Here is a 56,335-nt window from a genome sequence, read left to right on the forward strand (position 1 = left end):
CCGTACGGCGGCGGCGGTGGCGGTCAACCTGGCGGCGTCGTTCGCGGAGACCGGCAAGCGGGTCCTGATCGTGGAGGCGGAGCTGCGGCGGCCGTCGCTGGAGGGCCAGTTGCGGGCGCGGGAGATCGGCCGCCCGCCGTGGACGCGGGACGGCGAGGGCGAGGGCTGGCCGAACGGGCGGCGGCTGGCCGTGGACGCCGGGGAGTCGGGCGGCTTCGAGCTGGTGCCGGGCGTCCGGGTGCGCAACGTGGCGCGGGCGCTGACGTCGCCGGAGACGTCCCGGCTGGTGGCGGAGGCCGACGACCCGAACGTCACGGTGATCGTGCTGACGCCGCCGGTCTTCGCGTACGCCGACGCGCTGGCGCTGGTGGACCGGGTGGACGGCGTGCTCGTGGTGTGCGACCCGCGCGGGGTGCACCGGTCGCAGCTGGCCCGGCTGCGGGACCTGATCACGGGTGCGGGCGGCACGGTGCTCGGCACCGTCATGCACCGCGGGCAGCGCGGCAAGGGCGGGCGGCGGGGCGGGAAGGGCGCGAAGGGCTCCGCGGGGGCGCACGGGCAGCCGCGCGGCGCGGCCCGGCCCCTGCCGGACGGCGGCCGCCCCGACCCCGCGGGCGGTCCGACCGGTCCCGCCGGCGGTCCGGGCCGGCCGGGCGGTCCGGGTGGTCCCGGTGGTCCCGGTGGGGGTCCGGGCCGGCCGGGGGGCCCGGGTCGGCCGACGGGGGCGGACGACGTGCCCGAGGACGGGTCCACGACGATGGCGCTGCGCGCCGTCACGCCTCCCGACCCGTCGTGAGCGGCGCGCGGGGCGGCGGTGGGAGCGGGGCGCTCGCCGGCCGCACCGCCGCCGTCGCCTCGGTCCTCGACCAGGGCGCGGCGGGGCTGACGAACATCCTGGTGCTGGTGCTGGCCGCGCGGCTGTCGACGGTGGCGGGGTTCGCCGAGTTCTCCATGGTGTACCTGGTGTTCACCGTGGCCCTGGGCCTGTTCATGGCGTACGTCGGGCAGGCACTGGTGCTGGTGCGCGGCGACGCGGGCGCCGCGGCGGCGGCCTGCCGCTCGGCGCTCGCCTTCACCGCGGCGGGCGCGTGCGCGACGGGCGCGGCACTGGCCGCGGCGGGCGCGGCGCTGCCGCCGGGCGGACGGGCCCTGGTGGCGCTCGGCGCGGTGCTGCCGGTGGTGCTGCTGCAGGACGCGGCCCGGTACTGCTTCTCACTGCTGGGGCGCCCGCACCACGCGCTGGCGGCGGACGGGCTGCGGCTCGCGTCGACGGTGGCGGTGCTGGCGGCGCAGCCGGCCGGGGCGTCGCCGGGGCGGCTGGTGCTGGCGTGGGGGCTGGCCGCGCTGCCGGGGCTCGCGGTGGCGGCGCTGCTGCTGCGGCGGCCGCTGGCGGGGGCGCGCACGGAACTGCGGCGGTACCTGCGGCGGGGGCACCTGGGGCGGCGGTTCGCCGTCGAGTTCGCCGTGGGCAACGGCTCCGGCCAGGTCGCGGTGCTCTGCCTCGGCCTGCTGGGCAGTCCCCTCGCGGTGGGCGCGCTGCGGGGCGCCTCGGCGCTCTTCGGGCCGCTGAACGTGTTCTTCGGCGCGGCGAACGGCTTCGGCCCGCCGCTGCTGAACCGTCTGGGCGGCGGGCGCTCCGTGGTCCGGGTGACGCTGCTGCTGGGCTGCGCGCTGGCCGCGGCGGGCGCGGCGTGGGGCGGGGTGTGGTGGCTGTTGCCGGACGGCTGGGGCCGCCGCGTGCTGGGCGGGACCTGGCCGGCCGTCGCGGCGCTGCTGCCCGCGTCGGCGGCCCAGTACACGCTGATGGGTCTCGGGGTGAGCGCGCTGCTCACGCTGCGGGTGCTGAGCCCGCGCGAGACGCTGCCGGTGCAGGTCGTGTTCTCGCTGCTGTCGGTGGCGCTGCTGTACGCGGGGTTCGCGGCGGGTGGCGCGGTGGGCGCGGCGTGGGGGCTGGCGGCCGGTTCGGGGGCGAAGGCGCTGGCCGCGTGGGCGCGGGTGGCGCGGGTGCGCCGCCGGGCGGACGCCCCGGGGGCCGCCGCCGTCGCCGGGCCCTGACGGGCGGCCGGTCAGTCGAGCCGGGCCCCCCGGTCGCGGCGGTGCGTGGCGACGAGCGCGAGGCACAGGACGGCGATCGCGACCTTGCCGGTGGCCTGGAGGAGCGGGCCGCGCACGAGGATGAAGGAGTACCCCGCCAGCAGCGGCGCCGCGATCAGCAGCAGGCCGCCCGACGGCGAGCCCCGTACGGCGCGGCGCGCCACGCGCCGGTCGACGCGGGCGGCGGCGTACCCGACGGTGGCCATGCCGGCGGTCATGCCGACGGGCCCGAAGTCGATCCACAGCTCCGCCCACACCGGGGACGACAGGTTGGTGTTGACGGCGCCCATCCACTCGCCGACCATCACCCCCGTGTCGGACGGCTTGCCCGCCCACACCGAGCGGGGCACGGCGAACAGCAGCGAGCCGGCGAACTGGCGGCCGTAGGTGTGGCCCTGCCCGGACTCCACGTACGTGATCGTGTTGGCGAACATGCCGACCTGGTCGTAGTCCTTGAGCGCCAGCGGCTCCAGGAACGACGTCGTCTCGATCTGCCGGGTGTTGTCCTCGTCGTACCGGAAGCGGTCGGCGAACGGGAAGACGAGCAGCGCGACGACCACGCCGAGGCTCAGCGACGCCCGGTACATGACGGCGCTCACCGGGAAGGCGGTGAACAGCAGCGCGAACAGCACCGTCAGGAACCAGTACCGCGGGTTGGAGACCGGGTTGTTCACGACGGCGTTGAGGACGACGAGGGCGCCGAACACCGTGACGACCGACCAGGCGCGGCGGGCCCGCCGGGAGGTGACCAGCCGGCGCGTGTACACGAGGAGGGCGATGAGCGGCGGCACGGTGCCGAAGCCGCGCAGGAACGCCTGGCCGGCCTGGGAGCCGTCGCCGGAGACGCCGGCGTCCTCGATGCCGGCGATGATCTCCTGCCGGCTGCTGAAGAAGACGGCGGGCCCGCCGAGCTTGACGACGAGCAGGCCGCCGCAGGCGAAGGCGGCCAGCACCAGCAGCGGCAGGCGCCGGCGGTGGACCAGCAGCGGCCGGGCCCCGGGGGCGCCACCCCGGTCCGCGGCGCGGCCCCGGCGGCGCCGGCGGGCGCGGTACCGGGCGAGCAGGGCGCCCACGTCGAAGGCGAAGCAGCCCAGCAGGATCAGCGCGACGGCCTGGACCAGGTCCTCGCGGGGGCCGACGACCGGGGTGGGGACGCGGCCGAGGACCGCCTGGGCGAGCGGGGCGACGCCCATCGCCATGTAGCAGAACATCCAGAACGTCGCCTGGAGCAGCTTGCGGCGGGCGGTGAGCACCATCGCGGACAGCCGCACGCCGCAGTAGACGGTCAGGACGCACTGGAGCCAGAACGCCGCGTCGCGGGGGCCCTCGCCCGGCTGGGAGACCACGACCAGCGGCAGGAAGCACGACAGGCCGAGGACGAGCGGTACGGAGAGCGCCCTGGACAGCAGCGTCCGCGGCCGGAAGGGCGGCGGCAGCAAGGCGGCGCGCGGCGCGGCGCGGGGCGTCGTGTCGACCGTCACTCCCCACCCCCCGCCGCCGTGTCCCGCGCAGTCTAACGAGACGGTCCGAACGCGCCCTGGGATCAAGGCAGTAGAGCCGTTAATCTGATGGTCATTCCGCAGTGGGGTCACAGGGGGGAGACCGGCACCATGCGCGACCTGTCCGCGTTCACGCTGGCCGGGTACGACAAGGGCCGGGGCCGGCTGACCCAGGCGCTGTGGTTCGCGGTGCTGAACCTGGTCTTCACGACCTGGTGGTGCCCGGCCCGGCTGCGGGTGGCCCTGCTGCGCGCGTTCGGCGCGACGGTCGGCGAGAACGTGCTGATACGGCACCGGGTGCGCGTCCTGTGGCCCTGGAAGCTGACCGTCGGCGACCACACCTGGATCGGCGAGGGCGCCTGGCTGCTCAACCTGGAGCCGGTCACGCTCGGCGCCCACGTGTGCGTCTCGCAGGAGGCGCTGCTGTGCACCGGCGGCCACGACCACCGCGCCGCCGACTTCCGGTACCGCAACGCGCCCATCACGGTCGAGGACGGCGCCTGGGTCGCCGCCCGCGCCACCGTCCTCGCCGGCACCCGGGTGGGCCGCCACGCCGTCGTCGGTGCCGGCGCCGTGCTCCACCGGGACCTGCCGGAGCTGACCCTGCACACCGCGGACGGTACGCGCCGCCCCGTCGAGGAGCCCAGGTGACCGCGCCCCTGCGCGTCCTGCACGCCGTCACCCTGCACTCCCCCACCGGTGCGTTCGGCGGTCCCGTCCGGGTCGCCCTGAACCTGGCGCACGGGTTGCGCGACCGGGGCCACGAGCCGCGCCTGCTGGCCCTGGCCGACGGTTTCGGTCCCGTGCCGCCCACCGACGTGGAGGGTGTGCCCGCCCGGCTGTACCCGGCGCGCCGGGTGCTGCCGCTCGGCTTCAGCGGCCTCACCTCGCCGGCGCTGCTGGCCCGGGCGGGGCGGCTGGTGCGCGGCGCGGACGTCGTCCACGTGCACCTGGCCCGTGACCTGGTGACGCTGCCCGTGGCGCTGGCGGCGCTGCGCGCGCGGGTACCGCTGGTGCTGCAGACGCACGGCATGGTCGATCTCAGCGGCAGGCTCCTCGCGAAGGTCCTCGACGCGCTGGCCGTGCGGCGGGCGCTGCGCGGCGCCGCCGCGGTGCTGTACCTGACCGGGCACGAGCGGCGCGACCTGGACGCGGTCGCCGGGGCGCCCCTGCCGCACGCGGTGCGCCTGGTCAACGGGGTCCCCCGGCAGGAGCCGCGCCCCGCGCCGGAGGGGCCGCCGAGGATCCTGTACGCGGCGCGGCTCCAGGCCCGCAAGCGGCCGCGCGACTTCGTGGCGGCCGTGCCGGAGGTGCTGCGCCACCACCCGGACGCGCGGTTCGTCGTCGCCGGTCCCGACGAGGGCGAGCTGCCGGCCGTGCGCGCGCTGGTCGACGGGCTGGGGCTGCGGGAGCGCGTCACCTTCGTGGGGGCGCTGGCCCCCGACCAGGTGCTGGACGAGCTGCGCCGGGCGCACGTGTACGTGCTGCCGTCGGTGGACGAGCCGTTCCCGATGTCGGTCCTGGAGTCGCTGTCCGTGGGCACCCCGGCCGTGGTGACCGTGTCGAACGGGCTGGCGTCGGCGGTCCGGGAGGCGGGTGCGGGCCGGGTCGTGGCGGACGCGTCGGGTCTCGCGGGCGCCGTGCTGGAGCTGCTGGAGCCGACGGCCGCCGGGGAGTCCTCGGCGGCGGCGCACGCGCTGGCCGGGTCGGCCTTCTCCCTGGACGCCGTGGTGGACGAGCTGCTGGCCGTGTACGGCCGGGCGGCGGGCGGTCAGGCGCGCAGCCAGGCGTAGCAGCCGGTGGAGACGAACCGGGCGGCGCCGGGCGGGACGGTCAGGGTGTGCCGGTCGCCGGCGGCGCCGGGTGCCGGGCCGCCGGCCAGCTGGGTGCCCTGGGCATCGGTGACCTGCCAGGAGCAGCCGGGGCGGGCGGACGCGGTCCGGTAGCGGCCGGCGGCCGGGGAGGCGTGGGTGCCGTCCGGGTAGCCGCCCGCGGCCGCGTCGAGGACGGGGCGCTGGTCGGGGCACAGGTGGGTGACGGCGTCGCCGGCGTCGCGGAGGTCCCCGGCGACGACGGCCGCGGCGGCGGCGTCCTTGTCGTGCTTGGCGGTGCGGGCGATCCGCTGGCAGGTCTCCTTGCCGACGTCGAGGACGGCGGCGGGGTCGACGGTCCGGGGCACCCGGCCGCTGAGGTACTCCTTCTCCCGCTGGGTGAAGGAGCCGGTGGCGGGGGTGAGCGCCGCGTCCGGCCGTACGGGCCCGACCGGGACGGACCCGCCGGGCGCGGGGGCGGCGGTGGGACCGGCGGTCGGGCCGGCGGTGGGGCCGTGGGTGGCCGTGCCGTCCTGCTCCCCCGCGAGGCGGTCGGCCGCGGAGAGGCCCGGCGCGGACGCCGAGGGGGCCGCCGCCTCCGTACGGCCGGGGTCGTCACCGGAGGAGCATCCGGCCACGACGACCACCCCCACCAGCAGCAACGAGACGGCGGCGGGACGACGGAGGTGGGTGCGCATGTGTCGCTCCTGGTCGATGAGTACGTGACGGTCACGGCGCCCCCCGTGGGCGAGGCCCACCTGCACCCGGGAGGGGGAGGACGCCCCATTGGGCCGCTCGTGGAGCCGAAGGGGCGCGCGGGTGTCGGGAAGACGAGCGCGCGGAGGCCCTGAGGAACGAAGGGCCGAGCACGGTCGACTTCCCGACACCCGCTGAAAGCGCCCCGGAGGCGGAACGAGCCTATTCAGAGGGGCGAAAAGGTGAGGATCAGTCGAGGCGTGCCCTCCGCCGCCGGTGCCTCGTGCGACCACAGCCACAGCGCGTCGGTGCCCTCGCCGGTCAGGGCCAGGCTGTAGTCGCCGCCCAGCGCGGCGCCGACGGCGGCCCGGTCCAGTTGGACGGAGGCGCTGCCGCTCGGGCCGGCCGGTGGGGTGAGGGTGCCCAGGAGCTGGGTGCCGACGGCCGGTCTGGACGCGTGGGTGACCTCGTTCTCCGACCAGGCCGCCGTGACCGGGCGGACCAGCACGGGGTCGGTGGATCCGGCCGTCGACGACGAGTCGGTGCGGACCTCCAGTGCCGCCCCGGTGAGCCGCGTACCGGCGGGGGCGGCGGGCAGCGGGAAGCGGAGGTACGTCTCGTAGGCGGCGCTGCCGCGCACGGCGAGGGAGGTCGCGGTGCCGTAGTTGGTGCCGGTGGAGCCGGCGTTGACGTACGTGTCGGCGGTCGGCTGCACGGTGGTGACCGTGTCGCCCTTCTGGGAGGCGCGCGCGTGGTGGCCGGCGATCTGGGTGGCGGTGAGCGCGGTGGGGTAGACGGCGGTCTCGTCGAGCTGGCCGGCGAAGTGGTTGCTGGTCGGGCGGGACGGCCAGTTGCCGACGGCGTCGCCGCCGATGTGCCAGTAGCCGGCGTACCGTTCGTGGCCGGAGTAGCCGTTGCTGCCGACGCGCTTGCCGTCGACGTACAGGCTCATGCCGCCGGGGCCCTGGGTGCCGACGACGTGGTGCCACTTGCCGTCGTTGTAGGCGGTCGGGGTGTTGAGGTAGCGGGTTCCGCCGTCGTAGGCGCCGAAGTACAGCTGGCCCCAGTTGTTCATGTAGATGTGCTTGTCGTAGCGGCCGCTGTTGCGGGTGGTGTTGTTGCCGAACCCGATCAGTTTGCCGCCGCGTGTCGTGGTGGTCTTGAACCACGTCTCGAGGGTGTACGCGTCGCCGACGGTGACGCGGCGGTCGCTGTGGATCTTGGCGTCGACGCCGTCGAAGGCGAACGACCTGCTGCCGTCGGCGATGACGCCGGGCTGTCCCTGGGTGGGCGCGCCGGCCTGGAGGCCGCTGGTGTTGCCGGTGGAGGAGTCCGCGACGTACGGGGTGACCGTGTCGTCGTACCGCCAGTACAGCTGGGCGCCGTCCGCGATGACCTGGGAGGCGTAGGGCTGTGCGGAGACCGCGACCGTGGCGGTGACCGTGGCGGACGGACCGCTGACGTTGCCCGCGCCGTCCGTGGCGGTGACCCGGTAGGTGTGGGTGGTGCCGGGGGTCAGGCCGGTGTCGGTGAACGACGCCTGCGGGCGGTGCCAGGGCAGCGAGTCGGCGTTGACGGTGGCGACCGGGGTGGCCGAGCCGTCCCGGTACACCTTGTACGTCAGGCGGCTGTCGTCCAGGTCGAGGCTGGTGCGCCAGCGGACGTGGATCTCGCCGGGTCTCACGCCGGCCGCGCTCGCGACGGGTGTGGTGGGCCGGCCGGTGTCGCCGGTGGAGGCGAAGCGGGTGAGGCCCTGGGCGGGGGCGCCGTTGACGGTGGTGAACTCGCCTCCGGACCAGAGGTACTCGACGCCGTTCTTGGCGGCGATCGTGATCACCCGCGGGCCGATGCCCTCGCCGATCCCGTCGTTGCTGTCCGGGAACCAGCCGAGCTTGCCGACCGAGGTCGTGGGCTGTGCCAGGAAGTGGTAGCGCCGCCCGTCGGGGAACTCCCCGACGAGGCCGCAGTCGTGTGCGTGCGACGCGCTGTACAGCACGCCCTTGTGGGATTCGACCGCCTGCGTCGCGCCCAGGCAGGTGTCCCGCCAGCGCTGCCCGAAGCCATTCAGCTCCAGGGCGATCCGGCCGTCGAAGCCGCCGGTGCCCTCGTGGGCGGTGTAGAAGCCGGTGGCGTCGGTGTCGATGTCCTTGACGACCGAGCTGTTCATGATGAAGCCCGGGTAGGTCTTGGCGTTGGCGCCGGTGGTGGCGTCGACGACGGCGAGGGCGTGCGAGTCGGCCCCGTTGACGGTGAAGAAGTCGCCGCCGAGCAGGGCGTGCCGCCCGTCGGGGGTGATCTCGATGGCGCGGCCCGGTTCGTCGGCGTCGGCGCGGAACGGCCGCAGGGCGCCCGTCGTGGCGTCGACCGCGGCGAACCGCTGCCGTGTCTGGCCGTTGACCTGCCCGAAGTCGCCGGCCGCGTACACGGTGTCCCCGGTGACGGCGAGGGCGCGGACGGTGGCGGGGAAGGCGGCGTTGAAGCCGTCCTTCGGAGTGCAGGTGGCGATGTCGATGGCGGCGGCGCTGGACACGGGCATGCCGTTGACCGCGCCGAAGTAGCCGCCCACGTACAGGGTGCGCTGGTCCGGTGACACGGTCAGGGCGCGCACGGTGGCGGTGCCGGAGGAGACCGTGAAGGACAGGGCGCAGTCGGTGGGGGCGCCGGTCGCGGCGTCCAGTGCCGCGAAGTTCAGCGCCCGCCGCTCGGTCCCGGCCGCTCCTTCGGGGGGCCGTACGGTGGAGAACGTGCCGCCGGCGAAGACCACGCCGCCCGCCTGGGCGAGGGCCCAGACGATGCCGTCGGTCTGCCAGGTGGGCAGGTCGTCCGCGGTGAAGGCCACCGGTTCGGTGACCGCGGCGGCCTGCGGGGCGGTGACCGCCCCCAGGCCGGCCGCCAGGGACAGGGCGAGGGCGGCGCGCAGCCCTCTGGATCTCTTCATGTACCCCCCAAGACCGGACGCCCGGACGCCGTGAGCGGTCGCGGGCGCGTTCCGGGCGCCCGGCTGATCGCCCAAAAGAGTGAATGAGCCGTAGAGTAGCGCTCCTTGGGCCATTTCTGGCCAACTCCCCGTAAATTCACGGGCGGTGACTCAGCGGTCGACGCGGACCGTGGCGCCGGCCAGTTCGTCGCGGACCTGGCGGATGTCGGCGTCGACCATGATCCGGGCGAGTTCGTCGACCCGCACCTCGGGCTTCCAGCCGAGGATCTCCTCCGCCTTGCCGGCGTCGCCGATCAGCGCGTCGACCTCGCTGGGGCGCTCGTACTTGGCGTCGTGGCGGACGTACTCCCGCCAGTCGAGGTCCGCGTGGCCGAAGGCCGTCTCCAGGAACTGGCGGACGGTGGCCGCGACGCCGGTCGCGACGACGTAGTCGGTCGGCTCGTCCTGCTGGAGCATCCGCCACATCGCGTCGACGTACTCGGGGGCGTACCCCCAGTCGCGGACGGCGTCGAGGTTGCCGAGGTACAGCTCGCCCTGTAGGCCCGCCTTGATCCGGGCGACCGCCCGCGTGATCTTGCGGGTCACGAAGGTCTCGCCGCGGCGCGGGGACTCGTGGTTGAAGAGGATGCCGTTGACCGCGTACATCCCGTACGCCTCGCGGTAGTTGACCGTGGCCCAGTAGCCGTAGACCTTGGCCACGCCGTACGGGCTGCGCGGGTGGAACGGCGTCCGCTCGTTCTGCGGGGGCGGGGTCGCGCCGAACATCTCCGACGACGACGCCTGGTAGACGCGGGTGTCGACGCCCGACGCCCGGATCGCCTCCAGCAGCCGCAGCGCGCCGAGGCCGGTGACGTCCCCGGTGTAGAGGGGCGCGTCGAAGGAGACGCGGACGTGGGACTGGGCGCCCAGGTTGTACACCTCGTCGGGGCGTATCTCGCGCAGCAGGTTCACCAGCGCCACCCCGTCGGACAGGTCGGCGTGGTGCAGCACGAACGACCGGCCGGACTCCTGCGGACCCTGGTAGATGTGGTCGATCCGCTCGGTGTTGAAGGTGGACGAGCGGCGCACCAGGCCGTGCACCGTGTACCCCTTCGACAGCAGCAGCTCGGACAGGTACGACCCGTCCTGGCCGGTGACCCCCGTGATCAGTGCGGTCCTGCTCATGTGTGGCTTCCCCTCCCGGAGGAGCCGCGCGTCGGCCCCGTCCCCGTCGTTCCGCTGCGTGGTGTGCGTGGATCAGGGCGAAGGGCGTGGGTCGCGCGGTCGCTCCTGGCATGATCCGGCCCATGACCGACTCGCCGGCGGCCCCGCCGCCCCCCGCCCCGTCGTCGCCGTACCTGCCGCGGCAGGCGCGGATATTCGTCGCGGGCCACCGCGGACTCGTGGGGTCCGCGATGGTCCGCCGGCTGGCCGCCGACGGGCACGAGGTGATCACCCGTGACCGCGCGGCGCTCGACCTCCGCGACGCCGACGGCACCGCCGCGTTCCTGGCGGACGTGCGGCCCGACGCGGTGGTCCTGGCCGCCGCCAAGGTCGGCGGCATCCTCGCGAACAGCACGCAGCCCGTGCCGTTCCTGGAGGACAACCTGCGCATCCAGCTCAGCGTGATCGCGGGCGCGCACGCGGCCCGGGTGCCACGGCTGCTGTTCCTCGGCTCGTCGTGCATCTACCCCAAGCACGCGCCGCAGCCCATCCGGGAGGACGCGCTGCTGACCGGCCCGCTGGAGCCCACCAACGAGCCGTACGCGCTGGCGAAGATCGCCGGCATCTGCCAGGTCCAGTCGTACCGACGGCAGTTCGGCGCCGCGTACATCTCGGCGATGCCGACGAACCTGTACGGCCCGGGCGACAACTTCGACCTGGAGACCTCGCACGTCCTGCCGGCCCTGGTGCGCCGCTTCCACGAGGCGCGCGAGGCCGGCCGCGAGGAGGTGACGCTGTGGGGTTCGGGCACCCCGCGCCGGGAGTTCCTGCACGTCGACGACCTGGCGGACGCCTGCGCGACGCTCCTGGCGGCGTACGACGGCGACGCGCCGGTCAACGTCGGCTGCGGGCAGGACCTGACGATCCGCGAGCTGGCGGAGACGATCGCCGGGGTGACCGGCTTCACCGGCCGGATCGCCTGGGACACCGGCAAGCCCGACGGCACGCCCCGCAAGCTGCTGGACGTCTCCCGGCTGACGGAGCTCGGCTGGCGGCCCCGCGTCCCGCTGCGGGAGGGCATCGCCGCGACGTACGCGTGGTGGCTGGCCCGGCGGGGCGGGGGCGGCGCGGTGGACGGGCGCCCCGCGGACGGCTGACCGCGCCATCCCGGCACCCTCAGTACGCTCCGCGGCCGTCGACGACGGCCCGGAGCGTGCGGCTCATCACGTCGAGGTCGCTGCTGAACGACCAGTTGTCGACGTAGTGCAGGTCGAGCTGAATCGTTTCGTCCCAGGACAGGTCGGAGCGGCCGCTGACCTGCCACAGCCCCGTCATGCCGGGCCTCACCCGCAGGCGGCGCAGCGCCGTCGCGTCGTAGTCCGCGACCTCCTCGGGCAGCGGCGGGCGCGGACCCACCAGGGACATGTCACCCCGGAGGACGTTGAACAGCTGCGGCAGCTCGTCCAGGGACGTGCGGCGCAGGAAGCGCCCCACGCGCGTGACGCGCGGGTCGCGGCGCATCTTGAACATCAGCCCGTCGCACTCGTTGCGCGGGGCGAGGTCGCCCTTGCGGCGGTCGGCGTCGGTGACCATGCTGCGGAACTTCCACATGGTGAAAATCTCCTGGTCCCGGCCCACCCGGCGCTGCCGGTAGAGCGCGGGCCCGGGCGAGTCCAGCCGTATGAGCAGGGCGAGCAGGAGCAGCAGCGGGGCCAGCAGCACCACGCCGAGGGCGGCGCCGCAGCGGTCGACGGCGGACTTCAGGGCGGCCTGCGCGCCCGGGCCGAGCGGCGGTTCGACGCGCAGGACGGCGAGTCCGGCGACGGAGGTGGCCGTCAGCCGCTTCACGGACGTCTCGACCAGGCCGGGGGTGAGCGCGACCTCCAGGCCGGCGTCGTGGAGCGCCCAGCACAGCTCGCGCAGCCGGTCCCCGGTGAGGCACGCGCCGGGGGCGAGCAGCACCAGCTCGGCGCGGTGGCGGCGGGCGGCTTCGACCAGCCGGTGCCCGGCCGTGCGGCCGTCCAGGTCGGGACCGAGCCGGTCGGCGGCGGCCGTCTCGCCGGTGGGGGCGCCGTCCCCGGCGAGGACGGTGCCGACCACGGCGTACGGGTGGTCCGTGCGCGACGCCAGGCGCTGGACGGCGCCCTCCAGGACGCCCGGCTCGCCGACGACGAGCACCCGGTCGACGGCCTCGGCGGCGCGCCGGGCCTCGGTGAGGTGGCGGTGGAGCCGCCGCCGGCACACCACCGCTCCCACCAGGCAGGGCACGAGCGCGACGAGCGCCGGGTACGGCTGCGGGGGGTGGGCGGTGGCGACGCCGAGGACGGCGAGCGCGGCCACCAGGATCAGCCAGTCGTGCAGGACGGGTAACGCCCCGCGCGACTCGCCGAGTTCGTCGATCCGGTAGCGGCGCCGGAGCGCCCGGACGGTGAGCCAGGTCGCGGTGGCGACGGCGGCGGTCCGCAGCGGGTACGGCTGCCCGGCCCGGCCGAGGACCAGGGCGACGGACGCGGCGGTGACGGCGGCGTCGGCGCCGAGGACGGCCGGCAGGTACCACCGCGGCTTGGCGCGGCGGCCCGTGGACGTGCGACGCCTGCTTTGCGCGACGTCACGGACGGATGTCAGGCGTGTGGTGCGGACTCCGTGGGTTCCGGTGTCTCCCAAGATTCGTACGCCCCCCCAGGCTCGGAAAACCGTGCTCCCCGCCCGGGTCGGTGTGGCGGTTCACACAATTCCTTCACGCGAGGGCACACTACGCCACGAGGACGCCCTACAGAACACGTCCTTTCGTAATCTTTCGTATACGTACCGTTTCCGGACAGTTGCTTACGCTGGCGCTGCCAACTCCGCCCAGACGGTCTTCCCGGGCGCTTCCGACGCCCTCGTGACGCCCCAGTCGAGGCAGAGGCGCTGCACGATGAACATGCCGTGCCCGCCGGGCCGGCCGGCGCGGTGGGGGGTGCGCGGCGCGGGCTGCCCGGCGCCGCGGTCCTCGACCTCCAGGCGCAGCACCTTGGCCCTCAGCGAGACCCGCAGCTCCTCGGGGCCGTCCGCGTGGAGGCAGGCGTTGGTGACGAGTTCGGAGACGACCAGCAGCACGTCCTCGGCGGCGGCACGGCGGTCGGCGGTGGCGGCGGGGAGCCAGCCCCAGTCGTAGAGCGCCTGACGGGTGAAGTCGCGGGCGAGCGGGACGATGCCGCTCGCTCCGTCCAGCGAGAGGCGGCGCGTCTCACGGTGCGTGTCTCGCTCGTCGGACGCGTCGTAAGGTGCCACGCGCTGTGCGGAGGGGGCGCCGGGGCGGCCCGGCTCGGGGCCGAGGCCGCTCGGCGGTTGCTGCTGGGTGGCACCCATCAGCGCTTCACCTCACCGATTCACCAGGTCGTCATTGCGTCGACATCGACATCGTTTACAAAGAGTGTGGCCCCCTCGGCAGCCCACCGCGGGGTCTTCTGGCTTCTTCTGCCCGTCCGTCCCCGGCCGACACCCGTCAGATCGACCGTGTCCGACCTGAGGCCCCGGCGTGCCGCCCTACTGCGTCAGCGCCGCTTCCAGGGAGTCGTGCACCTCGAAGACCACGGAGGCCCCGGTGATCTCGAACACACGGGCCACGGCGGGCCGCATCGCGGCCAGGTGGACCGCTCCGCCGGCCGCCTCGGCCTTCAGCCGCGCGCCGAGGAGCACGTTCAGTCCGGTCGAGTCGCAGAACTCCAGCTCCGAGCAGTCGACCACCAGGCGCACGAAGCCCTGGGCGATCGCCGCCTCCAGGGGTTCGCGCAGCAACTCCGCGGTGTGGTGATCGAGCTCACCCGCCGGCGTCAGGATCTCACTCGAACCTTCCGTCCGGACCCCTACACGAAGTCGGCCCTGATTTGCGCTGCCGACCGTCTCGCGGCCCATTCCGCCCCTCTTCGCCGATGCCGTTGGGTCGGGAGAACCCTACGCCGAATTCCTCTTCGCGGGTAGTCGGAGGCCCCCGCAAAGGGTATATACAGGATAAATGACGTTCGTCTCGGCCACTTGCACCGGCACGTGCGAACCGGGTAGGGCTAGTAGGGCAACCCCTCGACACGGCCGGCCTCGGAGGCGCCGCACACCGTAATCCGACGTATGGGCATCGGCGGCCATATGCCGAGAACGATGGAGGACAACCATGTCACCCCGGCTCGACGAAACGCGTACCCAGAACGCGGCGTCGGCAACATCCCCCCACACGATCGATCCGTCCGATCTCTCGGACCTCCCCCCGATCCCTCCCTACGACGAGGTCGAACCCCTCGACGCGCGAGCGCTCTCCAAGACGCTCTTCGCCCGGCTCGAGGCCCTCGAGGAGGGGACCCGCGAACACGCGTACGTCCGCAACACCCTGGTCGAGCTGAACCTCGCCCTGGTCAAGTTCGCCGCCTCCCGCTTCCGGACGCGCAGCGAGCCGATGGAGGACATCATCCAGGTCGGCACCATCGGCCTGATCAAGGCGATCGACCGCTTCGAACTGAGCCGCGAGGTCGAGTTCCCGACCTTCGCGATGCCGACGATCATCGGCGAGATCAAGCGGTTCTTCCGCGACACGTCCTGGTCGGTGCGCGTCCCCCGGCGCCTCCAGGAGCTGCGGCTGGACCTGGCGAAGGCCGGCGACGAGCTGGCCCAGGAGCTGGACCGCTCCCCGACCGTCGGTGAGCTCGCCGAGCGGCTGGGCATCAGCAAGGACGAGGTCGTCGAGGGCATGACGGCGAGCAACGCCTACACCGCCAGCTCCCTGGACGCCCAGCCGGAGGAGGACGACTCCGAGGGCGCCCTGGCCGACCGGATCGGCTACGAGGACCACGGGCTGGAGGGCATCGAGTACATCGAGTCCCTGAAGCCGCTGATCGCGTCGCTGGCGCCGCGGGACCGCGAGATCCTCTCGCTGCGGTTCGTCGCCGGGCTCACCCAGTCGCAGATCGGCGAGGAGCTGAACATCTCGCAGATGCACGTGTCCCGGCTGCTCTCCCGCACCCTGGCGAAGCTCCGCAAGGGCCTGACCCTGGAGGAGTGACCCGCCTTTCCGGGGCCCGCTCCCGCCTTCCGGGGCCCGTCCCCGCCTTTCCGGGGCCCGTCCCCGCCGGGCGGGGCGGGCCCCGGGGTGTTTGCGCGCACGGCGGAAACGGGGGCGGCGCGGGCCGGGCGCCGGTGGGGTGGGGGCATGACGACGACCATGCGACAAGAGGCGTTCCTCCGGCGGTTCCACGCCGAGCGCCCCGGGGTCACCGGGGAGGCCATGGCGCGGGGGACGGGGCCGGACGGGCGGTCCAGCTACACGATGCTGCGGGACCTGGTCCACGGGGCCCGGGCGGTGCTCGACCTGGGCTGCGGGAACGGGGTGCTGCTGGAGTCCTTCGCCGGGGAACCGGAGGCCGCCGGGGGCGCCGGGGGCGCCGGGCGGGTCCTCGCGGGGGTGGACCTGTCCGCCGAGGCGCTGGCCGCGGCGCGCGGGCGGGCCGGCGTGCCCGCCGGGGCCGTGCTGGTACGGGGGCGGGGGCAGCGGCTGCCCTTCGCGGACGGGACGTTCGACGCGTGCGTGTCCCACATGGCGCTGATGCTGATGGGCGACGTGGAACAGGTGGCCGCGGAGGTCGCCCGCGTCCTCGCGCCGGGCGGCGTGTTCGCGTGCGTCGTGGGCGGCGGGGCGGTCGCCGGCGGCGGTGACGCGTACGAGCGGTTCCTGCGGCTGGTGCGGTCCGCCGTGGACGCCCTGCCCGCCGAGCGGCGCATCCCGAGGCTGGGCGACCCGCGCACCCGCACCCGCGAGGGCCTCGACGCGCTGCTGCGGGCCGCCGGCTTCGGGCCGGTCGCCTGGCGGACCGTGCCGCTGCGACTCGACGGGACCGTGGAGGACGTGTGGAGGACCGTGTCCTGCCTGTACGACCTGGAGCCGCTGCCCGCGCCGGACGCGGCGGCGCTGCGCGAGGCGTTCCTCGCGGAGGTCGCGCGGATCACCGGCCCGGACGGCCGCGTGCCGTGCGTGATGCGCCTCCACCTCTCCCGGGCGGTCCTCCCGCCGCGGTGACGGCGCGCGGGCGGCCCTCGTGCGCGCGCCGTCGAGGGGCGTCCGGGCCGCGCCGCCCCCGGGCTCCCCGGGGGCGGCGCGTGTCATGCGCCGCACGGGCGCCGGACGCCCTGCCGTCCTGCCGTCCTGCCGCCGCTCAGCCGACGACGGGGACGCCCGCGCGCCAGACCCGGGTGACCAGCGGGACGCCCGGCCGGTAGGCGAGGTGCACGTGGGAGGGGGCGTCCAGGACGACCAGGTCGGCGCGGGCGCCGGGGGTGAGGCGGCCGACGTCGGTGCGGCGGAGGGCCGCCGCGCCGCCCGCCGTCGCGGACCACACGGCCTCGTCGGGCGTCATGCCCATGTCCCGTACCGCCAGGGCGACGCAGAACGGCATCGACGAGGTGAACGACGAGCCGGGGTTGCAGTCCGTGGACAGCGCCACCGTCGCGCCCGCGTCCAGCAGGCGGCGCGCGTCGGGCCACCGCGCGCGCGTGGAGAACTCCGCGCCGGGCAGCAGCGTCGCGACGGTCGCGCTGTGGGCGAGGGCGTCCACGTCCTCGTCCGTCAGGTGCGTGCAGTGGTCGGCGCTCGCCGCGTCCAGCTCCACCGCGAGCCGGACGCCGGGCCCGTACGACAGCTGGTTGGCGTGGACGCGCGGGTGCAGGCCGCGGGCCTTGCCGGCGGTGAGGATCGCGCGGGCCTGGTCGCCGTCGAAGGCGCCCTCCTCGCAGAACACGTCGATCCAGCGGGCGTGCGGCGCGCACGCGTCGAGCATCTCCCCGGTGACCAGGGCCACGTACGCGGCCGGGTCGTCGGCGTGCTCCGCGGGGACGACGTGCGCGCCGAGGTAGGTGACCTCGTCGGTGTGGCGGGCCGCGACGCGCAGCGCCCGCGCCTCGTCCTCGACGGTCAGGCCGTAGCCGGACTTCGTCTCGAAGGTCGTCGTGCCCTGGCGGAGCGCCTCCCGCAGGTAGCGGGTGAGGTTCGCCTCCAGTTCGGCGTCGGTCGCGGCGCGGGTCGCGGCCACCGTCGTGCGGATGCCGCCCGCCTCGTAGGGGCGGCCGGACATGCGGGCGTTGAACTCGGCGGTGCGGTCGCCGGCGAAGACGAGGTGCGAGTGGGAGTCGACGAATCCGGGGATGACGGCCCGGCCGCCCACGTCGACGCGGTTGTCAGTGGCGGGTGCTTTGCTGGACTCACCGATCCAGACGACGCGGTCGCCCTCGATGACGACCGCCGCGTCCCGGATCAGTCCGAGGGGGGATCCGTCACCGAGAGGGGGGTCGTTGGTGACCAGGCCGGCGATGTTGGTGATGAGCGTGGCCGCGGTGGCCTCCGGTGCGACGGCGCTGTTCGTCGTGTCGGGGCCCGCGGTCGCGGGGGCGCTGTTCGTGGGCTCGTTGCCGCTGTTCATGGTGCGCGAGTTCTCCTTCGGCCGGGTCAGTCGTACAGGGCGGCGATCGCGTCCCGCAGCGCCCGCGGCACGTCCGGTACGAGGGCGTGGACCCCGTCCCGTACGACGTGGCGGCCGCCCACGACCGTGTGCCGCACGTCCGCGGCCGACGCGGCGAATACCGCCGTCTCGGCTGCCAGACGCGGTGGCGGCCCGGCCGTCCTGACGGAGTCCAGCGCGATCGTCGTGAAGTCGGCGAGCGCGCCCGCCTCCAGGCGGCCCGCGTCGGGCCGGCCCAGCGCGGCGTGCCCGTCGGCGCTCGCCGCGCGGAGCAGCGCGGCCGCGGTCCAGTTGCCGCGGACGCGGGTGCGCAGCCGCTCGTCCAGCTCCATCGCGCGCGCCTCCTCCAGGAGGTCGATCACGGCGTGGCTGTCGGACCCCAGTGACAGGGGGCTGCCGGCCTGCTGGAGGGCGACGGCCGGGCCGATGCCGTCGGCGAGGTCGCGTTCCGTGGTGGGGCACATGCACGTGCCGGTGGCGGAGCCGCCGAGGAGGGCGATGTCCTCGTCGGTGAGGTGGGTGGCGTGGACGGCGGTCGTCCGCTCGCCGAGGGCGCCCCGGTCGGCCAGCAGCCGGGTCGGGGTGCAGCCGTGCGCGGCGAGGCACGCCTCGTTCTCGGCGGGCTGCTCGGAGAGGTGGACGTGCAGGGGGGCCCGCCGGTCGCGCGCCCAGTCGGCGACGGTGGCCAGCTGGTCGGCGGGGACGGCGCGCACGGAGTGGATGGCGGCGCCGACGCGCACGCCGTCGTCGCCGGTGTCCTTCAGGGCGGACACGCGCTCGGCCCACGCGTCGGCGGTGCCGTCGGAGAAGCGCAGCTGGTGCTCGTTCGGGGGCGCCCCGAAGCCGGACGACAGGTAGGCGGTGTCGAGGAGGGTGATGCGGACGCCCGCGTCGGCGGCGGCGGCGATCAGCGCCTCCCCCATGGCGTTGGGGTCGGCGTACGGCGTGCCGCCGGGCGCGTGGTGCAGGTAGTGGAACTCGCCGACCGCGGTGACGCCCGCGAGGGCCATCTCCGCGTACACGGCCGTCGCCAGGGCGCGGTACGTGTCGGGCGTGAGCCGGGAGGCCGCCTGGTACATGGTGTCCCGCCACGTCCAGAACGTGCCGCGGCCGGCCTGGACCCGTCCGCGCAGGGCCCGGTGGAACGCGTGCGAGTGGGCGTTGGCCAGCCCCGGGAGCGTCAGCCCTCGCAGGGGCGCGGCGCCCGGGGGCGGGGTGGCCGCGCCGGTGCGGACGGCGGAGATCCGGCCGTCCGCCACGTCCAGGGTGACGCCGGGGGCGACGGTGTCGCCCAGCCAGGCGTGCTCCAGCCAGTACGTCGCCGTCATCGGCATGCCAGGCCCTCCAGTACGTCGGCCAGGGCGCGCACGCCGGCCACGCAGTCGTCCTCGGCGGCGAACTCGGCCGGGGAGTGCGAGACGCCCGTGGGGTTGCGGACGAACAGCATCGCGGTCGGGACGGAGGCGGACAGGATGCCCGCGTCGTGCCCGGCGCCCGTGCCCAGGACCGGCACCGGGCGGTCGCCGCCCCGGTCGAGGAGCTCGGCGAGCTCGTCGCGCAGGGCGTGCGCGAACTCGACGACCGGGGTGAACGACTCGCGTACGACGGCGAGGTCGACGCCCTGCCGGTCGGCGGCCTCCCGCGCGGCGGCCTCCACCGCGGCCGTGACGGTGTCGAGCGTCGCCTGGTCGGCGGCGCGCGAGTCGAGCCAGCCGCGGACCAGGGACGGGATGGCGTTGACGCCGTTCGGCTCGACGGCGATCTTGCCGAACGTGGCGACGGCGCCCGCCAGTTCCGCCTCGCGGCGGGCGGCCAGGACCGTCTCGGCGTACGACAGCATCGGGTCGCGGCGGTCGGCGAGGCGGGTCGTGCCGGCGTGGTTCGCCTCGCCCCGGAAGTCGTACCGCCAGCGGCCGTGCGGCCAGATCGCGGAGGCGATGCCGACCGGGTCGCCGGACAGGTCCAGGGCCCGCCCCTGCTCGACGTGCAGTTCGACGAACGCGCCGATGCGGGCGAGGCGCTCCGGGTCCGGGCCGATGGCCGACGGGTCGTACCCGGCGGCCTCCATCGCCTCGGGGAGGCTCGTCCCGTCGCCGTCGCGCAGCGCGTGGGCGGCCTCCCGGGTCAGCTGCCCGGCCGTGAGGCGGGAGCCGACGCAGGCGAGGCCGAAGCGGGCGCCCTCCTCGTCGCCGAAGTTCACGACGGCGAGGGGGCGGGTGGGGACGGCGCCCCGGCGGAGGAGCTCGTCGACGGCGGCGAACGACGAGACGACGCCGAGGGGGCCGTCGAACGCGCCGCCGTCCGGGACGGAGTCCAGGTGGGAACCGGTGACGACGGCGTCCGTGCCCCGGGGGTCGCCCAGCCAGGCCCACTGGTTGCCGTTGCGGTCGGTCTCGTAGGCGAGGCCCCGGGCCTCGGCCTGCTCCTGGAACCAGGTGCGGCAGTCGGCGTCGGCGCCGGTCCACGCGTAGCGGCGGTAGCCGCCGGAGGCGGCGTCGCGGCCGATCCCGCGCAGGTCGGCCCACATGTCGTGGAACGACGCGCCCGTGCGGGGCACCGCGCCGGCGGCGGCGCCCGACCACCCGGCGGGACGGCCGTCCACGGCGGGGTGACCGTCCACGGCGGGGTGACCGTCCGTGGCGGGACGCCCGTCCACGGCGGGGTGGCCGTCCCTCACGCCTCCTCCCGCATGGGGACGCGGACGCCGCGCTCGGCGGCGACCTCGTCGGCGCGGTCGTAGCCCGCGTCCACGTGGCGGATGACGCCCATGCCGGGGTCGTTGGTGAGGACGCGGCGGATCTTCTCGCCGGCCAGCTTCGTGCCGTCCGCGACCGTGACCTGGCCCGCGTGGAGGGAGCGGCCCATGCCGACGCCGCCGCCGTGGTGGAGGGAGACCCAGGACGCGCCGGAGGCGACGTTGACCATGGCGTTCAGCAGCGGCCAGTCCGCGATGGCGTCCGAGCCGTCGAGCATCGCCTCCGTCTCCCGGTACGGGGAGGCGACGGAGCCGCAGTCGAGGTGGTCGCGGCCGATGGCGAGCGGGGCGGCCAGTTCGCCGGAGGCCACCATGTCGTTGAAGCGCTCGCCGGCGCGGTCGCGCTCGCCGTAGCCGAGCCAGCAGATGCGGGCGGGCAGGCCCTGGAAGTGGACGCGCTCGCGGGCCATCGTGATCCAGCGGGACAGCGACTCGTTCTCCGGGAACAGGTCCAGCATCGCCTGGTCGGTCTTGGCGATGTCGGACGCCTCGCCCGACAGGGCCGCCCAGCGGAACGGGCCCTTGCCCTCGCAGAACAGCGGGCGGATGTACGCGGGGACGAAGCCGGGGAACGCGAACGCCCGGTCGTACCCGGCGAGCCGCGCCTCGCCGCGGATGGAGTTGCCGTAGTCGAAGACCTCCGCGCCGGCGTCCATGAAGCCGACCATCGCCTCGACGTGCCGGGCCATCGACTCCCGGGCCCGGTCGGTGAACCCGGCCGGGTCCTTCGCCGCGTACGTCGCCATGTCGTCGAAGGCGACGCCCACCGGCAGGTACGACAGCGGGTCGTGGGCCGAGGTCTGGTCGGTGACGATGTCGATGGGGGCGTTCATCGCCAGGAGCTGCGGCACCAGCTCGGCGGCGTTGCCGAGGACGCCGATCGACAGGGGGCGGCGCGCGTCGCGGGCCTCGACGGCCAGTCGGAGGGCGTGGTCGAGCGAGTCGGCCCGCACGTCCAGGTAGCGGTGCTCGATGCGGCGCTCGATGGCGCGCGGGTCGCAGTCGACGCAGATCGCGACGCCGTCGTTCATCGTCACGGCGAGCGGCTGGGCACCGCCCATGCCGCCGAGGCCGGCGGTCAGGGTGATCGTCCCGGCGAGGGTGCCGCCGAACTTCTTCGCGGCGACGGCGGCGAACGTCTCGTACGTGCCCTGGAGGATGCCCTGGGTGCCGATGTAGATCCACGAGCCGGCCGTCATCTGCCCGTACATGGTCAGGCCGAGGGCCTCCAGGCGGCGGAACTCCTCCCAGTTCGCCCAGTCGCCGACCAGGTTGGAGTTGGCGATCAGGACGCGGGGGGCCCACTCGTGGGTCTGCATGACGCCGACCGGGCGGCCGGACTGGACGAGCATCGTCTCGTCCTGCTTCAGGGTCCGCAGCGTGCGGACCATGGCGTCGAAGGAGCGCCAGTCGCGGGCCGCCTTGCCCGTGCCGCCGTAGACCACGAGCTTGTCGGGGTGCTCGGCGACCTCGGGGTCGAGGTTGTTCTGCAGCATCCGCAGGGCGGCCTCCTGCTGCCACCCCAGGGTGCTCAGTTCCGTACCGCGCGGGGCCCGTACGGGTCGGGGTCCTGACATGGGGGTGCCTCCTCGGATGCTCGGCCTTGCGGCCACTGGGACGACGGCCACTTCTGTGAGTGAGCTATTCACATCCTGCTCGACTGAATAGTTGTAGTCAACAGCGGCGGGGGCGCGCGGCGGGTGTTTGGCTGGGGAACATGGCTTCCGACCGTCGTGACCGGGCCGTCCGCGCGGCCGTCGGAGACGCGCTGCCGGTGAACTTCGCGTCGGACGAGGAGACCCCGACGTACGAGGCGTACGCGCGGCTGCTCGCCGCCGAGGTGCCGGGGCTGTTCGACGGGCGGTACGGGCTGGTCACCGAGTTCGGCCGGTCGCTGCCGGCCGAGCACGGCACGGTGCTCGCCCGCGTCGAGTACACCAAGACGTCCGGCGCGCGGCCCATCGCCGTCACGCACGCCGGCGTCCAGGTCGCCACCCGCACCATGTACGCCCCGGCCTCCTGGCCGCTGCGCATCGCCGCGTACGACGCCGGGGCGGCCCAAGGACGGGCCGGCCGTCGACCAGGACGTGGCCGGGCCGGCCTGCTTCGCCGGCGACCCGCTCGCCGCGGCCCGGGCGCTGCCGCGGCTCGCGCCGGGCGACGTGGTGGCGGCGCTGGACACCGGCGCGTACCGCTTCGCGCACCACTACGCGTACAACTCCCCGCCCAGGCCCGGGGTGTACGGGTGCACGGTCCGGCCGGACGGGACGGTGCGGTTCGCCACCGTACGGCCGCCGCAGCCGCTCGCGGAGATCGTCGCGGAGTCGGGCGGGGACCGGCGGGACGCGTTGGTACGGGAGTAGCGGCGGAGCCTACCGCGCCGGAAGCATGTTCCAAAGGAAAATGCCAGAAGTCCCACCTGCGGGTGGAACGTTGCGTAACCTCTCCGCTACCGAGGTCGCCGCGTCAGCGCCATGGGAGGGGAGCCCGCGTGCCCGGAATCGACGAGTGCCTGCTGGAAGCGATGACCCTGCCGGGCGCGCGCGGCGCGGCCCTCGTCGACTGGACCAGCGGGCTCGCCCTGGGCACGGCCGGCGAGTCCCCGGTCGGCGACCACGAGACCAGCGCCGCCGAGGCGGCCGAGCTGGCCCGCGCGGCCGCCGAGTACGAGTCCTTCGCCCCGGCCCCGGCCCCCGGCGGCGGCCCCGGCGGCGGTCCCGGTGACGACGGGGACGCCCCCGTCGAGGACCTCATCGTCACCACCCGCACCGGCTACCACGTGCTCCGCTTCGTCACCACGAACTTCGACAGCAGCCTCTTCCTGCACCTGTGGCTCGACCGCTCCACCGGCAACCTGGCCCTCGCCCGATTACGCCTGCGGGACCTCGCCGAACGGCTGGTGCTGTGATGACCGGCGGCGTCTCCCCCCTGCTGCGGCGCCTCGCGGCCGACCGGGCGACCGGTGCCCTCGTCCGCGACCACGGCACCCTCTACCTCGTCGACGGCCAGGTCGTGCACGCCGAGAGCCCCGTGGCCCCCGGCCTCGACGTCCTGCTGGCCGGCGGCAGCGACCGCCGCTCGGCCGCCCGGCCGCACGGCGCCCGCGCCCGGCGCATCGGCGCCGGCGAGCGCGAGATCTGCCGGCTGGGCGCCCTGTTCGACGCGGCGTTCTTCGCCCTCGCCCCCGGCCGCGGCCCGGCCCGCTTCCGCTACGGCGCCGAGCCCCGCCTCGCGGGCGCGGGCCGCCCCGTGCCGGCCGCCGCCGTGGAGCGGGAGACGCTGCGGCGCCGCGAACTGCTCGACGACGTCTGGCCGTACCCCGCCCTCGACGCCGCCCCCGTCGTCCCCCGCCCCGCCGCGCCCGGCCAGAGCGTCACCGCCCGCGGCCGCGCCCTGCTGTCCCGCGCCGACGGCGTCCGCACCCCGGCGCAGCTCGCCTGGGTCCTGGGCCGGCCGGCCTTCCACACCGTGCTGGAGATACGGCGCCTGGCCGCCGCCGGACTCGTCGAGACACCCGCCCCGGCCCCCGTCCCCGATCCCGCCCCCGTACCGCCGAGCGGCGCCGCACCCACGGCCGATCCCCCCGACATCGCCCTGCTCCGCCGAGTCCGCGACGCCCTGGAGGCACACCTGTGACCGCCCGCTTCGCCCCCCTGCCCTCATGAGGCCCGCGTCATGAGGCGCGCCCTGCGGCAGCGCGCCGAGAGGAGACAACTGATGACGGCCGAACCGTACGTGCTCGGGGAGCTGCGCCGGCTGCGCGCCCGCGTCCCCCAGCTGACCGGGGCGCTCGCCGCCAGCGTCGACGGGCTGGTCCTCGCCCAGGACACCGGGGAGGTCGAGCCGGAGGGCGTCGCCGCGCTGACGGCGGCCGCGCTCGGCGTCGCCGTACGGCTGTCCGACGCGACGGGACGCGGCGGGTTCCGCGAGCTGCTGGTGCGCGGCGAGCACGGCTACGTGGCGACGTACGCGGCGGGCGGCGCGGCGGTGCTGACGCTCCTCGCGGAGCCGCGCGTCAACGTCGGCCGGCTCCACCTGGAGGGGCGCCGCTCCGGCGCGCGCATCGCCGAACTCGTGGACGGCGCCCTGGAACGCCCCGACCTCACCCCCTGACCCACCACGGCGGCCCGGGACACCGCGGCCCGCAGGACACCCCGTACCCACATGGAAAGGAAGTGCGCGTTCATGGCCAACGCGGAGACAGCCCTCAAGGAAGCGACCACGGTGATCGACGGCGCCCTCGGCGCGGCGCTCGTCGACTACACGAGCGGCATGGCCCTCGGCGCGATCGGCGGCGGCAAGGACCTGGACCTCACGGTCGCCGCCGCCGGGAACACCGACGTGGTGCGGGCGAAGGTGCGCACCATGGAGATGCTCGGCCTGCAGGACGACATCGAGGACATCCTGATCACGCTGGGCACCCAGTACCACCTGATCCGGCTCCTCAAGGGGCGCGGCGCCAACGGCCTGTTCCTCTACCTCGCGCTCGACAAGAACCGGGCGAACCTGGCGATGGCCCGCCACCAGCTCAAGAAGATCGAGAGCGAACTGGAGGTCTGACCGGCGGCGCGCCCCGTCGCGCCGGCACCCCGCCGTCAGCGGCGCCGCGCCCCTCCGGGTGCGGCGTCGCCCGCGGCGATGCCCGTCGTCCGGTACGCGGTGACGTGCCGGCCGGCCGGGCCGCCCCGGGCGGGCCGGTCGGCACCGACCCACAGCAGCCGGTCGTCGGCGACCTCGCGGCGGCCGATCCACACCGCCTTCAGCCACAGCCCGGCGCCCAGCCCCGCGACGAGCAGCCCGACCGCGGCGGGCACCGCGAACGACGACGCGACGGCCACCGGGAACGCCGGGAGCAGCCACCAGCGGCGGGCGCGGCGGCGGTTGCGGATGGTCACGGCCCGGTCCTGCAGGATGTCCGCGCGGGCGGCCCGGACGGCCCCGGCGGCCAGGCCCGCGTACCGGCCGCGCCGGGCGAGGAACACCGCCGCGGCCGCGACCAGGAACAGGGCGGCTCCCGCGAGCAGTCCGACGCGCCGTCCCACCAGTCCGGGCGACAGCGTCCCCACGGCCGCCCCGAGGATCCCCGACCACCACAGGGGCGCCGCCGTGGCCCGTACCGCCACGGCCACCCTCGCCAGCGACTCTCCTCCGCGCGCCACGTCCCGTCCTCCTTCTGCCTCGGCTGTGCTGCGGGTGTGCGCCGGGCAGGGTACCGACGGTCCGTGAGAGTTCCCTGAGAGAGGCGGCCCGGCGCTACTCGACGAACAGCCCGCGCGCGGCGGCCCGCGCGTCGAACTCCTCCAGCCGCGCCTGCGCGTCCGGCAGCCCGTCGCACATCGCCTCCAGCAGCACCCGCCCCAGGAGCATCGGCCCGCACGCCGTGTCGAAGGCGAGGGCGGTGCCGACGGCGGCCGGGAGCAGCAGGTCGCTGTGGCGGGCGACCGGCGCGAACGCCGAGTCGGCGACGGTCACCACGGTCAGCCCGGCGGACCTGGCGTACTCCAGGGCGTCCACGACCTCGCGCGGGTGGCGGGGCAGCGCGAAGCAGAGCAGGGCGGTGGCCCCGGCCCGTACGGCGGTGTCGATCCGGTCCGTGAGCATCGAGCCGCCCTCGTCGAGCAGCCGGACGTCCGGGTGGACCTTGGCGGCGAAGTACGCGAAGCCGCGGGCCTGGGCGGCGGCGGCGCGCAGCCCGAGGACGGGCAGGGGGCGGGAGGCGGCGAGCAGCCGGCCGGCCCGCTCGGCGGGCGCGGGGTCGGCGAGCAGGCCCGCGAGGTGGCGGAGGTTCTCGATCTCGGCGTGGACGGCCTGCTGGTACTCGTTGGCCGGGGCGTCCCCGGCGGGCGCGCCGCCCGGGCCCGCGGGGGCCGGCTCGGCGGGGGCGACCTCGCGGAGGTACCTGCGCAGGGCGGGGTAGCCGTCGAAGCCGAGGGCGACGGCGAAGCGGGTGACGGACGGCTGGCTCACCCCGGCCAGTTCGGCCAGCTCCACGCTGGACAGGAACGGCACGTCGGCGGCGCGCCGCACCATCCAGTGGGCGATCCGCCGCTGCGTCGGCGTCAGCCGGTGGCCCTCGAAGAGCGCCTGGAGCCGTGCGCCGGGGGTGTCGTTCATGCCCTGCCCTGTCCTCCACCTCTGGTCTATTCAGTCACCGAGGTGACTGAATAGACCATATGCAAGGCCGGCTCCCCCGCGAAACCGGGGCGGACGGCGCCCGGGCGCCGCGTCGAGAACGCTCCCGGGCGCCGGTGGACGAACGACCGGAATCCCCCTTTTCCGGCCGCCCCTCCACCTTCTCCACCGGATCCCCACACTTCCCGGATCGCCGCCGCTCACCGTCCACTTGGGCACGGGAACCGGACCCCCGGGGCCCTGCGTGATGACTTCCGGCGCCTTATCGTTCCGGTCGTAGAATGCGGCGCAAAATCGTTTACCTGCATCGGGGGTCGCGCACATGGGATTCGACGAGGAATGGGCCCAGCTGCGAACGGAGGCGGCGGCACGGCTCGACACGTCGATGCGCCTGAACCAGCTGCCCGCGGACCAGGGCGGGGGCGGGGGCAAGCTGGTGTCGTCGGCGGCCGCGAAGAGCGCCGCCGCGAACACCATCCAGAACGAGATCATGACCAAGACCCAGACGGCGGGCAAGCACGCGGCCGAGGCCACCGAGAGCGCGGTGAGCACCTTCGGCGGCTGGGCCACGGGCTCCGCCCTCAAGAAGGTGCAGACCACCTGGGAGGGCCAGGTGAAGACCCTCATGGGCCGGCTCGGCAAGGAACGCGACGGCCTGCGCCAGACCAACACCATCCTCTCCGGTGTCGACACGGACCGCGGCGGCCAGATCCGCAAGGTCCCGTCGGGCCTGGACAAGATCTGAGCCGGGGCGCAGCATGCTGACGTATCACGAGGTCATGTCGACCGACTTCAAGAAGCTGTCCTCGGCCGCCGACAAGTGGCAGTCGATGGCCGAGGAGTTCGGGAAGGTCGAGAAGCGCTACCGGGACAGCATCGAGAAGATCACCCTCGACGACTCCTGGCAGGGCGAGAGCGCGACCGCGGCGGGCATGAACTTCGCCGCGACCCGCTACGAGTACCAGGCCGCGCAGACCCAGGCGAAGGCGACGGCCACGCTGCTGCGCAACGCGCACCAGCAGTTCACCGAGCTGAAGCAGAAGCTGGAGAACGCCCGCGCCGACGCCGTCAAGGAGGGCATGCGGGTCTCCGAGCAGGGCAACGTCTCCTACGACACGGAGCGCGCCACCCCCGCCGAGCGCGCCGCCCTGCGCAACGACCCGGAGTTCGCCAAGGGCGTCCGGGAGAGCGAGCAGTCCTGGGCCGAGTACATCAAGGGCTGCGTCAAGGCCTTCGACGACGCCGACAAGGACCTCCAGAAGGACCTCGAAGCGGTCGTCAAGGACTCCGGGGGCGGCAAGAACGACGGCACCACCGGCGGCTTCAACGGCGACGCGGCGGCGGTCGCCCAGGCGGACGACAAGCAGCGCCGGGACCGCATGGACCTCTCCTCGTTCGCGATGCGCGACGACGAGACGCTGGAGGACTGGCTCGCGCGCATCCAGCGCGACGGCGTCGAGAAGCTGACCGGCAACAAGCAGCTCGCGGACCTGCTCGCCGGCGTCCAGAAGGGGACGGTCACGGCCGGCGCCTTCGCGCTGGCCCTCGGCACGTCCGTCAAGAGCGGCTTCAAGCTGTTCCAGTACCTCAAGGACGGCAAGAGGGTCACCGCCCCGGGCACGTTCCTGACGAGCCGCATCAACGAGCGGATGATGCTCGCCGGGGCGAACAGCGTCTGGAACAAGCTGCCGCCCAGCCTCGTCTCCGCCCTCACCGGTTCGGAGGAGGCGGCGGCGTTCGGCGGGTACCTGACGAAGAACAACCGGTACTTCATCCCGACCGCGGCGGAGACCAACCTCGCGCGGGTCGCCCAGCAGGGCGGCCTCGCCAACGCCGCCAAGGCCGCGGGCTGGATCCGCGGCGCGGGCGTCGTCGGCAGCGCGGCGGCCACCGTGTACGGCGTGGCCAACCTCGCCACGTACAACACCGACATGATCAAGGCGGAGCCGCTCAAGTTCGCCACCGACCTCAGCGGCACGGCCTTCAACGGCTCGCTCACCGCCCTCGCCGTGGCCCCGAGCCCGATCACGGCCGGCGTGGCCATCGGCACGGGCCTCGTCTACGCCGGCTGCCTCGCCTGGGACAACCGGGAGGCCATCGGGGACGGCCTGGAGAAGGCGGGCGACTGGGTCGGCGACCGGGCGGAGGACCTCGGCAGCGGCCTGAAGAAGGTCGGCAGCGCCCTCAACCCCTTCGACTGACCAAGGGAAGCCATGCACACCACCCTCACCCCGTTCGCGCTCGTCCACTGGAAGTCGGAGAGGACACCGGGTGAACCGCGGCAGTCCGGCTGGATCGGCACCTCGCCGGAGTTCGGCGACGTGCGCGTGGTCTGGCCCGCGCTGCCGCACGCCTCCAACGCGGTCGTCGCGGAGGTGAGCGGTGGTGGCCTTCCCACCGCCAGGTTCGAGACGCGCGGCCTGCTCTCGGACCTGGTGAGCCAGCCCACCCTGAACCAGGCCACGTGCCGGGTCGACGGGCGGTTCGTCGCCATGGAGCGCAACCGGTGGGCCCTCACCCACCGGGGGCGCGCCCTGCGGATGCGGTACCTGGGCGACGACTACCGGCTGACGGCCCTCGGCAAGCGCGCCTACCGGCTGGAGCGGCTCCCCGACGACGAGGACCCCGGCGTCGTCGTCACGGCCCACCAGACGGGCATCGGGGGCGGCAGGCGGGTGACGCTGCGGGCGGCCGGGCGGGTGCTGCCCGCGGACCTCGCCCTGGCCGCCCTGTTCGCCGGGGTCGACCGGTCGGTCCTCACGCGGCGCGGCGCCGTGCGGGCCGGCTTCAAGAGGATGTTCAGCTTCTGGGCGGAGACGACGTACTGACGTGCCGGCACCGGCCCGCCGGGTGCCCGACGTTCCGAGCCCGACCTACCGAGTGAGTGGTGTATGCCTTCCATTGACGTTTCCCGGCCCCGTTTCCGGCTGTCCGACGAGCACCTGATCGTGCTCTCCGAACTGGGGGCCGGCCGGCAGCCGGCCGAGGAGTTCGCCGCCGCCCGCAAGGAGGTCGAGGACAGCGGCCTGGTCACCGCCGACGGGCGGCTCGCCCACGCGCTGCTGCCGCTCGTGCAGACCTTCCTCTCGCCCGGCGTGATCATCTCCCTGGAGGCGGGCAGCCGCCAGGGCATGCTCCGCCACGGCGTGTTCATCGGCGACGAGCACGTCGTCGCGCACGAGGCGTGGCCCGGCGAGACCGAGGAGGAGTACTCCCTCGTCGAGCCGAAGACGCTGATCTGGAAGCTCGCCTCGATGGTGAACCTCCGCCAGACCCCCGCCGCCCGGCAGACGGCCCTCACGACCGTCGAGACGACCGTCTCCGGGATCGAGGACGCGCTCGCCTCCCTGAAGGCCACGGCCGGCCCCGGCCGCACCGCCGACGACGAGCGGGCCGCCGTGCGGCAGGCCCTGGCGGCCGGCGGCACGCTCGGCGAGCCGGCCCTGTCCCTCCTCGCCGAGATGGTCACGGAGCTGCGGTGCAGCTGGCGGATGACCTCCGCCTGGCAGGGCCGCCAGGACGGGCAGGACGGCGTCGAGGGGCGCGGCCTCGCCGTCTGGGACTGCGGGCCGCTCGGCTACTGGCTGCGCGAGCTGCCCGAGGAGCCCCTGCCGGCCGAGCAGCTCACCCCGGCGAGCCCGTTCCGGCTCGTGCGCACGGACGCGAAGGCGATCTGGACGCTCATCACGGACCTGCTCCCGGACGCCGACGAGGTCCGCGCCGCGCGGGCCCGCTGAGGACCCGCCGGGGCGGGCGTCCGGCTCCCGGGCGTCCGCCCCCGCGCCCCGGGGCGGCGCGCGGGAACGCCGAGGGGGGCCGGTCCGTTCGGACCGGCCCCCCTCGGCGTTTGCGCGGGGACCGCCGCACCCCCGGATGTCCGGGGGGCGGGACGACGGCGGTCCCCGCGAGGGACACGGGCCCGGGTCAGGGCCGGTCGCCGCGTCCGCGACGTCCGTGGAGGTCCGGGAGCCGCTCCGGAGGTCCGTGACGCCGACGACCCCTACGGTGCCGGACGCGTGTTAAGCGGACGCTGCCTCCATGTGACGTCCCCGTACCGTTTGCGCGAACCCCGTCCGCCCGGTCGTCACCTGCCGTCGCGGGCCAGGAAGGCGAGCAGGTCCTGGCGGCTCACCACGCCGGTCGGCTTGCCCTCGACCAGCACGATCGCCGCGTCCGCCCGGCCCAGGACGGCCATCAGGTCCTCGACCGGCTCGCCCGAGCCGACCTGCGGGAGCGGGGCGCTCATGTGCTTCTCCAGCGGGTCGTTGAGGGAGGCGCGCTGGGCGAACAGCGCCTCCAGCAGCTCCCGCTCGACGACCGAGCCGACGATCTCGGCGGCCATCACGTCCGGGTGCCCGGCGCCCGGCTTGACGATGGGCATCTGCGACACGCCGTACTCGCGGAGCACCTCGATCGCCTCGCCGACCGTCTCCTCCGGGTGCATGTGCACCAGCTTCGGGATGTCGCCCTCCTTGTGGCGCAGGACGTCGCCGACGCGCGCGGACGGGCCGGTGTCCTCCAGGAAGCCGTAGTCCGCCATCCACTCGTCGTTGAAGATCTTGGAGAGGTAGCCGCGGCCGCTGTCCGGCAGCAGGACGACCACGACGTCGTCCGGGCCGAGGCCCTCCGCGACGCGCAGCGCCGCGACGACGGCCATGCCGCAGGAGCCGCCCACGAGGAGGCCCTCCTCCTTGGCGAGGCGGCGGGTCATCTGGAAGGAGTCCTTGTCGGAGACGGCGACGATCTCGTCCGTCACCTTCTGGTCGTAGGCGGACGGCCAGAAGTCCTCACCGACGCCCTCGACCAGGTACGGCCGGCCGGAACCGCCGGAGTAGACCGAGCCCTCCGGGTCCGCGCCGACGACCCTGACCTTGCCGTCGCTGACCTCCTTGAGGTAGCGGCCGGTGCCGGAGATGGTGCCGCCCGTGCCGACGCCCGCGACGAAGTGGGTGATCCTCCCGTCCGTCTGCTCCCACAGCTCGGGGCCGGTGGTCTCGTAGTGCGAGCGCGGGTTGTTCGGGTTCGAGTACTGGTCCGGCTTCCAGGCGCCGGGCGTCTCGCGGACGAGGCGGTCGGAGACGTTGTAGTACGAGTCCGGGTGCTCGGGGTCGACCGCCGTGGGGCAGACGACGACCTCGGCGCCGTACGCCCGCAGCACGTTGATCTTGTCGGTGGACACCTTGTCGGGGCAGACGAAGATGCACTTGTAGCCCTTCTGCTGGGCCACGATCGCCAGTCCCACGCCCGTGTTGCCGGACGTCGGCTCGACGATGGTGCCGCCGGGGCGCAGCTCGCCGCTCCTCTCGGCCGCCTCGATCATGCGCAGGGCGATGCGGTCCTTCACCGAACCGCCGGGGTTGAAGTACTCGACCTTGGCCAGGACCGTGGCCTGGATGCCCGCGGTCACACTGTTGAGCTTCACCAGCGGGGTGTTGCCGACGAGGCTGATCATCGAGTCGTGGATTTGCACCGTAAGTCTCCGGGGTCTCCGTAATGGTCCAGCCAGCGTAAGCCGAGTGGATGCGTAGGCGGGCACGGTTCCGGGGCAGTTAGCTCACAGACGGTACGGAGGAGGTGGCCGCGCCTATGTCGAGGGCGAGGGTGGCACGGCGGATCGCCGCGGGTGCGGCGTACGGGGGCGGCGGCATCGGGCTGCTGGGGGTGGCCGCGGCGGGGGTGCTGCTGGCCGAGATGCAGTTGGCGAAGCGGTCCGTGGGCGGCGGTGTCGCGCCCCTCCCCCCGGCGGCCGACGGACTGTACGGGCGCGGCTTCGACGGGGTGCCGCTGCGGCTCGCCATGCTGGGCGACTCCACGGCCGCGGGCCAGGGCGTGCGGCGCGCCGGCCAGACCCCGGGCGCGCTGCTCGCCTCCGGGCTCGCCGAGGTGGCCGAGCGGTCGGTGGAGCTGCGCAACGTCGCCCTGCCCGGCGCCCGCTCCGACGACCTGGACCGGCAGGTCGCCCTGCTGCTCACCCGGCCGGGGCGGATCCCGGACGCCTGCGTCATCATGATCGGCGCGAACGACGTCACGCACCGGATGCCGCCCACGCAGTCCGTGCGGTACCTGTCGGAGGCGGTGCGGCGGCTGCGCGCCGCGGGCACCGAGGTGGTCGTCGGCACCTGCCCCGACCTGGGCACCATCGAGCCGGTGTACCAGCCGCTGCGTTGGCTGGCGCGGCGGCTGTCGCGGCAGCTGGCGGCGGCGCAGACGATCGTGGCGGTGGAGCAGGGCGGCCGGACCGTGTCGCTGGGCGACCTGCTGGGGCCGGAGTTCGCGGCGAACCCGCGGGAGATGTTCGGCGCCGACAACTACCACCCGTCGGCGGAGGGGTACGCCACGGCGGCGATGGCGGTGCTGCCGACGGTGTGCGCGGTCCTGGGCGTGTGGCCGGAGCCCGAGCGGCTGGACGCGGACCGGCGGGAGGGGATGCTGCCGGTGGCCGTGGCGGCGGCGGAGGCGGCCGAGGAGGCGGGTACGGAGGTCACGGGCGCCCGCGGGCCGTGGGCCTTCCTCAAGCACCGCCGCCGCCGGCGCCTGACGGAGTCCGCCGCCCCCGAGCCCCCCACCGCCGGCGCCCCGGCGTGACGCGCCCGCCCGCCCCGCCCCGGGCCCCGTCCGGGAAGGCCCGGTCCGGAGGGGCCCCGTCCGGACGCGGCCCGGGAGGAGCGACTGAGCGGGCGCTTAGAAATGCGGTGGGGGTCACACCCCGCATGCGGTGACCCCGGCTCTACGTAGGGGTAACTTCCCTCTGAGTCGCACACCCGCCCACCCTGGAGCCGTGATGCCCGAAGCCGTGATCGTCTCAGCCGCCCGTTCCCCCATCGGCCGGGCCTTCAAAGGCTCGCTGAAGGACCTGCGGCCCGACGACCTGACCGCCACGATCATCCAGGCCGCCCTCGCCAAGGTCCCCGAGCTGGACCCGCGGGACATCGACGACCTCATGCTCGGCTGCGGCCTGCCGGGCGGCGAGCAGGGCTACAACCTGGGGCGCATCGTCGCCGTGCAGATGGGCATGGACCACCTGCCCGGCTGCACCCTGACCCGCTACTGCGCCTCGTCCCTGCAGACCACGCGCATGGCCCTGCACGCCATCAAGGCGGGCGAGGGCGACGTGTTCATCTCCGCGGGCGTCGAGACGGTCTCGCGGTACGTCAAGGGCAACTCCGACAGCCTGCCCGACACCCACAACCCGATCTTCGCCGAGGCGCAGGCCCGCACCGCGGCCGCCGCCGAGAACGGCGCCTCCGAGTGGCACGACCCGCGCGAGGACGGCACCGTGCCGGACGCGTACATCGCGATGGGCCAGACCGCCGAGAACCTCGCCCTCCTCAAGGGCGTCAGCCGCCAGGAGATGGACGAGTTCGGCGTGCGGTCGCAGAACCTCGCCGAGCAGGCCCTCAAGAACGGCTTCTGGGAGCGCGAGATCACCCCGGTGACGCTCCCGGACGGCACCGTGGTCAGCAAGGACGACGGCCCCCGCGCGGGCGTCACCCTGGAGGGCGTGCAGGGCCTCAAGCCGGTCTTCCGCCCCGACGGCCGCGTCACCGCCGCCAACTGCTGCCCGCTCAACGACGGCGCCGCCGCCCTCGTCGTCATGTCCGACACGAAGGCGCGCGAGCTGGGCCTGACCCCGCTCGCCCGGGTCGTCTCCACCGGCGTCTCCGGCCTCTCCCCCGAGATCATGGGGTACGGCCCGGTCGAGGCCAGCAAGCGGGCGCTCGCCCACGCCGGCCTCACCATCGACGACATCGACCTGGTCGAGATCAACGAGGCGTTCGCCGCCCAGGTGATCCCCTCCTACAAGGACCTGGGCATCCCGCTGGAGAAGCTGAACGTCAACGGCGGCGGCATCGCCGTCGGCCACCCCTTCGGCATGACCGGCGCGCGCATCACGACGACCCTGATCAACAGCCTCCAGTTCCACGACAAGCAGTTCGGCCTGGAGACCATGTGTGTCGGCGGCGGTCAGGGCATGGCCATGGTGATCGAGCGGCTCTCCTGATCCGACCCCCGTGAACCGCGTCGCGTCCCAGCCGTGACCGAATCTCCCCCAGGATGTGACCTATCTCCTGGGGGAGATTCGTTTGTGCAGGTCATCGTTGTGGGAGCGCGAAACATCAGCAGAAGAAAACTGTCCAATTCGTGACGTAATGCACTGACACCGGGTCCACAGCCGGGACAAGCTGATGTAGGAAGTGCGGGGGATCGATTGAAACCGGGAGTAAGTCAGTGAGCGCCATGTCTCTCGCCCTGCTGCTGACCACGGCCACCGCCACGGCCGTGGGCGCCGCTGCCCTGTACACCACTCACGGGCTGCGCCGGCAGATCACCGCCCTGCGCACCGACCTCGCGGCCGTCCTCGGCGCGGCGGGCCGGGCTCCGACCGTCCCGCACGCCCGCTCCGCGGACGCCACGATGGCGGAGGAGATACGCGCGGCCGTCACCGAGGCCCTCGCCGAGGAGCGCGAGCGCGAGCTGGCGGAGGCCCGCGCCTTCTGGGCCGCCCAGGAGGCCAGGGACGCCTCCGACTCCCCCGCCTCCCTGCTGGGCGGCGCCACGGGCCCGCTGGGCGGCGTCGGCGACGACGGCCCCTACTTCGTGCCGCGCCAGTCCGACTTCGCGGGCCTGGAGGCGCTGGACCTCGACGCCGAGTACGACACCGACCCGCTGGGCGACTTCACCGGCGCGGAGCTGCCCGACCTGCCCGGCCTGCTGGGCGGCGAGTTCCCGGAGCCGGCCGGGGCGGGCGACTGCCCCGAGTACGCCGAGGACTCCCCCGAGCTGGCCGCGGCCCGCCGCCGGCACCCCTCGCACCCCGACTTCGTGCCCGTCCAGACGCCGGTCGTCACCGACCACGAGCGGACCGTGGCGCGCCTGGAGGAGCTGGCCGCCGCGCGCACCGCGCTGACCGACGTGCGGCCCGGACCGCTCGGCACGCTCGACGTGTACGTCTTCGAGGACGGCACCACGCTGTGCATGACGCCCGGGCACCGCGAGACCGCCGAACGCCTCGCCGAGGCCCTGCGCGAGGGCGCCACGCCGTTCCTGCTGGGCGGGTCGGGCGTCTCCGGCGCGTACGCCCTGACGTTCTCCTGCGGCGACGAGGAGAACGTCTACATCCTCGCCGACCGCGTCATCGCCTCCCTGTAGGCGCCGCCCCTACAGGCCCGCCCGCGCCGCCGCCGCGCGGACCGACGCCACCGCGTCCGCCAGCTCCCCGCCCGGCGCCGCCCCGGACGCACCGTCCCGGCGCGCGGCGGCACGCAGCGCCTCGGCGAGGTCCGCGCCCGCCACCGCCAGCTGGTCCCCCACCGCGAAGACCCCCGCGTCGGGCATGACGCGCACCTCCGCCGCGCCCTCCAGCCGCTGCGCCCGCTCCGCCAGCTCCCTGGCCAGCGCGAGCCCCTCCGCCGCCGCGCCCTGCCTGAGCCGGCTCTGCGGGGCGGCCCGCAGCCGGTCGGCGAGCATGCCCACGGCCTCGTCCAGTTCCGTCGTATCGTGCACGCCGCGACCCTATGCGCCGGTACGGCACTGTTGCCAACGGGCGAACACTCGGGCACGGTGACGTGAAGGAGCACTCGCGCACAGCGTCCGGAGGCGCCGATGTCCCACGTCTTCTCCGAAGAGACCCATCGAAATCTGCTCTCCCGCATCCCCCACTGCACGGGCCGTGAAGTGTCCGACTGGCTTCGCACCGTCGAGGAAGGCCCTTCCCTCATCCGCTTCGAGGAGAAGGTGAGCTGGCTCCGGAGCGAGCACGACCTCGCGTACGGCCACGCCAAGGCGATCATCCACGAGTACGACCTGCGGCGTGCCGCGCGCAAGCTGCTGTAGGCGGCGGGTCCGCACGACGCCGAAGGGCCCGCCCGGACGAACCGGGCGGGCCCTTCACCGACTGCGGGGCGGTCAGTCCTCGCCGGCGAAGATCTGCACCAGCCGCAGGAACTCCAGGTAGATCCACACCAGGGTCATGGTGAGGCCGAACGCGGCCAGCCACGACTCCTCGCGCGGAGCGCCGTAGGCGATGCCGTCCTCGACCTGCTTGAAGTCCAGCGCAAGGAAGCAGGCGCCGAGGACGATGCCGATGAGGCCGAACACGATGCCGAGGCCGCCGCTGCGGAAGCCCAGGCCGTCACCGCCGCCGAAGACGGCGAACAGCGCGTTCACCGCCATCAGCAGGACGAAGCCGATCGCGGCCGCCATCACGAAGCCGTAGAAGCGGCGGGTGACGCGGATCCAGCGCATCTTGTACGCGATGAGCACGCCGGCGAAGACCGCCATCGTGCCGAGCACCGCCTGCGGGACGGCGCCCGCCGTGACGTACGTCGAGACGGCGCTGGAGATGACGCCGAGGAAGACGCCCTCGAACGCCGCGTACCCCAGGATCAGGGCGGGCGACGCCTTGCGCTTGAAGGACTGCACCATCGCGAGGACGAAGGCCACCAGGGCCGCGCCGATGCCGATGCCGTACGACTTGCCGAGGTTGGCCGGGTCGACCGGCAGCAGGAGCCAGGCGAGCGTCGCGGTGACGAACACCGTGCCGAGCGTGATGGCCGTGCGGGTCACCACGTCGTCGATGGTCATGGCACCGGTGTGCGCCGAAGCCTGCGGCGGGACACCCTGCTGGACGTCCTGCTGGGCGTAGGGGTTGGTCGCGTACGGGTTCGTCGCGTACGGGTTGGTTCCAGCGGCGGGGCCCCCGGCCTGCTGCTGCGCGTTGAAGCCCGCGTAGCCGTTGTCGCGGCTGAACCCCCGTCGCGAGAAGACCGGGTTGCTGCTCCTCATCTCACTCCTCCATGGCCGCCGTGCGCGGCCTTGGAACAAGAGTAATGGGGGAGCAAAGGAAACACCCTAGTGCTCGGGGAGGATCTTTCCGCTCCTGGGTCTCGATCACGCAACCCCCGTGTCGCGCCGGAACCTCCCCGAGCCGTCGGTGCCCGGAGCGGGACTCGAACCCGCACGGCCGTAGGCCAGCGAGGTTTAAGCTCGCCGTGTCTGCGTTCCACCATCCGGGCATGACGCGTGAGTGCCCCGCGTCAGCACACGAGCCTATCCGGGCGCTTCCCTCGAACAGCGGAAGAGTGGCCCGATGTTGTCTTATTTTATTGAGTTCTGAGGGTGCGTCAGGCCACATCGAGGGCGTTGCGCAGCAGCGGCGCGGGGTTCGCGGCCGCACATGCCGTCCCGGTGGAATGACGGAAAGTCGCCGTCCGTCCACGGCGAGTCCTCGCCATCGGGGCCGGCTCCCGCCCCCGTACGCCGTCCCGGTGGGGGTCTCAGGGGCGCCGTCATACCTCAGGAGGAGGGGCGGAGCGCGCCGTCAGACTCCAGAGGGCCCCCGGAACGGGCACGCGGACGGACGACCGGCGGGGGTGGCGGCGCGGACGATGGAACGGTCCTCGACGAACCCATGTGTGACAGGAGCCCTCCTCGTGATCCCCACCCCGACGACCGCACGCCGCGCCACCGCGGTGGCCGCCCGCGCCACGGATCTCTCCAAGGTCTACGGGCAGGGCGAGACCCGGGTGGTCGCCCTCGACCGGGTCACCGTGGAGTTCCCGCAGGGCGAGTTCACCGCGATCATGGGCCCGTCCGGGTCCGGCAAGTCCACCCTGATGCACTGCGTGGCCGGCCTGGACACCTTCTCCGGCGGCTCGGCCCGCATCGGCGACACGGAGCTGGGCTCCCTCAAGGACAAGCAGCTCACCCAGCTGCGCCGGGACAAGATCGGCTTCATCTTCCAGGCGTTCAACCTGCTGCCGACGCTCACCGCCCTGGAGAACATCACGCTCCCCATGGACATCGCGGGCCGCAAGCCGGACCGGCAGTGGATGGACCGGGTCATCGACATGGTCGGCCTGTCCGGGCGGCTCGGCCACCGGCCGGCGCAGCTCTCCGGCGGCCAGCAGCAGCGCGTCGCCGTCGCCCGCGCCCTGGCCTCCCGGCCCGAGATCATCTTCGGCGACGAGCCCACCGGCAACCTCGACTCGCGCTCCGGCGCCGAGGTGCTGGGCTTCCTGCGGAACTCGGTGCGGGAGCTGGGCCAGACGGTCGTGATGGTCACCCACGACCCGGTCGCCGCGTCCTACGCCGACCGGGTGATCTTCCTGGCGGACGGCCGGATCGTCGACGAGATGCTCGCGCCGACCGCCGACGGGGTGCTGGACCGCATGAAGGAGTTCGACACCAAGGGCCGGACCAGCTGACCGGGGCGCCGGACCCGCCCCGCGCCCCGCCCCTCCCGCCACCGGCCCCCTCCACCCCAGGACACACCTCATGTTCCGTACCGCCCTGCGCAATGTGCTCGCGCACAAGGCCAGGCTGCTGATGACCGTCCTCGCCGTCATGCTCGGCGTGGCCTTCGTCTCCGGCACCCTCGTCTTCACCGACACCCTCGACCAGGCCTTCACCAAGCAGTCCGCCAAGAGCTACGACGACGTCGCGGTCGCCGTCAGCTCCCACGCCGACCCCGACGACCCGAAGCAGGAGCCCGGGATCTCCCGCGCCACGCTCGACCGGATCGCCGGGGTGGACGGCGTCGCCACCGCCACCGGCCGCGTCGAGGGCTTCGCCGGCGTGCCCGACGAGGCCGGCAAGCTGATCGGCGTCGGGTGGTCCAACAAGGGCGCCAACTTCGCCCCCGGCAAGGACGGCAAGGACCCGCGGTACGACTTCGTCGAGGGCGGCGGCCCCGTCTCCGGCGGCCGGATCGCCCTCGACCGGGAGACCGCCGCCGAGGGCGGGTACGAGGTCGGCGACACCGTCCGCGTCGCCACCAACGGCCCGGTGGAGGAGTACCGCCTCCAGGGCGTCTTCACCACCGACGACGGCGGCGTCAGCGCCGGCGGCAGCCTGGTCCTGTTCGACACGCAGACCGCGCAGCGGCTGTTCCTCAAGCCGGGCTACTTCGCGGACGTCACCGTCACCGCGGCGCCCGGCGCCGACGACGCGAAGCTCCTCGGCGCGATCGAGCCGCTGCTGCCGGAGCACGCGGAGGCGCAGACGGGCAAGGTCCTCGCCGAGCAGCAGGCCAAGGAGATCGAGGCGGGCCTGAGCGCCTTCAACCAGATCTTCCTCGGCGCCGCCGGGATCGCCCTCTTCGTCGGTGTCTTCCTGATCGCCAACACGTTCACCATGCTCGTCGCGCAGCGCACCAAGGAGGTCGCGCTGATGCGGGCCGTCGGCGCGTCCCGCAAGCAGATCACCCGCTCGGTGCTGGCGGAGGCCGCGATCGTCGGCCTGGTCGCCTCCGCCGCCGGCTACCTCCTCGGCATCGGACTGGCCGCCGGCCTGCGCTCCGGCATGGCGTCGTTCGACCTGAAGGTGCCGGACGGCCCGCTCGTCCTCGGCGTCACGCCCGTGCTGTCCGCGCTCGGCGTCGGCCTCGTCGTCACGATGCTCGCCGCGTGGCTGCCCGGCCGCCGCGCCGCGAAGATCCCGCCGGTCGCCGCGATGAACAGCCTGCACGCGGCGCCCACCCAGAAGTCGCTGGTCGTGCGGAACAGCATCGGCGGCGGGCTGGCCCTGATCGGCGGCGGGCTGATCGTCTACGGCGCCCTGGAGGGCGGCGAGACGGGGCGCTTCCTCATCGCCGGCGGCGCGTTCCTCGCCCTGATCGGCGTGATCATGCTGATCCCGCTGCTGTCGCGGCCGCTCATCGCCGCCGTGCGGCCGCTGATGGTCGGGGTCTTCGGGATCTCCGGCAAGCTCGCCGGGCAGAACGCCGTCCGCAACCCGCGCCGCACGGGCGCGACCGCCTCCGCGCTGGCGATCGGCCTCACCCTGGTCACCGGCCTGTCGGTGCTCGGCGTCACGGTCGGCCAGTCCATCGACAGGATGACCACCGACCAGATCAAGGCGGACTACATGGTCCGCATGGCCGGCGGGGGCTTCCTCGACCAGTCCGCGCTGACCGCCCTGGAGAAGGCCCCCGGCGTCACCGCCGTGTCGCCGCAGCAGGCGGCGTACCTGGAGATCGGCGGCGAGTTCACCTCCGCGTCCGCCGTCACCCCCGGTGACGTCGAGCAGGTCCTGAACGTCGAGCGGACCGCCGGTTCGCTGGACTCGCTGGGCCGGGGGCAGATCGCCGTGGCCGAGAAGACCGCGAAGTCCCGCGGCTGGAAGGTCGGCAGCACCCTGCCCGTCACGTACAACGACGAGAAGAAGGGCACGCTGACCGTCGGCGCGGTCTACCGGGACAGCGAGTTCCTCTCGCCCGTCCTGATCGACCGGAAGGTCGTCGCCCCGCACGAGACCAAGCCGTACATCCCCTCCATCTTCATCACGATGGACGGCGGGGGGAGCGCCGCCAACGAGAAGGCGCTGGTCGACGCCCTCGGGAACAACCCGGCGATCACCGTCATGGACCATCAGGACATCCGCGACGAGTTCGGCGGCATGATCAACATGATGCTGAACATCATGTACGGCCTGCTGGCGATGGCCCTGATCATCGCCGTGCTCGGTGTGGTGAACACGCTCGCCATGTCGGTGTTCGAACGGCAGCAGGAGATCGGCATGCTCCGCGCGATCGGACTCGACCGGCGCCGGGTGAAGCGGATGGTCCGCCTGGAGGCCGTGGTGATCTCGCTGTACGGCGCGGTCGTCGGCATCGCCCTCGGCTCGTTCCTCGGCTGGGCGATCGGCGAGACCGTCAAGAACAGCCTGCCGGGGTACGCGCTGGTCCTGCCGTGGGACCGGATCGGGATCTTCCTGCTGCTCGCCGGACTGGTCGGCGTCCTGGCCGCGATGTGGCCGGCGCGCAGCGCGGCGAAGCTGAACATGCTCAACGCCATCAAGGCCGAGTAGCCGCACGCGCCGAAGGGCCGGACCCCCCGCGGGAGTCCGGCCCTTCGGCGTCCGCCGGGCCGCGTCAGGCGTCCGCGCAGTAGCGCATCAGGTGCTGGTGGTCGGCCTTGAACCGGTCGTACAGCGCCGCGTCGTCGATCTTCAGCAGCGTCTCGTCGTTGGCCCGCAGCGCGGGGTAGGTGTAGTTGTGGCTGCCCGTGAAGACGATCCTCCGGCCGGCCTGGCCGTTGTACGTGCCCTCGACGAGCAGGTACTTGGAGTGCAGCCGGACCGGTGCGCCGCCGGCGCGCGGCTCGTCGCAGGCGGCCTGCGCGGTGAGCCGGCCCGCCAGGACGCCCGCCACCGCCGAGCCCGTCGAGCCGGGCCCCCCGTCGCGGGCGAGGTGCACGGCGCAGCCGGCCCGGTGGAGTTCGACGAGCTTGGCGGCGACCTCGTCGCGGGTGAAGAGGTTGGCGGCCACCCGGACCTGCGTGGCGCCGCCGGCGCAGCCGACGTTGTCGAGGACCAGCTTCACGGTGTCCGTGGAGGCGTCGTCGTCGGGCGCCTTCGCGAACGACTCCTTCCGCGGGAAGAAGTACGCCTTGTACGGGCCGGTGGCGCTGGTGGGCGTGCGGTAGTAGTGGTCGGTCCCCCCGGACGTGCCGTGGGCCAGGAGGTCGGCGAAGTAGGCCTGGTAGACGTCGTACAGGCCGGCGTCGACGAGCGTCACGGCGTTGTTGAACAGGTCGGTGCGCTGGGTGTTCGTCAGGTTCGCGGAGGTCTGCACGACGACCTTGTCGGCGCCCCCGGTGGAGGAGAACAGCAGGAACTTGTTGTGGTTGATGGCCCCGTCGGCGTCGCCCGGCAGCGTGCGGGAGCCGATGCAGCCGCGCCCGGCGGGGCAGGCGTGGACCCAGGACGGCCGGGTGCGGTCGGTGCCGAGCGCGTCGGCGAGGCGACCGTACTCGCCGCCGGCCATGGTGACCGAGGTGTGGTCGAGGATCACGCGGACGCGGACGCCGCGGGCGTGGGCGGCGGCGAGGGCGTCGGCGACGGTGTCCTCGGTGAAGGTGTACATCGCGACGCTGATGGTGGAGCCGGCCGGGGCGCGGCCGATCAGGTCGGTGACGTGGTCACGGATGCGGCTCTGGGCGGCGGTGTCGCCGGCCGGGTCGTTGAAGGTGGCGGTCGTGGTGACGGGTACGGCCTCCGGCTCGGCGGCGGCCGGGACGGCGGTGGCCCCGGCGGTCAGAGCGGCGGCGGTCGGCAGGCCGAGCAGCCAGGTGGTGCGGCGACGCACGGAAGGAGATCCCCCTCTTGCCCTCGTGGCCGGGGCGAGGCCCGTCCCTCACGGACGGACCCCGCCCCGGCGCGGTCGGAAGGGGGGAACGTATCAACTGCCGTCGGCGCCGCTCCAGATGCGGCTGCGCAGCGGCATCCCCGAGGCGCCGCCCTCGGGTGTCCGCACCGCGAGGACCTGGTCGACGCCGATCCGGTTGCGCTCGAAGGCGAGCGCGGACGCGGCCGTGTAGAGGCGCCAGACGCGGGCCCGGCCCGGGGAGATGAGGCGTACGGCCTCGTCCCGGCGCTCCTCCAGGTTGGCGACCCACCGGCGCGGGGTGAGCGCGTGGTGCTCGCGGATCGCCTCGACGTCCCGCACCTCGAAGCCGGCCTCCTCCAGGGCGGCGGTGGTGCGGCCGATCGGGGCCGGCTCCCCGTCGGGGAAGACACAGGCGTCGATGAACGGGTCGATGCGGTACGCCTCCTCGCGGGGTTCGGGGCGGCGGGCGATCCGGTGGTCGAGGAGCCTGCCGCCGGGCTTGAGCAGGCCGTGCAGGACGTCGGCGTACTCGCGGTAGCGGACGGCGCCGACGTGCTCGGCCATGCCGACGGAGGAGATCGCGTCGTACGGCCCGTCGTGGACGTCCCGGTAGTCCTGGACGCGGATCTCGACGCGGCCGGTGAGCCCCTCGTCGGCGACGCGCTTGCGGGCGTACGCGGCCTGCTCGGAGCTGAGCGTGACGCCGACGACGGCGGCGCCGTGGTGGCGGGCGGCGTGCAGCGCCGTGGAGCCCCGGCCGCAGCCCACGTCGAGGAGCCGGTCGCCCTCCCTGACGGCCGGTTTGCGGCAGACCAGCTCCACCTTGTCGCGCTGGGCGTCCTCCAGGGTGGCGCCCTCGCTCCGGTAGGCGCACGAGTAGACCGTGGACGGGCCGAGGACCGGCTCGTGGAAGTCATTGCCCACGTCGTGGTGGTGGCTGACCGCCGCGCGGTCGCGGAGCCGGGTGTGGAGGGGGCCGCTGCGGCGCCCGACCTCCTCGGCGGGCGGGGCCGGCGGCCAGGGCCCGGCGAGCCGCAGCAGGTCGCGGGCGGCGGCGCGGACGCGCGGGTCACGGGCGGTGCGCAGGGCGCGGGCGGCCCGCGCCCGGCGGCTCCCGGGGGCGCCGCCGCCGGTGCCGCGCTCCCACAGGAGGCCGGCGAGGCGGTCGAGCACCCCGTACAGGTCGCCCTCCACGTCCACTTCCCCGGCGACCCAGCCGCGGGCGAGGCCCAGCTCCCCCGGCCACCGCGCCAGGCGGCGCAGCGCCCTGCGGTCCCGGATGACCAGCACGGGGGCGCCGGGGCCGGGCGGGCCGGCCCCGCTGCCGTCCCAGGCGCGGATCCGCACCGGGAGCGGGACGCCCCACAGGTCCTCGGCGAGTGCGGCCGGCCGCGAAGCGGCGTCGGACATGGTGCACACCTCCGTGACGTCGATCCCGGGAGTGCTCGGCACCACGTGAGCACCGGGGGCCGCGGAGAGCAGTCCCCCGGGCACGCCGGGTGGCCGGAGACCGACGCGACGGCGGCGCTCCGCCCCGCACCGGGCGCCCCCGGCGCGCTCCCCGGTACGACGCGACGAGGGGCCGCCCGCACCACGGATGGCGGGCGGCCCCTCGTCGGGACTGCGCGGGGACGGCCGGAGGTCCGGTCGTCGGAGCCGGGTCGACCCGGCCGGCGTCAGGAGGCCTTGGCCTTCTCCTGCTGGGCGGCGGGCGCCGGGGCCGGCTTGGCCGCCTCGTAGAACTCCTCGCGCGGCGACTCGATGGCGCCGAGCGAGACGACCTCGCGCTTGAGGAACATCGCGAGCGTCCAGTCCGCGAAGACGCGGATCTTCCGGTTCCAGGTCGGCATGGCCATGCCGTGGTAGCCGCGGTGCATGTACCAGGCGAGACGGCCCTTGAGCTTGATCTTCATCTTGCCCATGACGATCATCGCGACGCCCTTGTGCAGGCCGAGACCCGCGACCGCGCCCTTGTTGGCGTGGCTGTACTCCTTCTGCGGGAAGCCCCGCATGCCGGAGAGGACGTTGTCGCCGAGGACCTTGGCCTGGCGCAGCGCGTGCTGGGCGTTGGGCGGGCACCAGGCGTTCTCGTTGCCGGCCTTGCGGCCCACGAGGTCCGGGACCTGGGCGTTGTCGCCCGCGGCCCAGATGTAGTCCGTGCCCGACACCTGGAGGGTCGGCTGGCAGTCGACGTGGCCGCGGGGGCCGAGCGGCAGGCCGAAGCGGGCCAGCGCCGGGTTCGGCTTCACGCCGGCGGTCCACACGATCGTGTTGGAGTCGACCTCGAGGCCGTTCTTCAGCACCACGTGGCCGTCGACGCAGGAGTCCATGGAGGTGCTCAGGTAGACCTCGACGCCGCGGCCCTCGAGGTGCTCCTTGCCGTACGCGCCGAGCTTCGGACCGACCTCGGGGAGGATCTTGTCGGCGGCGTCGACCAGGATGAAGCGCATGTCCTCGCGGGACACGTTCTTGTAGTACTTGGCGGCGTCGCGGGCCATGTCCTCGACCTCGCCGATCGTCTCGGCACCGGCGAAGCCACCGCCGACGAAGACGAAGGTCAGGGCCTTGCGGCGGACCTCCTCGTCGGTGGTCGAGTCGGCCTTGTCCAGCTGCTCGAGCACGTGGTTGCGCAGGCCGATGGCCTCCTCGATGCCCTTCATGCCGATGCCCTGCTCGGCGAGGCCGGGGATCGGGAAGGTGCGGGAGACCGCGCCGAGCGCGATGACCAGGTAGTCGAACGGCAGCTCGTACGCCTCGCCGACGAGCGGCGCGATCGTGGCGACCTTGCGGTCCTGGTCGATGGTGGTGACCCGGCCGGTCAGGACCTCGGCCTTGGGCAGCACGCGTCGCAGCGGTACGACGACGTGCCGCGGCGAGATGCTGCCGGCGGCGGCTTCGGGGAGGAAGGGCTGGTACGTCATGTACGAGCGCGGGTCGACGACCGTGACGGTCGCCTCGCCGTAGCGCATCTTCTTCAGAATGCGACGAGCTGCGTACAGGCCTACGTACCCACCGCCTACTACGAGGATCCTGGGACGCTCCGTGGTGCTCATGCCATCGAGTATCCACCCCTCGGAGGGGGGTCGCTCGTGCGCCCCTTCACAAGGTTCGAGGGGGGCTCTGTTACACTGCGCCGCTCACGTGACCCAGGTCATGGTGCGGGCCGGGAACCAGGGTGCGGCGGGGGACGTTGTTCAGTGCTCCCTCACCCCTCGTGAACTGGACCGGAGAGCCTTCCGTAACGGTGGACCACCGCCTTGCTTCACATGGCCGAAACGCTTCTGCGGTTACGAAAGCCGGGACGGAGCAGAGCCCTGACGGGGCTCTGTAAGGGTCACACCCCCGTCAGAGACCCTCATCAGGGCTCTTTTCCTTGTGAAGAACTTCACGACCTTTTTCCGACGACCCGTCGGCCGGCCCCCTGGGACCGCCTCCGTCACACCAGGGACCAGGCGATCCCGTCGAGGATGTCGTGTTCGCTCACCACGACCTCGGAGGCGCCGACGTGCTCCATGATCTCGCGCAGGACCAGGGCGCCGGAGACGATGACGTCGACCCGGCCCGGGTGCATGACGGGGATCGCGGCGCGCTCGTCGTGGGTCATCGCCAGCAGCCGGGCGGTGACCTCGGCGACCTGCCCGTAGGGGATGCGGGAGCGGTGGATCGCCGCCGAGTCGTACTCCTCCAGGCCCAGGGCGATCGCGGCGACCGTGGTGACGGAGCCGGCGAGGCCGACGAGGGTGTGCGCCCCGCGGATCGGGACGGTCTCCTCGGCCAGGGCGAGCGCGGCGCGCACGTCGGCGCGGATCGCGGCCACCTCGTCCTCGCCGGGCGGGTCGTGGCGGACGTGGCGCTCCGTCAGGCGCACGCAGCCGACGTCCACCGACCGGGCCGCCTCGACGTGTCCGGCGCCGACGACGAACTCGGTGGAGCCGCCGCCGATGTCCACCACCAGGTACCGGTCGGTGCCCTCCAGTTCGCGGGTCGCCCCGGTGAAGGAGAACTCGGCTTCCTGGTCACCGGTGATGACCTCCGGCTCGACGCCCAGGATGTCCAGGACGCCCCGCACGAAGTCCTCGCGGTTCTCGGCGTCGCGGGACGCGGAGGTCGCCACGAAGCGGACCCTCTCGGCGCCCCGCTCCTCGATGACGGCGGCGTACTCGCGGCACGCCGCGAACGTCCGCTCCAGCGCCTCCGGGGCCAGCCGGCCCGTGCGGTCCACGCCCTGGCCGAGGCGGACGATGGTCATCCGCCGGTCCAGGTCGACGAGGGTGCCCGCGTCGGGGTCGGCGTCCGCCACGAGGAGGCGGATGGAGTTCGTACCGCAGTCGATGGCCGCCACCCGGGTCATCGGACGTCCTCCGCCCCGGCCCCGCCGTCGCGCTCGACGCTCACGCAGGGGCCCTTCGCCCACCACTCCGGGAGCATCGCCAGCGCCTCGTCGCCCAGCGGGTTCACGCCCGGACCGGCGACCAGGGAGTGGGCGACCAGGACGTGCAGGCACTTCACGCGGTCCGGCATGCCGCCGGCGCTGGGGAAGCCGGTCAGGACCTCGATGGCGTCGCGGCGGGCGATGTAGTCCTCGTGCGCGGCCCGGTAGGCGGCGGCCAGCTCGGGGTCCTCGCCGAGGCGCTCGGTCATCTCCTTCATGACGCCGTTCGCCTCCAGCGTGCCGATCGCGGAGTTCGCGCGGGGGCACGTGAGGTAGTACGTCGTCGGGAACGGCGTGCCGTCGGGGAGCCGGGGCGCGGTCTCGACGACGTCGGGCTCGCCGCACGGGCAGCGGTGCGCGATGGCCCGCAGGCCGCGCGGCGGGCGGCCGAGCTGTTCCTTGAAGGCCGCGACGTCGGCCTCGGTCGGCTCGGTGCGGTCGGTCTGCGGAGGGGGCGTTTCCATGCCTGCCTTGATCCTGCTCGGTCCTGGTGGGGCCACGGCTGCGCCGGTGGCTATCGGTCCTGCTGGTCGGCGCGGTCCACGCCGTCCCAGACGTTGGAGTACCAGGGCCGGCCGATGCCGCCCTGGTCGGTGCGGTGCCGGCGCGCCGCCTCGGGGTCGTTCATGGTGAAGGCGGTCTCGCCGGGCATCACGTAGTGGAGGTGCTGGCGGGCGAGCCGCTTGACGTAGGCGTCGTCCTGGAGGCGGGCCTTCTCGTCGCGGAGCCGTTCGACGCGGGCGGCGGCCTCCTCGGCCAGGCGCTCCTGCTCGGCGATCTCGCTGCGCTGCGACACGTACTGGCGCATCGGGTAGGCGAGGGCGACGACCATGGTGCAGACGACGAGGGCGAGGAAGGCGGCCCGGCCGGTGAGCCGGGAGCGGCGCGCCTGGCGGCGGCTCTGGGAGCGGTAGACGCGGGCGGCGGTCTGCTCGCCGAGCAGCCGCAGCCTCGTCGCGGTCGAGAACCGGTCCCGGTCCTGGCCCATCGGCTCGCCCCTCCTCACGTACGACGTCCCCGGACACGGTACGGGACCGTGGCCGGGGACGTACGCAACCGGGGGGCGACGAGACGCCGCTCCCCGCTCGTTCAGTCGTTCGCGGGGCGGAACCGCGGGAACGCGCTGCGGCCGGCGTACACGGCGGCGTCGTCGAGGATCTCCTCGATGCGCAGCAGCTGGTTGTACTTGGCGACGCGCTCGGAGCGGGCCGGGGCACCGGTCTTGATCTGGCCGCAGTTGGTGGCGACGGCCAGGTCGGCGATGGTGACGTCCTCGGTCTCGCCGGAGCGGTGGGACATCATGCACTTGAAGCCGTTGCGCTGGGCCAGCTCGACGGCGTCCAGGGTCTCCGTGAGGGAGCCGATCTGGTTGACCTTGACGAGCAGGGCGTTGGCGGCGCCCTCCTCGATGCCGCGGGCCAGGCGCTCGGGGTTGGTGACGAACAGGTCGTCGCCGACGAGCTGGACCTTCGTGCCGAGCTTCTCGGTGATGGTCTTCCAGCCGTCCCAGTCGTCCTCGAACAGCGGGTCCTCGATGGAGACGAGCGGGTACGAGGCGACGAGCTCCTCGTAGTACTCGGTCATCTCGGCGGCCGTGCGGGACTTGCCCTCGAACGCGTAGGCGCCGTCCTTGTAGAACTCGGACGCGGCGACGTCCAGGGCGAGCGCGATGTCCCGGCCCGGGGTGTAGCCGGCCTGCTTGATCGCCTCGAGGATGAGGTCGAGGGCGGCGCGGTTGGACTCCAGGTTCGGGGCGAAGCCGCCCTCGTCGCCCAGGCCGGTGGACAGGCCCTTGTCCTTCAGGACCTTCTTCAGGGTGTGGTAGACCTCGGTGCCCCAGCGCAGGGCCTCGGAGAAGGACTCCGCGCCGATCGGGGCGATCATGAACTCCTGGATGTCCACGTTGGAGTCGGCGTGCGAGCCGCCGTTCAGGATGTTCATCATCGGCACCGGCAGCAGGTGCGCGTTCGGGCCGCCCAGGTAGCGGAAGAGCGGCAGGTCGGACGCCTCGGAGGCGGCGTGCGCCACGGCGAGGGAGACGCCGAGGATGGCGTTGGCGCCGAGGGAGGACTTGTCCGGGGTGGCGTCCAGGTCGAACATCGCCTGGTCGATCAGCCGCTGCTCGGTGGCGTCGTAGCCGACGAGCTCCGGGCCGATCTGCTCGATGACGGCGAGCACGGCCTTCTCGACACCCTTGCCGAGGTAGCGGTCCTTGTCACCGTCGCGGAGCTCGAGGGCCTCGAACGCACCGGTGGAGGCACCGGACGGGACGGCAGCACGGCCGGTGCTGCCGTCGTCGAGGCCGACCTCGACCTCGACCGTGGGGTTGCCTCGGGAGTCCAGGATTTCCCGGGCTACGACGACGTCGATGGACGGCACGAGCATCTCCTTCTGGGATGTGACGCATGGAGTGCAGGATCTTTGGCCTTGCGGCAAGAGCCTAACCGCCCCGGGGGCCGGTGCCCGCGACCGCCCGCCCGCTGGGACGAAAAAGGGCACAAGGCAGTGCGTTCCGGGACGAACGACCACCGTCCCTACTGGTCGGTAATCGCCTTGAGCGCCTCTGTTCTCATCCGTCCTGGACCGTTTTGTCCGGGATGGGGAAGGCCCCGGCCCGCCGCGTACGGGGGCGCGCGGCGGGCCGGGGCCGGCTCGGGAGGGGGCCGGCCGGGCGGGCCCGGCCGGCCTGCCGCCGGGTCAGCTCAGGTGGAGCTGCTGGCCCGGGTAGATGAGGTCGGCGTCGTCGACGATGTCCTTGTTCAGGTCGAACAGCTTCTTCCAGCCGCCCTGGACGTCCTTGGCCGCGGCGATGGAGCCGAGGGTGTCGCCGGCCTTGACCTCGTACTCGCCGTCGCCCTTCTCGACCTTCCCGCCGGTCGGGGTGGTGACGGTCCCGGTCTCGGCCTTGGGGGCCGCCGCCTTGGGCTGGGCCGCCTCGGGGGCGGTGCGCGGCTCGCTGCGCGTGGTGGGCTGCTCGGTGGCGCGCTCGGCGGCGCCGCCGCCGTACGGCGTGCCGGACAGGCCGACGCCGCAGACCGGCCAGGCGCCCTTGCCCTGGCCCGCGAGGACCTTCTCGGCGATCTCTATCTGCTGGGCCTTGCCGGCCTGGTCGGCGGTGGAGGCGTACTTCGTGCCGCCGTACGCGGCCCAGGTGGAGGCCGAGAACTGCAGGCCGCCGTAGTAGCCGTTACCGGTGTTGATGGACCAGTCGCCGCCGGACTCGCACTGCGCGACGCGGTCCCACTCGGCGGCGGTCGCGGCGTTGGCGGACGTGGCGCCCATCAGCGGGGCGGCGACGGCCACACCGGTGATGCCGGCGAACGCGGCGAGACGGACGGCCTTGGACGGGCGACGGTGCTTTCCCTTGCCGGAATTCAGCATGGTGGATCTCCTCACCGACGCCTGCGAGGTGAGCTGTCGGGTTCGGGCCTGGTGAGTGCCCGGCCGCGCGCTGGGCGCGCGGCTTCACCCCGAGCCGGTTCCGGTCGTCTCGCAACGACCGGGTCCGGCACTTACCTTGGGTCCCCCGCTCCTGCCCACGGCGCTCGAAGCGTCGACTGTTCCCGTCGTCCGGCGGCAGGATTCGGCGTTACCGGTCGGACGGGGCCCGCGGTGGCGAGCGATGACGACGGTACGCACAGACCCGCCCCGAGTTCAAAGGGGGACATCCGGGTCAATCCGCCCCTACACGCCTGCCTCTTACGGGCGTTTGCGCAGGTAGGGGCGGAAACGGACGGACCGGGCGGCGCGGGGGCGCGAGTTGGGGCAAAGAGACTCTTGTCTCACTTCAAAGAAACGGACATTCAGCCCGTAACTACCCCTCGTTCGCGCCCAGGTCGAGGCTCTGGCCAGGGAGGATCAGGTCGGGGTCGGTACCCACGGTCTCGCGGTTCGCGTCGTAGAGCGCCGTCCAGCCGCCGGGCACCTCGTGGGCCTGCGCGATGGCCGACAGGTTGTCGCCGGGCCGGACGGTGTACGTGCCGTCCGCGGCGAGGCCCTCCGGCGTACGTACCGCTCCGTCACCGCGCGAGGTGTTCCTGTCGGTTTCGCGTCCGGTGACCGCATTGCCGGATTCGATGGTCTCGTCGGTGGCGCCCGGAGCGGTCGGGGCGGTCCCGGCCTCCTCCTTGGCCGGCTCGCCGCGGTGCTTGCCCGTGCCGGGCGCGGGGGCGTCCGTGCCGCCGTCGGTCGCGGGCGCGTCCTCGGGGGCCGCGGGATCGGCGGACGGCGCGGTCGGCGTGGCCGACGCGTCCGGGGTGGCGGGGGCGGTGGTCTCCGTGCCCTCCGGGGTCGTACCGGGGTCCGCGGTGCCCTCGGCGCCGGTGGCGGTCCCGTCCTGCGCGGCGGGCTCCTTCGCCGGCGCCTCGGTGTCCGTGCCGGTGCTCGCGCTCGGCTCCGGCAGGACCTCCGGGGTCGCCTCCGCCGGGGCGGAGTCGCCGCCGTCGGTCAGGCCCGCGATGGGCGCGCAGGTCTCCCACGCGGCGGCGCCCTGCGCGGCGAAGACCTTCTCCGCGACGGCGATCTGCTGGGAGCGGCTGGCGAGGTCGGCGCGCGGCGCGTACGCCGTGCCGCCGTGGGCCTGCCAGGTCTCCTGCGAGAGCTGGAGGCCGCCGTAGTAGCCGTTGCCGAGGTCGGCGCTCCACATGCCGCCGGTCTCGCATTCGGCGACCCGGTCCCAGGTGGTGGCGTCGGCGGCGGAGGCGGTGCCCGCGCCGAGCAGCGGCAGGGCGATCGCTGATCCGGTCACCCCCGCGGCGACGACGAGGGCCGGAGCTTGACGGGGTCGACGGTGTCGTCCGTTCCCGGAGCGCATGCGTTGGACCTTTCGCGTGACTGCTGAGGTGACGGTGAACGTAGCGGCATTCGAACGCCAGTCACAAGTCGGTGCAGGGGAGATTACGCGAACATCACAGAGGTGACGTAGCGTCAGCTTTTTCGGGGGTGAACTCCACCGGCAGGGTCCGCAGCCCGCGCATGATGAGCCCCCCGCGCCACCGCAGTTCGTCCGGATCGGCGGCGAGGCGCAGGTCGGGCAGCCGGGTCAGGAGCGTGGCCAGCGCCGTCTGGCCCTCCAGCCGGGCGAGCGGGGCGCCCAGGCAGTAGTGGATGCCGTGCCCGTACCCGAGGTGCTGGTTGTCGGACCGGCCGAGGTCCAGGGTGTCCGGGTCGTCGAACCGCTCCGGGTCCCGGTCGGCCGCGGCGAGGACGACGAGGACGGGGTCGCCGGGTTCGATCCGCTGCCCGCCGACGGTGAGCGGCTCCGTCGCGAAACGCCAGGTCGCCAGCTCCACCGGCCCGTCGTAGCGCAGGAGTTCCTCGACGCCCGTGGCGAGCAGCCCCGTCTCGCCGGCGGCCAGGGACGCCTGGAGGCGGGCCCGTTCGCCGGGGTTGCCGAGCAGGGCGTACACGCCGTTGCCGATGAGGTTGACGGTCGTCTCGAAGCCCGCGAACAGGAGGATGAACGCCATCGCGGCGGCCTCGTTCTCGGTGAGGTGCTCGCCGTGGTCGGAGGCGCGGATGAGGCCGGAGATCAGGTCGTCGCCGAGGTCCTCCCGCTTCCGGTGGATCAGGTCGACGAGGTACGCCCGCATCCGCTTCACGGCCCGCGCGACCCCGCCCCGCGGGCCCCCACCGTGCCGGATCATCTGCCCGGCCCAGTCCCGGAAGTCGTCCTGGTCCTCGGCGGGCACGCCGAGCATGTCGCAAATGGCGTAAATGGGGAGGGGGAAGGCGAACTCGTGGATGAGGTCGGCCTCTCCCTTTGTAGCGAAACCGTCGATCAGACGATCCGTCAGCTCCTGCACGCGGGGCGCGAACTCCGCGACCCGGCGCGGGGTGAACGCCTTCGACACGAGCCGGCGCAGCCGGGTGTGGTCCGGCGGGTCGATGTTGAGCAGGTGCGTCATCAGCTCGGCCTTGCGCTCCCCCGGGATGCCCGTCTTGCCCTTGGCGTGCGCGGGTTCGTCGTGGTGCGCGGGGTTCTTGCTGAGCCGCTGGTCGGCGAGGGCCTGCCGGGCGTCGGCGTACCGGGTGACCAGCCACGCCTCGACGCCGCTGGGCAACCGGGTCCGGTGCACGGGCGCGTGCTCCCGCAGCCAGGCGTACGCCGGGTACGGGTCGGTGGCGAACTCCCAGGTGAAGAGCTCGGGGGGCGCGGCGGGGTCGTGGGCGGCGTTCACCCCTCGACGGTATCCGCCCCGCCGTTCAGCGCCTGCACGGCACCGGGGTGACCGGCTTCGGCGGCTTGGCGCATCCAGAGGGCGGCTTCTTCCTCGTCGCCCTCCTTCGCCAGGAGCCGGGCCATCCGGAAGGCCCCGTAGGCGTCTCCCAGCTCGAAGCCCTTCTGGTACCAGGCGCGGGCCCAGACCAAGTCGCCGTGGCCCTCCAGCACGGCACCGAGGTGAGTGGCGTCCATCGCGTGGTCCCGCCGGGCATCACCTTCGAAGAAGCCGACCACCTCTTCGTAGGCCCCCGTGCGGCGCGTGCCGTCGCCCCACCGCTCGTCACCGGCATCGGCGGCGCGGCGCAGCAGGACATCCGACGCCTCTTCGGGTCCCATGAACCGCAGCGTCGCACCGTACAGCCCGGCGATCGGCGCGTACCGCTTCTCCGCGGCCCGGAGGCACAGGTCGAACGCCTCCCCGACCCGCCCGGCGCCGAAGTACTGCTCGGCCAGCAGACCCAGCCCGTCCAGGTCCCCTGCGTCCGCCGCCCTGCGCAGCCACCCCTCCGCCCGGTCCCGCAGCAGCCCACCCAGCAGGGTCGCGGCGGCGGCGTCGCCCGCCTCGGCCGCCCTCTCCAGGTACGGCTCCGCCTCCCGCGCCTCGCCCCGCTCGGCCAGCGCCCGTCCCAGGTCGGCGGCGGCGCCCGGGTGTCCCGCGTCGGCGGCCCTGCGCAGCCACTCCTCCTCGCCGGTGAGGCGGGCCAGGCGGTGCATGGCTTCGGGGTCGCCCGATCCGGCGCGCTTCCGGAAGTCCGCGGTCGCGAGTTCGGCGACGTGCTTCTGCCCCTGCGCGAGCGCCAGGTCCCACGTCTCGTACGGGACCGGCGACTGTCCGTCCTCGGCCCGCCTCTTCCCGACCAGGTGGCCGTAGACGTCCAGCTGCCCCGTGCCGGGCACCTCCGCCAGCAAACCGGCCACTCCGTGGCGGCGGCGCACCGCCCAGGCGAGGGCCGAGTCGAAGGCCTCCGCGCACTCGGGGGCGTACGCCTCGTACACGGCTCTCACGAGGTCGCGGGGCAGTGGCCCGTCCAGCCCGCACCCCGCCAGGTCGAGGGCGGCACGCACCAGCTGATGACCGGGCCGGTTCCCCGTCGGGCGTCCCGCCCTGCGCCACTCCTCCCACAGCTCGGGGCCCACCGCGAGACTCTCGGTGACACGTACGCCGCTGCACCAGGCCACCGAGGCTCGGAGGCGCGCGTCACCGGTCTCCTCTGCTCGGTCCAGCTCGTCCTCGCTCCACTCCGGCTCCAGTTCCACCACCCGCGCCCGGCTCAGGACACGAGCGGTCGCCGGGGAGCCGAAGCGGTGCTCGTCGTACGCGGCGTCGGACATCGTGGCGACGATCCGGACGTCCATGGCCATGAGGCGGGACACCAGGGCCGCGTCGAGGCCGTCCAGGTACCGCTCCAGGTCGTCCAGCCACACCACGCAGGCGGTGCCCCGGGCGCCGATGCGCTCGGGCAGGGTCCGCAGGTCCGTGCCGGGCGGCGGGACGCACACCCGGGTGCCGGGCGGCAGCCGGCGTACGTGGGCCCAGGCGGTGGTCGTCTTGCCGGACAGCGGCGCGCCGGTGATCAGCAGGAAGCCGTCCCGCCGCTCCGGGTCGAGGTCCGCGTCGCGGTCCCGGCGGACGTACGGCACCTCGTGCGGGGCGCCGAGCGCGTGCGGGTCCACCGTCGCCGCGTCCAGCCAGAGCGCCGGGTCGGGCGTGACCGCGCCGTACTGGAGGGTGCCGATGTACCCGGCCTGGACGATGTCCCGGGCGGCCCCGCCGGTGACGGTGTTGCGGACGAGGGCCGAAGGGGGAGCGGCGGCCGGGCCGGCCGTGAAGGCGCGCAGCAGGTCCAGCACGGGCTCGCGCGCGGCGACCGAGCGCAGCCACCGCCCGGCCTCGGCGCGGAACCCCGCGCCGTCGCCGTCCGGGCCGCCGGCGGCCCAGTACCCGGCCGCCAGCCTGAGGAAGCCCCTCGCGGCCGGTTCGTCCAGCTCGGCCAGCCGCTCGCGCAGCTCCCGGGTCCTGTGCGTCCGTATCGCGCGGAGCACGGTGGTGACGTCCGCGTCCCGCGTCTCCTCCCCGCCCACCGGTCCTCCCCGTCTCCCCCGCCCCGTGCCCGGAGGGCCACGTTACCCAGCCGGGTGGCCCTCCGCCGCGCGGATCGCGTCGCGGTACGCGCGGGCCGCCGCCCGCAGCGCGGCCTCCGGGTCCACGCCCTCCGCCTCCGCCCGGGCCGCCATCTCCAGCAGGGCGTAGCCGATCCCCTCGCCCCGCGGCGGCTCGACCTCCAGGCCGGCGTTGCGCACGCGGCTCGCCAGCTTCGCCGCCAGGGCGAGGCCCGGCTGGCCCAGGGGGATGCCGTCCGTGACGGAGGTCCGCCGCTTCTCGACGGCCTTGGTGCGCAGCCAGTGCTCCTTGACCTGCTCGGGCGTCTCGGCGGTCTCCTCGCCGAAGACGTGCGGGTGGCGGTGGACGAGCTTCTCGACCAGGCCGCCCGCCACGTCGTCGAGGGAGAACGGCTCCTCCTGCGCCTCCTCGGCGATCCGGGCGTGGAAGACGACCTGCAGGAGGACGTCGCCCAGCTCCTCGCGCAGCTCCTCGCGGTCGCCGTCCTCGATCGCCTCGACCAGCTCGTACGCCTCCTCGATGGCGTACTTGGCGAGGCCCCGGTGGGTCTGGCGGGACGACCAGGGGCACTCGCGGCGGATGCGGTCCATCACCTCGACGAGGTCGAGGAGGCGGGCGCCCGGCAGGTCGTACGAGCCGGGGAGCAGCTCCAGGTCGGGCATGGCGACGCGGCCGGAACCGGCGAGGCGGGCCAGCCCGTCGGTGAGGTCCCGGTCGCCCTCGCCCGTCGCGAGGACGACGACCGTGCGGTCCCCGGCGCACGCGTCGACCAGCTCCCGCGCCGTGGGGGCGGCGGCCTCGACGGTGACGCCCGCCTCACGGAAGTACGGCAGCTGCGGGTGCTCCGGGTCGGGGCACAGCACCGCGTCGGCGGCGCGCAGGGTCTGCCACGCCGGCCAGGACA

At 74.1% G+C, this 56,335-nt stretch carries 49 protein-coding genes, 1 tRNA gene, 1 pseudogene and 1 riboswitch (2 of these 52 only partly in view); of the genes and pseudogenes, 22 read left to right on the plus strand and 29 right to left on the minus strand.

Annotated features, from left to right (window positions below):
- Both IE106_RS10525 and IE106_RS10530 read left to right on the plus strand, forming a co-directional pair.
- Positions 1-796, plus strand: the final stretch of a protein-coding gene (locus tag IE106_RS10525; RefSeq protein ID WP_189532363.1) for a lipopolysaccharide biosynthesis protein. It extends 1,037 nt beyond the left edge of the window; 796 of the gene's 1,833 nt are visible here — the last part of the coding sequence; its start codon lies off the left edge, out of view; its stop codon occupies positions 794-796.
- On the plus strand, positions 793-2,055 hold the full coding sequence (locus IE106_RS10530) for an MATE family efflux transporter (protein ID WP_229840261.1): 1,263 nt from the start codon (positions 793-795) through the stop codon (positions 2,053-2,055). Before IE106_RS10525 ends, IE106_RS10530 begins: the two co-directional genes overlap by 4 nt.
- A gap of 11 nt (positions 2,056-2,066) precedes the next feature.
- Here the strand turns inward: IE106_RS10530 and IE106_RS10535 are convergent, their stop codons facing one another.
- Positions 2,067-3,575 (minus strand): hypothetical protein, encoded by a 1,509-nt coding sequence (locus IE106_RS10535; RefSeq protein ID WP_373295933.1) that lies wholly within the window; start codon positions 3,573-3,575, stop codon positions 2,067-2,069.
- 129 nt (positions 3,576-3,704) lie between these two features.
- Here IE106_RS10535 and IE106_RS10540 point away from each other — a divergent pair, with 129 nt between their 5' ends.
- A complete protein-coding gene (locus IE106_RS10540; protein ID WP_189532365.1) occupies positions 3,705-4,244 on the plus strand; it encodes a WcaF family extracellular polysaccharide biosynthesis acetyltransferase in 540 nt (179 codons plus the stop codon).
- 8 nt (positions 4,245-4,252) lie between these two features.
- Complete coding sequence (locus IE106_RS10545; RefSeq protein WP_189533137.1) at positions 4,253-5,386, plus strand: glycosyltransferase; 1,134 nt, start codon at positions 4,253-4,255, stop codon at positions 5,384-5,386.
- Here the strand turns inward: IE106_RS10545 and IE106_RS30670 are convergent.
- The 3 genes from IE106_RS30670 to gmd form a co-directional block, all read right to left on the minus strand.
- Positions 5,365-6,102, minus strand: a complete 738-nt coding sequence (locus tag IE106_RS30670) for a hypothetical protein (RefSeq protein WP_189532368.1) — start codon at positions 6,100-6,102, stop codon at positions 5,365-5,367. The two genes, IE106_RS10545 and IE106_RS30670, sit on opposite strands and share 22 nt — an antisense overlap.
- Before the next feature lie 224 nt (positions 6,103-6,326).
- Entirely contained in the window at positions 6,327-9,038 is a 2,712-nt protein-coding gene (locus tag IE106_RS10555; RefSeq protein ID WP_189532369.1) for a CBM96 family carbohydrate-binding protein, read from the minus strand.
- 150 nt (positions 9,039-9,188) lie between these two features.
- Positions 9,189-10,202, minus strand: coding sequence for a GDP-mannose 4,6-dehydratase (gmd, locus tag IE106_RS10560; protein WP_189532371.1), 1,014 nt, complete (start codon positions 10,200-10,202; stop codon positions 9,189-9,191).
- A 122-nt stretch (positions 10,203-10,324) separates the two neighbouring features.
- Between gmd and IE106_RS10565 the strand changes: the two genes are divergently transcribed.
- Entirely contained in the window at positions 10,325-11,338 is a 1,014-nt protein-coding gene (locus IE106_RS10565; protein ID WP_189532374.1) for a GDP-L-fucose synthase family protein, read from the plus strand.
- A gap of 19 nt (positions 11,339-11,357) precedes the next feature.
- On the opposite strand, the gene IE106_RS10570 is transcribed toward IE106_RS10565, so the two are convergent.
- The 3 genes from IE106_RS10570 to IE106_RS10580 form a co-directional block, all read right to left on the minus strand.
- Positions 11,358-12,845, minus strand: coding sequence for a sugar transferase (locus tag IE106_RS10570; protein WP_229840262.1), 1,488 nt, complete (start codon positions 12,843-12,845; stop codon positions 11,358-11,360).
- Between the two features lie 162 nt (positions 12,846-13,007).
- Positions 13,008-13,532 (minus strand): ATP-binding protein, encoded by a 525-nt coding sequence (locus IE106_RS10575; RefSeq protein WP_189532375.1) that lies wholly within the window; start codon positions 13,530-13,532, stop codon positions 13,008-13,010.
- A gap of 177 nt (positions 13,533-13,709) precedes the next feature.
- Positions 13,710-14,078, minus strand: coding sequence for an STAS domain-containing protein (locus IE106_RS10580; RefSeq protein ID WP_189532376.1), 369 nt, complete (start codon positions 14,076-14,078; stop codon positions 13,710-13,712).
- 253 nt (positions 14,079-14,331) lie between these two features.
- On the opposite strand from IE106_RS10580, the gene IE106_RS10585 reads away from it, so the two are divergent.
- Both IE106_RS10585 and IE106_RS10590 read left to right on the plus strand, forming a co-directional pair.
- Positions 14,332-15,213: an RNA polymerase sigma factor SigF gene (locus tag IE106_RS10585; RefSeq protein ID WP_189532377.1), complete on the plus strand. Its 882-nt coding sequence runs from the start codon at positions 14,332-14,334 to the stop codon at positions 15,211-15,213.
- A 147-nt stretch (positions 15,214-15,360) separates the two neighbouring features.
- Positions 15,361-16,224 carry a class I SAM-dependent methyltransferase gene (locus IE106_RS10590; protein ID WP_189532378.1) on the plus strand — a complete coding sequence of 288 codons (864 nt, stop codon included), beginning with the start codon at positions 15,361-15,363 and terminating at the stop codon, positions 16,222-16,224.
- Positions 16,225-16,360: 136 nt separating this feature from the next.
- On the opposite strand, the gene hutI is transcribed toward IE106_RS10590, so the two are convergent.
- The 4 genes from hutI to hutU form a co-directional block, all read right to left on the minus strand.
- The gene (hutI, locus tag IE106_RS10595) at positions 16,361-17,620 is read right to left on the minus strand and encodes an imidazolonepropionase (protein WP_189532379.1); all 1,260 of its coding nucleotides are present in this window, start codon (positions 17,618-17,620) and stop codon (positions 16,361-16,363) included.
- 26 nt (positions 17,621-17,646) lie between these two features.
- Positions 17,647-18,993 (minus strand): formimidoylglutamate deiminase, encoded by a 1,347-nt coding sequence (locus IE106_RS10600; protein WP_189532380.1) that lies wholly within the window; start codon positions 18,991-18,993, stop codon positions 17,647-17,649.
- The gene (locus tag IE106_RS10605) at positions 18,984-20,186 is read right to left on the minus strand and encodes an allantoate amidohydrolase (protein ID WP_189533141.1); all 1,203 of its coding nucleotides are present in this window, start codon (positions 20,184-20,186) and stop codon (positions 18,984-18,986) included. The genes IE106_RS10600 and IE106_RS10605 overlap by 10 nt, the downstream gene beginning before the upstream one ends.
- 146 nt (positions 20,187-20,332) lie before the next feature.
- Positions 20,333-21,991: a urocanate hydratase gene (gene hutU, locus IE106_RS10610; protein WP_189532382.1), complete on the minus strand. Its 1,659-nt coding sequence runs from the start codon at positions 21,989-21,991 to the stop codon at positions 20,333-20,335.
- Positions 21,992-22,170: 179 nt separating this feature from the next.
- Here hutU and IE106_RS10615 point away from each other — a divergent pair.
- The 5 genes and pseudogenes from IE106_RS10615 to IE106_RS10635 form a co-directional block, all read left to right on the plus strand.
- Positions 22,171-22,777, plus strand: a pseudogene (locus IE106_RS10615) (type III PLP-dependent enzyme domain-containing protein); the annotation flags it as partial.
- A 128-nt stretch (positions 22,778-22,905) separates the two neighbouring features.
- The gene (locus IE106_RS10620) at positions 22,906-23,322 is read left to right on the plus strand and encodes a hypothetical protein (protein WP_189532384.1); all 417 of its coding nucleotides are present in this window, start codon (positions 22,906-22,908) and stop codon (positions 23,320-23,322) included.
- Entirely contained in the window at positions 23,322-24,050 is a 729-nt protein-coding gene (locus IE106_RS10625) for a transcriptional regulator (protein WP_189532386.1), read from the plus strand. Before IE106_RS10620 ends, IE106_RS10625 begins: the two co-directional genes overlap by 1 nt.
- 39 nt (positions 24,051-24,089) lie before the next feature.
- Entirely contained in the window at positions 24,090-24,527 is a 438-nt protein-coding gene (locus IE106_RS10630) for a roadblock/LC7 domain-containing protein (protein WP_189532388.1), read from the plus strand.
- Between the two features lie 72 nt (positions 24,528-24,599).
- Positions 24,600-24,974, plus strand: coding sequence for a hypothetical protein (locus IE106_RS10635; protein WP_189532390.1), 375 nt, complete (start codon positions 24,600-24,602; stop codon positions 24,972-24,974).
- 35 nt (positions 24,975-25,009) lie between these two features.
- Here IE106_RS10635 and IE106_RS10640 read toward each other — a convergent pair whose 3' ends face one another.
- Together IE106_RS10640 and IE106_RS10645 are read right to left on the minus strand one after the other, a co-directional pair.
- Positions 25,010-25,573: a hypothetical protein gene (locus IE106_RS10640; protein ID WP_189532391.1), complete on the minus strand. Its 564-nt coding sequence runs from the start codon at positions 25,571-25,573 to the stop codon at positions 25,010-25,012.
- A gap of 94 nt (positions 25,574-25,667) precedes the next feature.
- Positions 25,668-26,528: a MurR/RpiR family transcriptional regulator gene (locus IE106_RS10645; RefSeq protein WP_189532393.1), complete on the minus strand. Its 861-nt coding sequence runs from the start codon at positions 26,526-26,528 to the stop codon at positions 25,668-25,670.
- 340 nt (positions 26,529-26,868) lie between these two features.
- Here IE106_RS10645 and IE106_RS10650 point away from each other — a divergent pair, with 340 nt between their 5' ends.
- From IE106_RS10650 to IE106_RS10665, 4 genes are all read left to right on the plus strand, one after another.
- Positions 26,869-27,291 (plus strand): hypothetical protein, encoded by a 423-nt coding sequence (locus IE106_RS10650; protein ID WP_189532395.1) that lies wholly within the window; start codon positions 26,869-26,871, stop codon positions 27,289-27,291.
- A gap of 13 nt (positions 27,292-27,304) precedes the next feature.
- Positions 27,305-28,747, plus strand: a complete 1,443-nt coding sequence (locus tag IE106_RS10655) for a hypothetical protein (RefSeq protein ID WP_189532397.1) — start codon at positions 27,305-27,307, stop codon at positions 28,745-28,747.
- 12 nt (positions 28,748-28,759) lie between these two features.
- On the plus strand, positions 28,760-29,374 hold the full coding sequence (locus tag IE106_RS10660; protein WP_189532399.1) for a hypothetical protein: 615 nt from the start codon (positions 28,760-28,762) through the stop codon (positions 29,372-29,374).
- A 63-nt stretch (positions 29,375-29,437) separates the two neighbouring features.
- On the plus strand, positions 29,438-30,283 hold the full coding sequence (locus IE106_RS10665) for a histidine kinase (protein WP_189532401.1): 846 nt from the start codon (positions 29,438-29,440) through the stop codon (positions 30,281-30,283).
- A 347-nt stretch (positions 30,284-30,630) separates the two neighbouring features.
- Here the strand turns inward: IE106_RS10665 and IE106_RS10670 are convergent, their stop codons facing one another.
- Positions 30,631-32,016 (minus strand): cystathionine beta-synthase, encoded by a 1,386-nt coding sequence (locus IE106_RS10670; RefSeq protein WP_189532403.1) that lies wholly within the window; start codon positions 32,014-32,016, stop codon positions 30,631-30,633.
- Positions 32,017-32,132: 116 nt separating this feature from the next.
- Between IE106_RS10670 and IE106_RS10675 the strand changes: the two genes are divergently transcribed.
- The 3 genes from IE106_RS10675 (at position 32,133) to IE106_RS10685 (ending at position 35,696) form a co-directional block, all read left to right on the plus strand.
- A complete protein-coding gene (locus tag IE106_RS10675; RefSeq protein WP_189532405.1) occupies positions 32,133-33,131 on the plus strand; it encodes an SGNH/GDSL hydrolase family protein in 999 nt (332 codons plus the stop codon).
- Between the two features lie 196 nt (positions 33,132-33,327).
- Positions 33,328-34,548: an acetyl-CoA C-acetyltransferase gene (locus IE106_RS10680; RefSeq protein WP_189532407.1), complete on the plus strand. Its 1,221-nt coding sequence runs from the start codon at positions 33,328-33,330 to the stop codon at positions 34,546-34,548.
- A 236-nt stretch (positions 34,549-34,784) separates the two neighbouring features.
- Complete coding sequence (locus IE106_RS10685) at positions 34,785-35,696, plus strand: hypothetical protein (RefSeq protein WP_189533143.1); 912 nt, start codon at positions 34,785-34,787, stop codon at positions 35,694-35,696.
- Positions 35,697-35,705: 9 nt separating this feature from the next.
- Here the strand turns inward: IE106_RS10685 and IE106_RS10690 are convergent, their stop codons facing one another.
- Positions 35,706-36,050 (minus strand): hypothetical protein, encoded by a 345-nt coding sequence (locus IE106_RS10690; protein WP_189532409.1) that lies wholly within the window; start codon positions 36,048-36,050, stop codon positions 35,706-35,708.
- A gap of 99 nt (positions 36,051-36,149) precedes the next feature.
- Between IE106_RS10690 and IE106_RS10695 the strand changes: the two genes are divergently transcribed.
- Positions 36,150-36,380, plus strand: a complete 231-nt coding sequence (locus tag IE106_RS10695) for a DUF4287 domain-containing protein (protein ID WP_189532410.1) — start codon at positions 36,150-36,152, stop codon at positions 36,378-36,380.
- Positions 36,381-36,452: 72 nt separating this feature from the next.
- On the opposite strand, the gene IE106_RS10700 is transcribed toward IE106_RS10695, so the two are convergent.
- Together IE106_RS10700 and IE106_RS10705 are read right to left on the minus strand one after the other, a co-directional pair.
- A complete protein-coding gene (locus IE106_RS10700) occupies positions 36,453-37,331 on the minus strand; it encodes a Bax inhibitor-1/YccA family protein (RefSeq protein WP_189532411.1) in 879 nt (292 codons plus the stop codon).
- Between the two features lie 149 nt (positions 37,332-37,480).
- Positions 37,481-37,561: transfer RNA gene (locus IE106_RS10705), tRNA-Leu, on the minus strand.
- A gap of 420 nt (positions 37,562-37,981) precedes the next feature.
- Here IE106_RS10705 and IE106_RS10710 point away from each other — a divergent pair.
- Both IE106_RS10710 and IE106_RS10715 read left to right on the plus strand, forming a co-directional pair.
- Positions 37,982-38,752, plus strand: coding sequence for an ABC transporter ATP-binding protein (locus tag IE106_RS10710; RefSeq protein ID WP_189533145.1), 771 nt, complete (start codon positions 37,982-37,984; stop codon positions 38,750-38,752).
- A gap of 70 nt (positions 38,753-38,822) precedes the next feature.
- Positions 38,823-41,354 (plus strand): ABC transporter permease, encoded by a 2,532-nt coding sequence (locus tag IE106_RS10715; RefSeq protein ID WP_189532412.1) that lies wholly within the window; start codon positions 38,823-38,825, stop codon positions 41,352-41,354.
- Positions 41,355-41,418: 64 nt separating this feature from the next.
- Here the strand turns inward: IE106_RS10715 and IE106_RS10720 are convergent, their stop codons facing one another.
- The 12 genes from IE106_RS10720 to IE106_RS10775 form a co-directional block, all read right to left on the minus strand.
- A complete protein-coding gene (locus IE106_RS10720) occupies positions 41,419-42,633 on the minus strand; it encodes a phospholipase D-like domain-containing protein (protein WP_268255288.1) in 1,215 nt (404 codons plus the stop codon).
- Positions 42,634-42,726: 93 nt separating this feature from the next.
- A complete protein-coding gene (locus IE106_RS10725; RefSeq protein WP_189532413.1) occupies positions 42,727-44,064 on the minus strand; it encodes an SAM-dependent methyltransferase in 1,338 nt (445 codons plus the stop codon).
- Between the two features lie 266 nt (positions 44,065-44,330).
- A complete protein-coding gene (locus IE106_RS10730) occupies positions 44,331-45,707 on the minus strand; it encodes an NAD(P)/FAD-dependent oxidoreductase (RefSeq protein WP_189532414.1) in 1,377 nt (458 codons plus the stop codon).
- A gap of 383 nt (positions 45,708-46,090) precedes the next feature.
- The gene (locus IE106_RS10735) at positions 46,091-47,005 is read right to left on the minus strand and encodes a Ppx/GppA phosphatase family protein (protein WP_189532415.1); all 915 of its coding nucleotides are present in this window, start codon (positions 47,003-47,005) and stop codon (positions 46,091-46,093) included.
- On the minus strand, positions 47,002-47,550 hold the full coding sequence (locus tag IE106_RS10740) for a DUF501 domain-containing protein (RefSeq protein WP_189532417.1): 549 nt from the start codon (positions 47,548-47,550) through the stop codon (positions 47,002-47,004). Before IE106_RS10740 ends, IE106_RS10735 begins: the two co-directional genes overlap by 4 nt.
- Before the next feature lie 50 nt (positions 47,551-47,600).
- Positions 47,601-48,074 carry an FtsB family cell division protein gene (locus IE106_RS10745; protein ID WP_189532419.1) on the minus strand — a complete coding sequence of 158 codons (474 nt, stop codon included), beginning with the start codon at positions 48,072-48,074 and terminating at the stop codon, positions 47,601-47,603.
- A 101-nt stretch (positions 48,075-48,175) separates the two neighbouring features.
- On the minus strand, positions 48,176-49,465 hold the full coding sequence (gene eno, locus IE106_RS10750) for a phosphopyruvate hydratase (RefSeq protein ID WP_444545528.1): 1,290 nt from the start codon (positions 49,463-49,465) through the stop codon (positions 48,176-48,178).
- 318 nt (positions 49,466-49,783) lie between these two features.
- Positions 49,784-50,467, minus strand: a complete 684-nt coding sequence (locus tag IE106_RS10755; protein ID WP_189532423.1) for a LysM peptidoglycan-binding domain-containing protein — start codon at positions 50,465-50,467, stop codon at positions 49,784-49,786.
- A 3-nt stretch (positions 50,468-50,470) separates the two neighbouring features.
- Positions 50,471-50,640: riboswitch (cyclic di-AMP (ydaO/yuaA leader) on the minus strand.
- 260 nt (positions 50,641-50,900) lie between these two features.
- Complete coding sequence (locus IE106_RS10760; protein WP_189532425.1) at positions 50,901-51,899, minus strand: LysM peptidoglycan-binding domain-containing protein; 999 nt, start codon at positions 51,897-51,899, stop codon at positions 50,901-50,903.
- 94 nt (positions 51,900-51,993) lie between these two features.
- Positions 51,994-53,265: a cytochrome P450 family protein gene (locus IE106_RS10765; RefSeq protein WP_189532427.1), complete on the minus strand. Its 1,272-nt coding sequence runs from the start codon at positions 53,263-53,265 to the stop codon at positions 51,994-51,996.
- Positions 53,262-55,391 carry an SEL1-like repeat protein gene (locus IE106_RS10770; protein ID WP_189532429.1) on the minus strand — a complete coding sequence of 710 codons (2,130 nt, stop codon included), beginning with the start codon at positions 55,389-55,391 and terminating at the stop codon, positions 53,262-53,264. Before IE106_RS10770 ends, IE106_RS10765 begins: the two co-directional genes overlap by 4 nt.
- A 42-nt stretch (positions 55,392-55,433) precedes the next feature.
- Positions 55,434-56,335 carry the 3' portion of a nucleoside triphosphate pyrophosphohydrolase gene (locus tag IE106_RS10775; protein ID WP_189532431.1) on the minus strand. 82 nt of this gene lie beyond the right edge of the window, so 902 of the gene's 984 nt are visible here — the last part of the coding sequence; the start codon falls outside the window, past its right edge; it ends in the stop codon at positions 55,434-55,436.

Origin of the sequence: Streptomyces roseolilacinus (assembly GCF_014649335.1) — a bacterium.
Classification (GTDB): Bacteria; Actinomycetota; Actinomycetes; order Streptomycetales; family Streptomycetaceae; genus Streptomyces; species Streptomyces roseolilacinus.

Excerpts from the sequence above, each read along its gene's own strand:
- IE106_RS10540 (WP_189532365.1), top strand. The coding sequence starts at position 3,705 with ATGCGCGACCTGTCCGCGTTCACGCTGGCCGGGTACGACAAGGGCCGG.
- IE106_RS30670 (WP_189532368.1), bottom strand. The coding sequence starts at position 6,102 with ATGCGCACCCACCTCCGTCGTCCCGCCGCCGTCTCGTTGCTGCTGGTG.
- IE106_RS10555 (WP_189532369.1), bottom strand. The coding sequence starts at position 9,038 with ATGAAGAGATCCAGAGGGCTGCGCGCCGCCCTCGCCCTGTCCCTGGCG.
- gmd (WP_189532371.1), bottom strand. The coding sequence starts at position 10,202 with ATGAGCAGGACCGCACTGATCACGGGGGTCACCGGCCAGGACGGGTCG.
- IE106_RS10565 (WP_189532374.1), top strand. The coding sequence starts at position 10,325 with ATGACCGACTCGCCGGCGGCCCCGCCGCCCCCCGCCCCGTCGTCGCCG.
- IE106_RS10575 (WP_189532375.1), bottom strand. The coding sequence starts at position 13,532 with ATGGGTGCCACCCAGCAGCAACCGCCGAGCGGCCTCGGCCCCGAGCCG.
- IE106_RS10580 (WP_189532376.1), bottom strand. The coding sequence starts at position 14,078 with ATGGGCCGCGAGACGGTCGGCAGCGCAAATCAGGGCCGACTTCGTGTA.
- IE106_RS10585 (WP_189532377.1), top strand. The coding sequence starts at position 14,332 with ATGTCACCCCGGCTCGACGAAACGCGTACCCAGAACGCGGCGTCGGCA.
- IE106_RS10590 (WP_189532378.1), top strand. The coding sequence starts at position 15,361 with ATGACGACGACCATGCGACAAGAGGCGTTCCTCCGGCGGTTCCACGCC.
- hutI (WP_189532379.1), bottom strand. The coding sequence starts at position 17,620 with ATGAACAGCGGCAACGAGCCCACGAACAGCGCCCCCGCGACCGCGGGC.
- IE106_RS10600 (WP_189532380.1), bottom strand. The coding sequence starts at position 18,993 with ATGCCGATGACGGCGACGTACTGGCTGGAGCACGCCTGGCTGGGCGAC.
- IE106_RS10605 (WP_189533141.1), bottom strand. The coding sequence starts at position 20,186 with ATGTGGGCCGACCTGCGCGGGATCGGCCGCGACGCCGCCTCCGGCGGC.
- hutU (WP_189532382.1), bottom strand. The coding sequence starts at position 21,991 with ATGTCAGGACCCCGACCCGTACGGGCCCCGCGCGGTACGGAACTGAGC.
- IE106_RS10625 (WP_189532386.1), top strand. The coding sequence starts at position 23,322 with ATGACCGGCGGCGTCTCCCCCCTGCTGCGGCGCCTCGCGGCCGACCGG.
- IE106_RS10630 (WP_189532388.1), top strand. The coding sequence starts at position 24,090 with ATGAGGCGCGCCCTGCGGCAGCGCGCCGAGAGGAGACAACTGATGACG.
- IE106_RS10635 (WP_189532390.1), top strand. The coding sequence starts at position 24,600 with ATGGCCAACGCGGAGACAGCCCTCAAGGAAGCGACCACGGTGATCGAC.
- IE106_RS10645 (WP_189532393.1), bottom strand. The coding sequence starts at position 26,528 with ATGAACGACACCCCCGGCGCACGGCTCCAGGCGCTCTTCGAGGGCCAC.
- IE106_RS10650 (WP_189532395.1), top strand. The coding sequence starts at position 26,869 with ATGGGATTCGACGAGGAATGGGCCCAGCTGCGAACGGAGGCGGCGGCA.
- IE106_RS10655 (WP_189532397.1), top strand. The coding sequence starts at position 27,305 with ATGCTGACGTATCACGAGGTCATGTCGACCGACTTCAAGAAGCTGTCC.
- IE106_RS10660 (WP_189532399.1), top strand. The coding sequence starts at position 28,760 with ATGCACACCACCCTCACCCCGTTCGCGCTCGTCCACTGGAAGTCGGAG.
- IE106_RS10665 (WP_189532401.1), top strand. The coding sequence starts at position 29,438 with ATGCCTTCCATTGACGTTTCCCGGCCCCGTTTCCGGCTGTCCGACGAG.
- IE106_RS10675 (WP_189532405.1), top strand. The coding sequence starts at position 32,133 with ATGTCGAGGGCGAGGGTGGCACGGCGGATCGCCGCGGGTGCGGCGTAC.
- IE106_RS10680 (WP_189532407.1), top strand. The coding sequence starts at position 33,328 with ATGCCCGAAGCCGTGATCGTCTCAGCCGCCCGTTCCCCCATCGGCCGG.
- IE106_RS10685 (WP_189533143.1), top strand. The coding sequence starts at position 34,785 with ATGTCTCTCGCCCTGCTGCTGACCACGGCCACCGCCACGGCCGTGGGC.
- IE106_RS10695 (WP_189532410.1), top strand. The coding sequence starts at position 36,150 with ATGTCCCACGTCTTCTCCGAAGAGACCCATCGAAATCTGCTCTCCCGC.
- IE106_RS10700 (WP_189532411.1), bottom strand. The coding sequence starts at position 37,331 with ATGAGGAGCAGCAACCCGGTCTTCTCGCGACGGGGGTTCAGCCGCGAC.
- IE106_RS10715 (WP_189532412.1), top strand. The coding sequence starts at position 38,823 with ATGTTCCGTACCGCCCTGCGCAATGTGCTCGCGCACAAGGCCAGGCTG.
- IE106_RS10725 (WP_189532413.1), bottom strand. The coding sequence starts at position 44,064 with ATGTCCGACGCCGCTTCGCGGCCGGCCGCACTCGCCGAGGACCTGTGG.
- IE106_RS10730 (WP_189532414.1), bottom strand. The coding sequence starts at position 45,707 with ATGAGCACCACGGAGCGTCCCAGGATCCTCGTAGTAGGCGGTGGGTAC.
- IE106_RS10735 (WP_189532415.1), bottom strand. The coding sequence starts at position 47,005 with ATGACCCGGGTGGCGGCCATCGACTGCGGTACGAACTCCATCCGCCTC.
- IE106_RS10740 (WP_189532417.1), bottom strand. The coding sequence starts at position 47,550 with ATGGAAACGCCCCCTCCGCAGACCGACCGCACCGAGCCGACCGAGGCC.
- IE106_RS10745 (WP_189532419.1), bottom strand. The coding sequence starts at position 48,074 with ATGGGCCAGGACCGGGACCGGTTCTCGACCGCGACGAGGCTGCGGCTG.
- IE106_RS10755 (WP_189532423.1), bottom strand. The coding sequence starts at position 50,467 with ATGCTGAATTCCGGCAAGGGAAAGCACCGTCGCCCGTCCAAGGCCGTC.
- IE106_RS10760 (WP_189532425.1), bottom strand. The coding sequence starts at position 51,899 with ATGCGCTCCGGGAACGGACGACACCGTCGACCCCGTCAAGCTCCGGCC.